The sequence below is a fragment of the Haloarcula ordinaria genome (assembly GCF_029338275.1).
In the GTDB taxonomy this organism is placed as follows: Archaea; Halobacteriota; Halobacteria; order Halobacteriales; family Haloarculaceae; genus Haloarcula; species Haloarcula ordinaria.
Genome location: NZ_CP119789.1, coordinates 3124182 through 3180131, shown reverse-complemented (window position 1 = coordinate 3180131; position 55950 = coordinate 3124182). Strand labels below are relative to the sequence as shown.

The window sequence follows — 55950 nt, the reverse complement described above, 5'->3', positions numbered from 1 at the left end:
AGCAGGAACCAGTACGGAAACGTCCAGTGGGGGACGCCACCGACGACGAAAACGCCGCGTATTGTGACCCAGCCGAGTGCCAACTGGACCACGAAGATGGCCGTCATCAACGCGCCTCCCAGGACGAACCCGAACGTGAGGTCGGCCCACCACGCGCGATTGACGCGGAAACCGAAATCGCGGAACCGCCGGCGATCCACGTACCGACCGGCCAGGTAGATGGCCACAGGCGTGGAGATGGCGCCGACTACAAGGTCGATCGCGGTCACGGCGATACTGCCAACCGGAGTCCCTCGGAGTTCAAAGAAGGGTGACCGGCCGGTAACGACCGTTCCCAGGAGGCCGGACATCATGATTCCGAGGAGCCACCAGAGGGCGAGTCCGGCGAAGATTCGGAGCGGCATCCGGGGTCGGTCTTCGACGTCGTTCCAGATCAGCCCTCGAGGCTGTGTCTCCGGACGCAGCAGCCACCGCACGTTCACGGCGACTCACACCGTTGCGATGGGACGACGTGCCTGATGCCGTTCTGGTTGGTCAGCCGGAGTTCGAACACCAGCGAGGGACAAGCCGCCAGATTCGACCACCGAGTAGCCTGCTTCCAGGCGGGAAGGCCCTCCCGATCGTCTTCGACTGCGACCTGGTAGGTGTCATCGGGATACCCTGCACTGGTGAACGTCCGCGCGATACCAGGTTCGATAGCCTCGCCAGCGAGCGATTCGACGACGTCACCAGCCTGGTTCGTGACGGTCACTGCGATAGTGTGCGTGACCTCGTCCACGTTGGTGACGATCACCGTGAGGTCGCCGATGCCGTCCTCCGAGCCGACGCAGCCAGCCAGCGCCACGAGCGTCCCGGCAGCCGTGGTTCCAGCCACAGTATTGAGAAAGCCCCGTCGGTTCATCGCGCCTCTCTAGTCTCCGACCGTTCTATTTGTATGGTCACCTGTGAGGTCGTGCTCTTCCAAGTCACATCCTGGATGGAGCGGGAGCGGCTCAACTGTGAATATCGCTTTAGCTTCGACATGTTCGGTTACTTCCTCCAGCCGAGGTGACTCCTGTTTTCTGTGGGCGCGTAAAGGACGCAGTGCCATACAGCGCGAGGATGATGACGGCAAATGTGACGTTCACCCCAGCGAGAACGTATGCCGAGAGTGGATTCCCCGTCACGCTCGGGTGTAGCGCGATGAACGGTCCGAGCGTATTGAACAGTCCGTGGAAGAGCGTGACTGCGAGCACACTCCCCCCGGTGTTGTTGAACAGCCAAGTGTAGACGAACGCCGTTGCGACGATCGACAGTCCCCAGAGCGGGAGTGGGAACCCACTATTGGCGTCCCCAGGAACGAACTGGAGCGGAATGTGCCAGGCGAACCAGCACACGCCAAGAACGAAACTCGCGATAGCCGCGCCGAACCGCGTCTGTAAGAGGGGAAGGAGATAGCCACGCCAACCGAGTTCTTCGCCCATCGAGAGGAAGAGTGTCACCAGCAGTGCAATCGGTACGATGGCGAGACCGAGTGGTCCATCAAGTTGTGCTGCTGGTGCAGGCTTAAGGGCTCCTCCGAGAGAGAGATACGCTGCGTGCTTCAGACCAAGCATGACTGGTGCGAGCCCCAGTACGACGGTCCACCAACGGAGCCCGAACCGCCACGTAATGAGTGGACGGAACGCGGTCCGAAGACCGCCGATACCGTTATCATAGACGTGCAACACGATCGCGACCACTGCAGGCGTGAAAATCGCGAGTGCCGATAGTCCCGGAGGCACTGCCACCCCGATCCACCCGTGGGCCGAGGCGATAACGGGAATGTAGATGGCCAACGAGAGCACGAGCGTCAACCCAACGAACCAGCCAGCTCGCACAAGCGCGTCGGGCTCAGAGAGGTCCGACACGATCCGACTGTCTCTTGAAATCAGTTGCATTTTCTGATCACCCCCGAGAGCGGCGAGAATCGCCGGTCGCTGGCAATCGTCAGCTCGGGGCTGCATATCCGGCTGATTGTAGGTTGAAGTCGACATGGTAAACACCGCGACGAAGCACGACGCTTCGGTTTAGCTTTGCGTCTGTTTACGGGAGCATGACGCTTGGAGATGCAGGCCGTATCAATCCGCGTTTTAAATACTTCTCCAGCCAGCCAGCGCCACGAGAGACCTGGAAGCCGTAGCCCAGCCACGGCGCCGAGGAACCGTCGGCGATTCAGGGCTATATCCTGTTCCCAGTGGGCTGAGTGGGTGTATCGGCCTGCATCTCATCGTCAGCGACTCTGACGTTGCGATCCGTCCAGAGGAGCCACGTCCCGAGGATGGCGACCCCGAGGACGACGGCGACATTGACGGGAACGAACACCGCCATCGCCTCGGGGGTGAGGAACGCCGGAAAGGAGTTCTGGAGGAAGTGCCACCCGACCAGGGGCCACAGCGTCCCCAGTCTGAACGCGACCGCCGCGAGCCCGATACCAGAGACGGCACTCAACACGCTGACGAGTAACACTTCACTCAGAGGCACGCCAACTGCGAGCAGCGAGAGGTGGGAGGCGCCGAAGAGGACACTGGCCGCGAGCGCCGCGGGAATCCGCCCCCGCGACTCGAAACTCCGGAGGACGACACCACGGTACAGGAGTTCCTCCGAGACGGCCGCCCCGAGGGCGAACCCGACGACGACGAGCACGACGACGCCGGCCGTCGAGAGGGTCTGTCCATCGAGGATCGTAAACTCTGGGACCGCGAATGGCGCCGGGGTGAGCGCGAGGGTTACTCCCAGCGGGACGACCAACAGTGCGGCCAGCACGAGCAGATACCGGCGGCCGCCCGATGCTATCGGTGCGGTCAGCCGGACCTTCCGCCACCAGCCCAGCCAGGAAACCAGGCCGACGACGAGCGCGACGAACACCCAGTTGAGGACGACCCGGATACCGATGACCGAGAGGTCTGGGGCGAGTGTCTCGACTATAGGGCGAGCGACCACGCCGAACACCAGCATCGCCGCAAGAATACTGACGTACAATTGTACCGGACGGGATTGGAGATACCGCAGTTGCATCCCCGATCACGCTCCGAGAACGGCGACCAGTGCTAGCTGACGCTGATTGCGTTGAACAGGCTGTGGATCACGATGACCACGACGAGGTTTTGGGTACGCTCGTAGATCGCACCGAGGATGACCGACCCGACGGCGATGCTCAGAAGGGCGAAGAAGACGCCCAGCGAGAGTAGATCCGATCCGCCGATCAAGTGCAGCTCGGAACGTGTCCCAGCGCGAAGCCGACTGAAACGATGGCGATGGCCGGCACTGCTCCCATCTGTTCGCGGAGGCGACCCTGGACGATACCTCGGAAAAAGTACTCCTCGACGGGGCCGACGATGAACAGCACACCGAAGAGTGCAAATCCGTACACCAACACCGGTCGTTCGGCGGCCGCAGCGGTGATAAAGTTCGTTGGCGGTATCGCGTCGAGCAACTGCATCCCGACCGCGATCAGAATTGCGGCGACAAACGAAACGACGACACCCGCGACGATCCAGCCACCCTCGCGCACCGTCGGGAGCCATCGAGGCACGTGGACAGTGACCGGTCGGACGCGGTTGTACGCGACGCCAATCAGGCCGATGGCTATGGTTGCGAGGAGGCCACCGCCGATGTAGGTGACCGCGAGGTCGCCACCGTACCCGAACTGTGCCTGCACGAGCTTGAAGCCCTCGACGATTGCCAGTGGGGGAATGGCTGCGGCAAATAGCAGCCCGAGAGCGACGAGAAGCGCCCGCCGCGGGCTATCGGCAGTTCGGGGCTGTACATCCGGCTGGTTGTAAGTTGAAGTCGACATAGTGAACACCGCGACGAAGCACGATTATTTGCACTTATATACGGGAGGACGACTCCTGAAGACGCAGGCCGTATCAGTACGACTTTTAAATACTCCTGCTCGATTCAGTTACGATCCTCACCTAACACGAGAGAGTCGCCAGTCTGGTAGAAAATCCGTCGTCGGTCAGCGCCCGGACGAGCAAATCGCGGCGACAAAAAATCACCGTCCTCAATGGTGGTCACGAGGCGGCCCGCGAACATGCGGGCGAAGTTCCGATTCGGAGTCCTGTCTTCGTAGTCTGTCGGGACATGGTTTGGGCGGTGGGATCAGAGGTCGGCGGCGGCAAAGCGCCGGTATCCAAGTGCCAGCGGAACGACGAGCCAGAGTACGAGGATTACGATGCTGGCCCAGCCCGTGAGGTAGAACGGGACCGGACCGTCCAGCATCCCGCCGAGGCTCAGGGCTGCCGTCGTGCCGTCACCGAGGAACCACCCGAGGGCGTTCTGGTAGGCAGCCGACGGTGTGACGACGTTGAGGAAGGCATACCATCCCGGGACTGTCGTGACCCCGCCGAAAGAGAACCCGTTCACGACGAACATGACCGCCGGCGCGAGGAGGTCGCCGAGGAATTCGAGCAGGACGAACACGCCGACGCCAAACGCCATCGCCCGTCCACCGCTCCCGGTCGTCGCGGAGACGGCGACCATGATGCCCACGTACACGAGGGCAAACAGGAGCGTGACCACAGCGAAGACCGCGTAGTCGACCGGCGAGAACGACTGGAACAACACGAGGATCACCGCTAGCGTGACGGCGAGGCCGACGAGAATGGCGACCGCGAGTACCGCGGTACGTCCGAGGAGTTTTCCGAGAACCACGTCCGCGCGGCTGTGGGGAAAGCCAAGCAGGCTTGCTCGAGCCGCGGTCACGCTCACCGGCGATCGCTCCCGCTCCGATGACGATGGCCGCGATGGAGACGAACAGCGTCATCGCGGCCAGCAGTAGCGTCAGATAGCCCAGCGTACTCACTGCTCCGATATCTCGGCTGAGTTCCGGGACGGTGGCGTAGATGACGGCCATCCCTGCCGACAGGAGGACGAATGCACCAGTGATGGCCCAGAGCGCCTTCGAGAGTCGAGCATCCTGGAAGTCTTTTCGAGCAACGACGGCCCAGCTCATGCGCGCACCTCCTCGCCGCCAGCCGAGGGAGTCGCGGACTCGGGCTCCTTGCTTTCACTGCCAGTAGCCGTGTCGTCGTCCGTCGTGTAGGCCGCGAACATCTCCTCGAGGGAGATCTCCTCGAGTTCGAAGTCGGTGACAGTCCCCCCAGCCGCCTCGACAGCGTACATGACGGCCGTCTTCGTCTCTGGCGCGCACGTCACGATCAGTTGCGTCTCGCTGGCAGCGTGGACGTCGGTCACTCCCGGGAGGGCAGTGACCGCGTCTAGCACGTCGTCTGTCACCGACTCGACGGTGAGGACTAGCCGGGCATCGGCCCCGACCGCATCTCGCAGCGCATCGATCGTGTCGACGGCGACCAGCTCGCCGTTCCGGAGGATGCCGACGCGGTCACAGACGGCTTCGACCTGTTCGAGGATGTGCGAGGAGAAGAACACCGTCGCCCCGCGGTCACGCTCCGCCCGAATGATATCGCGCATCTCGCGAGCGCCATTCGGGTCGAGTCCCGTCGACGGCTCGTCGAGGATGAGAACTTCCGGAGAGCCAGCGAGCGCCATCGCGAGGACGAGCCGCTGTTTCATCCCTTTTGAGAAGCCCCCGGCCTTCCGGTCGGCCGCGTCGCCGATACCGACCCGATCCAGCAGCTCGGCTGGATCGTCGTCACTGCCCTTCGAAGCGATTGCGAACTCGAGATGCTGTCGGGCCGTCAGACGGTCGTAGAGGTGGTACCCGTCAGGGAGCACTCCGACCGCTTGCCGGACCGCCAGTGAATCCTCCTGTGCATCGTAGCCGAGGACGGTCGCCGTCCCTGCCGTCGGGCGAACGAAGTCGAGGAGAATGTCGATCGTCGTGGACTTCCCGGCGCCGTTCGGGCCGAGGAAGCCAAAGATCTCTCCTTCGAACCGTCAGAGAGACGGTATTGAGGGCAGTGACGTCACCGTACTGCTTGCTCAGTCCGGTTAGTTCGATGGCTATCCCATCAGAAAGCGGGTCTGTGGACGGATCAAGCTGACTCATACGACTTCTGTACGAGCGATTCCAACAAGGGTTCGCTCGCCGTATCAGTCCGTGTTTTAAGTACTCGCCCGTCAGTGACGATCGATCTTTGTCCGGAGGGTCACGATCGGATCAACACCTCCCGCCGGAACAGGACGACGAACACAGCGATCAGAGCGAGACCGACAACCGCCCCGAGAATCCCTTCGCCAGTGACGAGGAGGACCTCGCCAGCGATGAAACCCGGCTCGTTCGCGTAGATGCTTCCCAGAACCCACGGATTGAGGATATTCCAGACGAGGTGGAGAATCGCAACGGGCAGGACACTTCCGTTCGAGAGGAAGTAACAGTACGCGAACGGGAACGAGACGGCGAACACGGCGACGGCCTGGACGACAGCAACAGTCAAGGGGTCACCGACACCAGTGACTGCGGCCGCCCGGTAGAGGAATGCGGAGTGAAATAGCGCCCAGACGACACCCACGGCCGCCGTAGCACCCGCTCGGCCCCACTTTTCGGTCAGTGCCGGGAGTAGGTATCCCCGCCAGCCCAACTCCTCGCCGTACATTCTGACGAGCTGCTCGAACAGGACAATCGCCAGGACGGCGAACCCGAACTGTTCGATCACCATGACCACGAAGTTCTGCGGCCCGGCTGGTAGACGCCGAGGCCACTCGCAAGGGCGATGGTACCGACGGTGCCGATAAACAGAACCGGGTAGAGGAACGCGAATCCGAGCGACGGGGTGGTCGCACCGCGAATCGAGGACACGATCGTTCCCACGATGGATTGACCCTGGATCCGGCGGAGGGCGAGAACGACGACAGCGGGCGTGAGCATCAGTACGGTCGTCGTGTAACCAGGAATCGAATCGGTGACGATCAGTAGCGATATCGACCAGCTAACGACTAATGTGATCACCACGAATGCGCCGAGATACACGTCCGGCGGCAGCTCGAATTTGGGGGCAGCCCGTTCAATGGCCATCCGGGGCCCTCCAGCCAGTCCCAGTATCACGTCGCGCGAATTCTACTGCCCCAGCGTGGAGTACAGGTCGTGAATCGAATTGACTCATAGACGTCTGATACGGGTCAAATTTCCAAGATTGTACTCGCCGTATCTATCCGTGTTTTATATACTCCTCTACCCGGCCCTATTCGACCAGTACAGACTTGGACCGGGGCTATTTTTCGGGAGCGACGCTCCCGTCGTGGCCAACGTCGATATTAGATTCGGCGTACACGTCTTCAACGCGGCGGTCGTCACGTATCGCAGCGCTCTCTTCGTCAGCTCGGCCTCGAAGGGTTGGAACGAGTAGGCTGGGATGTATGCGGAGATGTCCCTCGACGACGTAGACGTACGCAATGACGCCGACGAGTCCGACAAAGCCTGCAACCACACCCAAAATTCCGGCTTCGAAACCAAAGGACCCGCCAGTCCAGCCTGGTCGGTCCCGTCACTTCGAGGGCGAGAATGTGGGCCGGAAGTTCGATGCCACTCACGGGCTGGCCGAACAGGACTCCCATCGCGATGTTCCAACTGGTGTGGAACCCGATCGCAAGCCCGAGTCGACCAGTCAACACGTAGCTCGCTGCGACCGTAATCGCAATAACGGCAATCACGACCACGGAGACGAGTGAGGCGCCAGCGTTCGCCAGGTGAACGATACCGAACACGACGCTGGAGATGATGACGGCAGCGATGACAGCCGGAGCCGTCCCGTATCTCGCAAACCCTTCGGCAACGTTCTTCAAAATGAATCCACGAGCCACGAGTTCTTCGTAGAAGCCGACGACTGTAAAGAGGACCAGCGCACCGACTAGTCCGAGAATGAGCCCTTCGGATCCAGCGACAACTGTATCGGTCACGACAACCCAACCGGCGGATAGCGCGACGCCGACTGCGACAGTTTGCGCCATGAGAGCTAACCCGGCACCAACCACGAGATCTCGCCCCCATACCGTTCGGTCTCGGAACCCGTAATCAGAGAACGGTCGCCGATCGACGTAGCGAGCAACTATCACGATACCAATGAGGGTCCCGAGACCGAGTCCGAGTGTGGTAAGGACTAGGTAGCCGAACGAGAGTGGTTGCACGAATGCAACCGCTATCAGATCCATAACGATCGTTCCGATGACGGCGAATGTCGCAATCACGAAGAACCCGACAAGGAGTCGGATCAACGCTCGTGGCCGCCGCTCGTCACTGTTCCACATGAGGCTTCGAAAGTCCATACATTATGAGTATTCTGGGGAGAAAGAATGGTTCTGTCTTATCTATCCGGTCTTTATATAGCCCGATGTAATCCACACGCTGCAGAAGGGAGGTTAGTTCTACAGTCACTCAACGACCCACGGGCGTGAGCGTACCGGTACGGTACGGTCGTGTACTGTCGAAGCCGAAATCCAACGTCCCGACGACGTATTCCTCGGCACCTGCAAACTGTTGCTCCGGGCACGCGTGTCGGTTGGAAGACGAGTGCCAAGGCGTTGGCTCAATTGGCTGGGGAACTGTCCTGCTCCACTGGCATAGACATACGTAGCGTATCTCCGATGAGTGTGTTCTGGGCCCGTCGAAGCCGATCTGAGAGTGACTGGGGCGTGATGTCAAGTTCTTCAGCCACGGCTTCCATCGACGTCTGCCTCGGGAGGTCGAAGTAGCCCATCTGCCAGGCAGTCACCAGCGCGTCCTGTTGTTTCGGGGTGAGCCCGAACTGACTCCCCGTCTGGGAGTAGGTCATCTCGTGGAGACGCACGAGATCGAACGCGAAGCCGTGGTCGCGGAGATGACTCGCGAACTCGCCGATCTGTGTGCGGCCATCGAACCTGACGCGGAGGACCCACCCGTTCACGTCACCTCTGGCCTTCAGGATCGACGTTCCTTCACTCGTGTACTCCCGGGCGAGAGATTCGACGTGGTCTGCCCATCTCCCGCGGTACATCGTGCCAGTCTCGCCGTCTAGAATCTGCTGGAGTGTCTTGATCGACTCATCTGAACTGGCTGCGGCTTCGAAGGCCGCGTTCGGCACGCCAGAAACGATGAAGTACGGGGCCAAGGCGTTCATATCCGAGGCGACGACTCGGTCGATCTGGACGACGGTCTCCGGTTCGGCCTCGAACGTCTCGGAGAGCGCGAGGGCTCTTGGAGGGACATGGAACTCTCCGAAGATGCTCATAAAGTTGAATTTCTGATGTGAACCACAAAGTTGTTTGGGAGTGAGAAAAAGTGGAATGACGATTCGGTGAAGACGGAGCTCCAAATATCGACTCTCAGTCTCGTGTCTCGGGGCTCCACAGCTCAGCCAGAAAATCCCGGATACGGTCCGTCACACGATTCTGTCCGGTAGTCGAAAGGAAGTGCCGTTCGCCAGCCAGTGTGAGACACGGCACGAGCGATGGCAGCGTCTGTTCGGCCTTCGGGCGAATGCAACTCGCGGAGAGGAACGGATCCCGGTCGCCTAAGACAACCAGGGTCGGCGTGTCGAATCCAGCTAATGCCCCCAGGTCATCTGGGCCGGGAAAGGCAGCCTGAAGGTCCCCTGCCCGGAGCGCTTGACCGATATGCGCCCTGTATGCAGCACGACTGCTGAAATCTACTCGGATACTGTCAGAAGCGATGTGCGAGATATAGAGGATGAGTCCAGCAAGCGAGCCTCGTTTCTTTCAGGCTTAACTCAACGAACCAACTGTTCAGTTTGTCTGCATATTGTCCATTAAACATATCTGTCGACTCGTTAAAAAGAGCATATGAGCATTCTGTGGCAAGTCGGATACGTCATAGCTGTAGTCCTTGGTCTTGCCTACGTTATCCTTCCGAAGAGAGTTCACACGTTTGGATTTGAGTTCCTTCGGCGTTCATCATCTGACCAATCTGAAGAGTCCGGCACCCCTATCTGGCTTTATCGCGGATTGGGTGTGCTATTTTTATTCATCGGCGTAACAGGATTCCTCTAAGAGGAAGGTCACCTTTACTGACCGAACTGAACTGCATCGAGCGGACCGATAAATCGTGCAAGACTCGCGCGCTGTATTCAGCAGAACATCAACAACCTCTCAGCAACTGAGAGATTAATCTGGGCCAACCCCTCCGTTTCTACTGGTTCACCTGGAGTCTGCGGTGGCGGAGGCTGGGGCGGTGTGTATTTTTGGCCAGATGTCCCCTTAGGGACACGGCCTAAGGGGTGCTGCCCGCTGGGCTGGCACGGAACCCGGCCGGACCAGCGACCGACGCCGTCGCTGGCCGGTCAGTGAGTCCACCAGAAACAGGGGTTGCGGGCCTCGCCCGCAGGATTACTTATAAAGAACCAGACTGAAGAACAGTGTTGCCACTCGGCTGTCGGGCGTCAGTGGAGGGTCCTGACCGGCCGCTGCTGCCGCGCGCCGTCGATCGTGACCTCGAGGACTGCGTCCAGGAGCGTCGCCGGATCGCGCCCGTCCTTTCGCCACGCCTGGAGCATCTCGACGATGACGTCCTCGACGAGCGGCGAGCTCGTGGACTTGAGCGTCGAGAGGGCGGTATCGATGCGGACGACCGGCCGCTCACCTTCGCGCTCCGGCGCCTCGAACTCGGCGCCGTACTTCGCGAGCCACAGGTCGAACGCCGACGAGGCGGATTGTCGAACCTCCAGGTCCAGAACGCGAGCCGCACGCTCGCCGGCCGAATCGATTGTGGACTCGACGGAGTCGACAAGGGCTCGCATCTCCTGCCTGAGTTTCTCGCTCACGAACTGGACGTGGCCGTTGTCACTCTCAAGCACCTCGGGGATGCGCTGGAGAGCTCGGTACACGGTCGAGAGCGATGTGCCGGTCGCCTCGGCGAGTCGATCGGCGTCCATCCCACCATCGGTTGCGAGCGTCTCCGCGATCGCCTCGTCGGCGGGCGTCATGTCTCGCAGGCAGGTCAGCAGCAGATGCTCTTGGTCGGCCTCGAGCTGGGGGAGCGGGTCGGCGTGCAGTGGGACTGTCTCCTCTGCTGCACTCGCGTCGAAGTGGTCGTCGGCGACGTACGTCGTCCCACCGGGCTCGGTCGGGATACCTGCCCAAGAGAGGACCGAGAGCAGCCTTTCGTCGAGTTCGCGAACGGCATCATGGAGGTCGGCCCAGTCGACCGAACCGCCATCAGTCCGCCCACCGACGAACTTCGCACCGACCTTCGGGTGGTAAAGCGGGTCGTCGGGCTCGAAGTGGTCGGGGTGCTCAGGCAGATAGCTCTTCAGCTGCCCGCCGAGACAGTGATGCGAGACCAGCTCCCTCGCACTGGTCGTGCCGTGCCGGACGACGACGTGATGCCCGCGTTCCTCCTCGTTGTCCCACTTGTGCATACCCTTCGTGCCGGAGATATCGGACAGCATCATGGCGAGGCGGTCGATCACACCACCGGTCCCGATGAGTCTCTCGTTCATCGACCGGGTGATGCGGACGTAGCGCTCGAGGGCAGTGATGCGACCATCGAACGGCGCGTCGAAGTAGCCGTGATACATCCCGACACCAGCGTCATCTGCCAGTTCGAACACGGCTCGAGCGAGGAACTGAGGAACCTCGTCGAGTCGCATGTTCGACGGCTGGCAGTGAATTGCGAGACCCTCGTCGGGATCGGTGTGATCGAACGCGGTCGTCGTCGGCTCGCCGTCCGAATCGAGCATATTCGGGTACCGCGGCGAGATGTTGTAGTTGACCTTCCGGCGGTCACGCCCCTGGACGTTGATATCGAATTCGTAGAGCCGATCGCCACCGACGTCATCAGACGGTCGCGGCGTGAATCCAGATGGGGAGTAGTTGAATCGGATCGTGACCGACTCACCGTTGATCTCAGTCTCGAGTTCGTGGTAGCCATCGAACTCATTGATGAGGAGATTCGATAGCGCCCAGTACGGGTCGAGCCCGTCGTAGTCGACAAACTCGCTCTCGCCGGCATCGGTCGGAGCGTAGTACAGCCAGCACTCGGCTTCGTGGTTCTGAGGCGCGACTTGCGTCACGCGTCCTCACCCCCGTCGGTCGCGAATGCGCCGAGCGTCGCGGGTTCGGTCGCCGGACTCGTCTCGCTGGTGTCGACGCCGCCGGACTCATGCGAGTCGACCAGTCGCGCAGCCGCCGTCTCGTCGCGTTCGCGAAGGTCGGCGGGCGAGACACCCTCCTCCGAGTCGCAACAGTCACAAGGACGTCGTGGGCCGTCCGGGAGCCGGTCAGGACGCTCGCCGTGCAGCGTCAACCACTCCTCGCGCTGGTCGAGGCGCTGCATGATCGGGCCGCGCGGCTGGTCGATGTCGATGTGGGCCTCATCCTCGGCCCGGTCGTTCGCGATCTTTCGCTCGACGCCCTTCCAGATACGCACACGCTCGAGAGAGTCCATTCCGTCGATGAGCGACCAGACCAGGTCCTTTCGGGCCGAATCCCGAAGGAAATCCCAGTCGAGCCACCGAGCCGGATCTTCGCCGAGGCGTTCCTGGGCGTTCGGACAGTGCAGCCGCTCGCGGCGGTCGCTGGACTGATGCGTCGACGGCATCAGTCATCAGCACCCCGTACGAGCCGCACCGCGAAGCGGACCTGAGACGGCAGGTCAGTGGCATCCAGGACGGTCACCAAGCTGGTGTTCTTCCGGACGAGCACGGTTCGCGTGTGCTCGTGGTAGCGAACCTCGTCGCCCTCGAGGCCGTGGCCGCGAAGGCGGACGGCATGGGCCCAGGCATCGACCGGGTCCATGACGGGGTCGTCCGAGCGCTGGAGCCAGCGGCGACTGTCGACGTGGTCGGTGACGTGGAGGTCACTCGACACGCTCTTCACCCCCACAGGAAGCCAGGAATTTGAGGACTGCTTGGAGGTCTCGCTGCAAGGCGACTTTCTGAGACTGACGTTGACCAGTCCGTATTTTTATAATACTTCGGTGATAGTTATTCTCGTGACACCCAGCCAGGTGGTTTGTGAGTGCGGGAACTGCTACGTGATGCTTTCCAGTAGCAACAACCGCAGGGAAATGACGTGCCCTGATTGTGGGATTAGTGGGACGATAGATACCGGAGAAACACGATGACTTGACTGGCAATCCAGTTGCAATGCCAACCATCTATCGCTCACCTCCGTCGGCACGAGCGAGCGAATCACTGTTCGCCTGTGCCCGGACTCGATTCGCCTGCCGGGGCTGTCGTTCACAGAAGAACCGCCAGATGAGCAGCCACTGTCGGGTGCACTCGTGACACATCCCCCAGCGCGAGCCATCGGCGAAACGGGTCATCGTCGCCCGACAGACCGTCCCGCAGGACTCGCAGACATCGCCGCGGGCGACCATCAGGCCACCTCCTGGCCGACGTCGAGTTGGTCACGCTCTGAGACGTAACCACCACCCTTCGGGAGATCGTCTGGGCGCTGGGGGCACCCAGTTAGATGACCGTACTCGAGGTTACTCGTGGGCGACCTGGTGCAGCGAGCGTTGCAGTACTCACAGCGGAACTCGCCGTCGCCGTCAGTGGACAGGTCGCCGGCTCTGTTCAGGTTCGTCAGCGAGGTCGTCACGCCTCACCACCTCGATCGACGACGGTCCGCCCCTCAGCGTCTGTCCGCACCTTGTAATCTGCCTCGAGGCCAGCTGCCTCTCGCTGGCGCGTCGCCGGCGACGTGCATGACGGGCAGCCGTGAAGGACGCCATCGTTGCCCGAGCGGACGCGGTGGTACTCCGCGGAGACGTGCGCGCCGCAGTTCTCGCACTGCGGGCTCATGGCCGGCACCTCCCGTCGTCGAGCGCTGGGCAGCGCTGGTCGTTCTGGTTGATCGGAAACCCACAGAATTCACAGATGAGTGGGGTTGATTCCGACTCAGAAAGGTCGGTAATCAAGCCGACCACCTCCCACTTAAACGAGGGGTTTAGTCCACTCTATTTCTGAAAGGAATTTGGATTCAGCGGCTCTGTACGTCTGATAATTTCCATCCGGGTAGAATTGAAGTGGGACCGCCGAGGACACTACGGTGCCGTCCGGCGATTCGCATGCAATCCTGCCCGGATTCATGTCTGTATTGTCACTCATGAATCGTGGTCAGAATCGTCGAGTTTGTCGAGATGTTCGCGCCGCGACGCGCCGCGAACCAACTGTTCTGGCTGGTCGTAAACGCCCTCTATCAGCTCCTCGCTGGTGTTCGCCTTCTCCGAGAGATCCGGAATCGGCCAGCCTCGATCACGGTGGTGAGTGATCGAACCAGTCCGAATCTTATGCGGACTCCGCGAGCTGGGGCACTTCGACCCGTGACCGTGCTCGCGAGCCTCGCACTCCTCCGGATCTCGGTCGTGCGGACACGGACCGCCGAATTCGCACGGCTGGGTGAGGATATAAATCCAATTCCGCATCGCCGACTTCGACAACCGGCCGCCGCCCTTCTTCGAGGTCAGCAGCGGCCGACGGCCAAATTCATCAGTCACGTCGGCACGATTGACACGGATATAGTCCTGGAGAACTTCCGCGACCCAGTCGGCGATGTTGATGACGCGACTACCTCCTTGCTTGTTCTTCAACGGCGTCTCCGAATCCGGCTGATGCTGGGGATAGAGAAACGGGAGAGATGCCTCATCGAGGATGCTCTCGACGACGTGTGGCGCGTACCCCTGGCTTTTGAGATCGGCCCGGAGGCGATCGCGGTCGCCATCATCGAGGTAAAGGTCATCAAGGTCCAGCGATCGAATCGTACCGAGCCGAGCCGTGGTCCGCCACAGCAAGAGGAACAGAACGTGCTCTCGAGACGCGTACCGGTAGCGGTCCAGGTCCTCGAGGATCTGCTGGGCACGCTCGGTGACCAGCTTCGCCGTGTTCACACGCTCCTCTTTCGAAAGGTCCGGCACCTCGATCGCCGCGACGACGTCCTCGGAGACCGCTTTCAGGTCGCGACAGTACTGCAGCCACTGCCGAAGCGTCCCGAACTGGTTGTTCAAGGTGTTCGTCTGGAGGTCCGAAGACCACCGAAGCGCCTCGAACTCCTTGATGTGCCGAGTCGACACCTCGCTTAAATCGTCGATGCCGCGCTCATCGAGGAAATCCAGAAACGGCTTGATCCGGTAGCGGTAGGACTGGGCCGTCGACTCGGCCATGTCCTGCTGCTTCATCCAGATATCGAACGCTTCGCGAGGCTCGACCGATTCGAGGTCTGGCTCTTCGTCGACGATCTCCCGGAGCTCGTCCAGCAACTCGTCGGCATCGCGTTCATCGTCGCTCACGCGACAGCAACACCTCCACCGTGGCCGAAACTACCAAATCCGTACTCTGTGTGGTCCTGCATGGGTCTCTCCAGTGACAGCGAGCGGGGCAGATTGGTACCCTGGGCCCGCTCGCTGTCGAGTGACCCATCCGGAATCGAACCGGATCTCCACCAGTGGGCCTGACCGCACTGCTGACGCAATTCGCTTATCAGTTTACGAGCGTCGCCTGGTCCTCCGGCAGCTGCTGCTCGTCGTCGGGCTGGATGTGACGAAACTCGACCGCCCAGTCCTCGATCTTCGAGCGGATCTCCTGAACGCGCTCGTCCAGCTCGTCGATCGTGTTCGCACTGACCTTCGCCTTGAACGTATCGCGGTCGTCAGTACCGTTTCCCCGCTGGATCTTCGCCTCGAATTCGAACGCGTCGTCCTCTTCAGACATCCAACATCGCCTCCTTTGCTCGTTTCAGTCGCTGAAAATCTTCGGTGCTACCGCCGTGATCCGGATGCATCGTCTTCGTCTTCTCACGGTAGGCAGCCTCGACGACGCCATCAGGTGCGTCGGGTGAGACGTCGAGCACCTCATGCGGTGGCGGTGAAGCGACGACCGCATCCTCGTCACCGCTCGGCAGACGAGCGTTCGCGAACTCGCTCTCGCCAGTGGTGACCGGCCGATTCTCCATCTTGCGCTTCTCGCGGACGTACAGGCCGATGGTGCGGAGGTTGTCACGGACGCGGCTGTATGCATCACAGGCGATGGCGAACTGTTCGCCGTCCATCGACCAGTGGAGGACAACGCTCGGGTCCTCGGGCTCTGGCTGGCTCGCGTACGGGTAGTTCGGATTCTGGCTCTGGTGGTCCATCGCCGTCGAGAGCCGCCAGTCGTCGACACCCAGGCGGTCCATCTCCGCGTCGAGATCTTCGACGGCGTCGTGCAGCGTCACCTCGAAGTTCCGATTCGGGGAGCGGTGCGCCGCGTCGGTACGCTCGAACCCGGCGGGCCAGTCGACCGTCATGCGTGCATCACCATGTGGACGATAGCGTCGTCTCGCGTATCGAGTGTCGACCCGCACTGTGGACACGGCGTCGGGAGCGAGCCTGTCCGTTTCGCTCATACACTGACCACCTCGCCGTCAAACCCGCACATCCACCAACCGCTGGCTTCTTTCCAGATTTCACGCTCACAATCCGGGCACCACATTTGCCCCAGCGACCGGGGCGCTCGTGACGGATGACCCTGTATCTTCCTCGAACCGCAGTTCGGACACTCGTCGGGTAGGTCTGTACCGCTCGGACACTGCCCGCCGTCCGCGACGAGCCGACCGTCTCCGTCAGGACCGTCGACGGTATCAACACAGCCACCGCAGGGCTCACGCGTGCCGTTCATCGTCGACACGACCAACTCACGAACAGAGTCCGCACGTCGGAGGTAGTGACAGTCGCGGCGCTCGTGGTAGACGTCGTAGTTCCCCACCGCGTAGTAGACGACGTCCTGGCCGCCGTCTGAAACAGCCTGCCCGGCCCCACCGTCGTCGAGGTCGTCGAAGCGGTCACCACAGCACCGAAGGGCCGCCCCGCGAGACCGGTAGCGAGCCCCACAGATGCAGTAGTGCCAGCGGTCGTCGTCGCGGTCGCGAAGTCGGCCGGCGGCTTGCGCCCAGGACTCGCCCGCGCCTGCTTCGACGCCTATCTCCTCGACGTCCTGGTCGATGCCACCGTCGGTGGCCAGCTGGTCGTTGCTCGGTTCGGTGTCGGTGTTACTCATGGCTCTGAAGAATGGTTTTCAGTGTCGTCTCGGCGGCACTGTGGCCGCACGAAGTGATGGTCGTCCGTCCGTCAGCGTCGAAGCCCTCGATGGGCTGGTCGCAAACCGGACAGCAACCTGTAGTTACCCGGTCAGTAATCGATGCGTACTGCGTGAACCGTTCGGGGCGTTTTTGTCCCCGGAGTGCGTGTGTCGTCATACGGTCGTGCGTTGACCGACGCGACGCCCGTGTTGGTACCACGGCGTCGCACCCGTTTTCACGAGAGTACGACCCCCAATGGAGCGTCGCGTCAGCCTCACTCACCACGTCTTGACCCCAACCACTAATAGTTACCGCTGGTAACAGCCATTGTATGCAACCATCACTAACCACCATCTCTTGTAAGAAATATGAAGGACGGAGGGATTCTGGGTGACGAATAAGGATATAGACGTGAAGCTTCAGCGCCCCACCGATTTTCTGATACTCGATTGTCTTGCTGACGGTCGGAATGTGCTGTAAATATCTCTGAAGAGATCGACAAAAGCCGAAGCCATGTGAACGTCAGGCTGCCACAGCTCGCTGACTACGGACTTGTCGAAAAAGTTGGTCCAGCGAAGAATTCGGGGCTCTATGAAATCACTGAACTGGGGCTTCTGGCGGTTGAAAACAGGGAGAAGTACGGTGAAGTCGAAGACTTCGGACAATACCTGGAAAACGCCACAGAGTAGGCCGGTAATCTGGCGTAGAAGACGTCCGCACAGTTTTAGTAACCCGCCATCGCAGACCGAAACAGGCCGTCGGCCATCCACGAGCCACCCCCAACCATCCCCACCCTTGTAGGCCGGCGGCCCCTTCTCGACGCTGATACTGCCCCACTTTTGATGAGATGGGTTGGTGTGCCTGTGAATTCCGGCATACCAGCTTTTTTCAAGACGGGAACCAGTCGCACAGACGATGCAGACTGATGGGGTGGCTGTCGGTCTTCGCCTTGTTGAGTTGGTCGCACTACTGATACCGGCAGTCGCAATCCTGCTCCAATTGGTAGTAAACACGATCTTTAAGCACAGCGATGAACCGTTCGTAGGAACTGCGAGACTCGGATTTGCTCTTCTCGCGGGTTCGATCGTTGTACTGGCATCAGTCGGCGTAAACACGCTCAGCGATCTCACTGAACGCACTGGAGCGGATTGGATAATTCCACGAATCGACTCGCTACTAATTGCAGTATGGGGGCTAATGGTCGGAAGCGCCCTCTTATTGTACCATTTGTACAAACTCGGGCGACCGAGCGAAGGTTCTAATGAGGTGGGTGACGAACCCCCAAAAGGAATCGAATAATGTCGACGGCTGATTTCAGAAAGCGATTGCAGCCCCTCCTGCTCCCCCTGCAAATAGCTGTATTTCTGTCCGTCGCTTACGCGTTTATAAATCTCAATGTCGGTGAGAATGTGGGATTGCCATCCGGAGGAACAGTCACAGCCCTGACGGCAGTAATTTTCTCGGTGATACTGATGTACGTACTGGAATTCCTCGTCGACAATTCCTAAGAGGGATTCTCCAGGATTGCGAGTGACTGTTGAGAGGAACAGTTGATGGGCTGACATGTTCTCATATTTCTTCTGCAATGTCCCGTTTTCGGCACTGATCACGCCGGATTCACCCCACTGACCGAGTAGTCAAGCACGACCTCGTCCCGACTGACCTTCTCGCCAGTCTTCGTGTCGATCACTTCGTCGAACTCGGGATCGACGTCGTCCCAGTGGCGCGCGCAAGAGGGGCACCACCAGTGATTATTTGTCGGGCCGACGCTGCCGTGGCCGCGCGGGCACTGTAGCCGGTTCGCTTCGAACTCGTCGTCGATTCGCAACATGGACACTCATGGCTGAATGGGGGAGGGGTATAACCGGTGAGCCATATGTCCGGAGTGAAAGTGAAAGTTATCTGGGAATCATCTAATAGGCCCACACGCTCGTAAAAACACACCGGGAAAACGCTTTTCTGACTGTAAAGCCGATATGTAACCGAATACCGGATTCGTCCTACAGAGAGCCCCCCAGCGTGTTACCTGGTGAATTAGTGCAACCCTGACTACACGGGTTGCACTTGATATCAAATGGCTCTCTTCGAAATAATCGAAGTCGGTGCCGAGTTGAGTAGCATCTTGTCTCTACCGGTCTACATCGGCATCGAGGTGTATAGGATTCACAAGCAACAGCAACAGTAACGACTTTTTGGATAAGTCGAGATCGGGTCCGTAGGGGCCAAGGCCATATTACGTCGAGGAAAAACCTATGTCAAAGCCATCAGGATCTCCCTGCTGAATACAGAGATCGAGTCGGTCAGAAAACATATTTTCTGAAAATCTCGTTCTAAGGAAAACACCTATTGGCATGTGTTCTCTGGTGAACATATGCATCGGCGGCACTTCTTGGGGGTCGCAGCTGCCTCGTTGTTTAGCGGGTGTGGTCAGACTGACACGGTCAACTCAGACAGATCGCCGTCACCAACCACCACTCAAAGCACAAGAGACTCCCCGACTTCGACTGATGTAGGAAAAGGAAAATCTGCTGAAACACCGACCTCAACATCTGAGCAACTGTCAGTTACGTTTCCGCGCTGCAATTTAGTCCGTGTCGATGCCGAGCAATTCGACACTGTGTTTGTGTTCCAAGCCGATGGTGATGTTTCTCAGTATGAGGAGGGCTATACTGGGCAAGAAGAGTTCTCTGTCGGTGAAACAATCAAAGAGGTTACTGTCTACGCACCTGACACGGTCCAGACGATAGAGAATCCGGGGCTCAATCGCTGTGAAAACCTTGATGAGTCGAATCCTGAAACGAAGACAGAAGAAGCGGCTACAGAAGCGGGACCAAAACAGGCTACGGATGAACTTGATCGGGCAACAGATGCACTGGCTGACGCAGCGGATGCCTTCGTAGAAGATTCCGCGCCTGGACAACCGCTTTACGAAGCAAAGTTGGATGTTGACATCGACCCACAGCAGGTCCGTGAGCCCCTCTATTCCGCCCGTGACTATTTCAATGACGCTGAGTCGTATGAACTGAGTGCGCAACAACAACAGCGTCTCTCGAGATTGCGCGGTGTGTACTGGCTACTCTGGTGGCTACCGACTGTCCATGGCGCAGCGCAGACTGCCCCTTCGAAGGTAGAATCAAACTGGGTTCTGACCGCGACGGGACCGGGTGACGCACCCGGTGCAATCACCACTCTTGAGGATGAGTTGGACCAGCTCAAGGCTGATTCAGACCCGGAGGATATGCGCGCTCACCCATCTCTGACTGTCGACGAATACGAACGTACACTCAGCCAGTACCAAACAATTGCGGACGAACTGAACAAACTGGTCGGAGATCTCCGTGAGTACGGTGAAGCACGAGAATTGTTCAATGAAGCGATGAACCAGTATGATGCAGAGAAGTACGATGAGGCTGTGGAAACTTTCGGGACAGCCAATGCGGACTTCGAAACTAATGCTGGGAAACTACAGAATCGTGAATTTGAGCAGGTAACAGAAATTTTGGACACTGCGCGCTGCTATTCCGATGGAATGGTTCGCCGTTCTGACGAGTATCAGTCCGCTGCGCAGGCTGGCGTTGATGGAGACCGAACCCGTAGAATCGTCCGCGAAGAGGAAGCTAATGAGCCAATTGAGTGTTGATTGACTCGACTTCTGGAAAATGTCGAATATCATGCGAATAGGATATCCAGGCTCAGTCAGATACGGAGACCCAGTTCTATGGGCGATCAATAGAATACCTTTCATCAGCCAAGAAAGGAAGCAATCGATTAGAGACTCGTGGAGGAATCATCGTCCTGAAAAATACTTCGACTACCTCGGATATTTCCAAAAACACGATCATTCTTTGATTTTGATTCTGCGAATAGTAGTCTCATTAGGCCCGATTGCACTGATTCGGATCGGTCTACCGTTGCAGTACGTTCTATTATTCGTATCTACTGGCATATTCCTCACAGAGAAGTTGAGTCAGAGCCGATTTAGACTGGAGTTGGAGAAGTCTAAAGAACGAGCGAAAATGGAAACGGACCGAGAACAGCGTAGGAGGCAAGAGCGGCGAAGGAGGTAACGACTTCTTGGACAAGTCGAAATCCGTTCAATAGAGTGCCCACTGAATGACTTATGACCGGTACCGCAGAAGTGCAATCACGAAGACCAGTAACAGCGGAATCAGTGGTGCTGCTACTTCGAGCGGCGTCAGAAGCAGCACTACTGCGGACAAGACAACGAATTCGAGCGCCACCAAGACGCTGACGACGTCAGCGGGAGGGGCCATCCTTCGAATCTGGCACTGCCAACGGTTTCAATCCTCGGTGTAGATCATCCGCTGTTCGTATCCGTATCTGGACGGGCCCCAATACCTAATGGTCGGCCAAGAGATACGTTCGATATGTCCCTGCTTCAATCGGTCGAACCGAAGGATCCCTCCGCCGCCCTGCATTCGCCGTCGTACTACTGATCATGACGGCTTTGGTCGGTGAGTTTGTGCTGACCTCCGCGATTAAGGGAGTATTGGAGGAATCAGCAGCGTTCCCAGTGTGGCTTCCACAATTCGGCACAATCGGCCAGACCATCGTTTACTACTCGCGGGCACTCAACTTTGTGCAATTGATTCTCATCCCGCTGGCGCTGATGTGGCTTGCGTACGCATATGGCCAATATTCAGCGACCCAGACTGATGACTGAACACGCACACTGATCTGCAAATTCTCTAATCTTCACGATAGAAAAGCAGTTTCAGCAGTAACGACTTGTTATATTTAGAAGAATGGGAGGAACCTTCGCAAGAGACTTTTTTCTTCATGACTCTCTCGATCTTCACCGTCCTCAGACTCCGTCGAGAGAATCGAGCCGTCAGGGGCCACGTCTGGACTGCTTTCCACTGTCTCCTCGAGATCGGGGGCGGTACCTACAGTGTTGGTATTTGAGAGGTCCATCGCCTTCGGTTGGAGTCCTCCTGGAGATTCTTCTTCAGGAAGACGAGACCCTGCACAAATACCAAATACAGTTGTGGATCAGAATGCAGTTGCAGATCAGAACAGTCCGAGCCAGCGAGCGATTCCGCTGGCGAGGTTGATCGCGGCCCACTTCACGGCGCTGGTCGCTCCGAGACCGTCCATCTCGATGTCACCGCTGGCGATGGCGTTCTGGAACGCTATGGCTGGATTATCCGCGGAGATGATCTGCTCCATCGTCGCGCGGTCGGTACTCATCTTCAGCGTGGCGTCGTCGCGCTCACCTTGCTTCAGATCGCGAATATTCAGTTGGTCGTCCATGCGGAACGAGGTGGTCGCCTGCGAGCCGTCCGTGTCCGTGATGACGAGGTTCACTTTCTCGCCTTTGAGCTGTCCGGCGGCGACACCGAGATCGTCCGCTCTGATGTTCTCGTTGTACTTCTCGACCATCGGGTTCATTTGCTCGTACATCTCGTTACCCCACGCGGGCTGACTCTGTGCGAGTGCAGGCGTGGCAGCGAGTGTGAGTCCGAGGGCGACGAAAATGATAGTGAGGCTACGGGTTGTGAGTAATCGAGGCATATCAAGTATTCACACGTTGGCATAGGAAATAAATTGGTACTATATTCTACACTGCCAGATAGATCGTCGGGAGAGTTCTGAGTTGGCAGTAGTTTTGAACCACGCCGAGACGTACTCGTTTCGCTGCGCGTGCCTCGGGTCGTTCGAATCTGCACCCACAGAGTAAGTTAAAACTGCCCTGTTGAATAGCGGTAGTTCACTGGACGGTTCGAATCTAAGTCTGCCTGCGAGTGGGTGAGCCGTGTTGTTTCAGGACAAGGCTTGCTCGGCTCCTACTCAGAAGGCGCTATTCAACAGAGCAGTTTCATGTCGTTCTGTATTTTCTCTTCGGCGTCCTTGGCGTCTGATGAATAGATTCTCTGTATTCAGCACGCACCTTAGAACACTGACCGGAACTGATACAAATCTCGCGGCCACCATTCTGCCTAATCCGACGACTGCTTCGGAGAGTCTTGGCCGATAACGAGTAGTAACGACTTTTTAAATAAACCGTAACAGACGGCTCGACTTTCACCCGAAACCCGGCCCCTATCACACCGTCCGCAGGTCCTTTAGTAACGGAAACTGAAGCAATCGTAATGCGAATCGAAGCCACGAACGGGAACGAGCACAAGGTCTGGCTCACCGACAGCGAAATCGAGGACCTCCGCCGGGCGGCCAACAGTTCTCGCGACGACCTCCTCATCCAGCTGGGCGCATTCGTCGGCCTCCGCGCCTTCGAGATGCCCCAGGTCCGGCCGGTCGACGTCAAGCAAACCGAGAGCGACCAGTACCGACTCCGCATAGAGGCCGGCAAGGACACCAGCGGGAATGGTGGAAAGCCACGCGACGCCTACCTCCCCGACAGCGTCGAGCGCGACCTCCAGCGCTTTCAGAACGAACACAACATCGCCCCGAAAGACTCGTTCATCGATCTGTCTCAGCCCGGCGTCCGCGCCGTGGTCCGCCGGACGGCCGAGCGCGCAGCTCGGGAGACTGGCGACCAGGACTTCGAGAAGGTGAGTACGCACGATCTCCGACGCCGGTTCGCCCAGCGTCTCCTGGTCGACCAACAGATGAACCCGCGCGTCGTGATGGCCGTCGGCGGCTGGGACAGCTTCGCGGCGATCGAACCGTATCTGAACGCACCGAGCGCGGATGTCATCAACGACGCGTTCGCAGATTTGGGGCTGTAGAGCGTCCGGTTTGCCGAGTTACTGGCGAAAAACAGAAAGTGGAATTGTTGACCTCATTATTTTCGGACAGTTTTCTGGGGTCGTTCGGAATGCAGCATGATACATTTTCCAACTATGATCCGCCCCACTCCGGATAGCTCGTGGCTTCTTGGTAGTCCTCAAGCCGATTATTGTACTCCTCCTCAGCCATTTCGAGCATCGTGTTGACGAGGTTTTCGGCGGCCTGGTAGTGGCGGTTGACACGATCCACGATGCGGATGTGATCTCCCTCAACGGGTTCGAACGATGCATCAGAGGCTCTGGGACTGAAGTCGTCTAAGTCGTCCACCGGTACCGTGATGGTGATATCGCCACCCTCGGTGGTTGGGCCAAGGAAGTGGGCGATTGAGGACGGCAAAGTGAGGTGGTGTTGAGCGTAGGTTCGCAGGGCCTTGATGACCTCGTGTTCGTCCTCAAATTCATTCTTCGCGTCCTCAATGGGGCCATCCAAGGGGAGATGTGGCTCGACGTTCTTCCCCAGGATTTTCTCGAAGCTGTATGCGGCAGCGCAGTAGTTGTGGATGTCTGCCCGAATTCGGCGGTGGAAGTCACCGTCCTGATCGATGCCTTCGTCCTCGACTATCTCTTTAGCCACCTGTAGTCGCTGTTGGTTGTGTTTGAGGATGGCAATGGAGTTGACGAGTTCGACCGCAGCGTCGTTGATTTTTCGGGCGGGGTGGGACTTCTGCTGAAGCGGCTCCTTTCGGGTGTACTTGGAGATGTCGGGGAGATCGTCGGGTCTGTCGCTACCGCGCTCGTTTGCCCTGAAGGAGAGTGCGAAGTCCCTGTCCTCGACCTCGATGTGGTACTCGATGCTGCAATCGTCGCCGGAGCAGTTATAGCGGGTGGTGTAGATCTGTTCGGACTGCGGTTCCAGATCTTCTGCTTGAATGCCGAATTCAGTGTTGCAGGCGAAGCATCTGATTCCCTCGTTGAGGAGAGTATCTATAAGACGTTCAAGTTCGTCGTCCATGTCCTTTGAAATATACGGATCTGTAAGTTATTTTGGGTACGGGGGCCGTTACGTGGTTAGGTTTTATTTTATCTAAATGTTCCATCTGTATCGGAAACTATCGGGTCGTGCAGAACAAACTCTCTGTATCTTAAACAGCGATACTGTCAGTTCCTTAGGGCTTGAACAGAGTAGACGATCCCAACTCGGAGAAATTGTACGCGCTCAGTCCGTATGCTCGTCCAGCAACCGCTCAGCGGCGACCCGCTGAATCGCCTCACATTCGTGCAGTTCAGGTATATCGCCATCGCAGACACGAACCACGTAGGCGCGTTCGTCGAGCCGGTCGACAGTCAGATGTACGTCGTCCGGCTCGCCGTTCTCGTCGACCAGGCCGTCCCGCTCGAGGTCGTACTTGGGAATCGTCACGACGCCGGACCCATCGCGGTTCTGTAATTTCTGCATCGGTACACAGCGAGCCCACGGCTTGGACATTAAATGTTGCTCACGTAGCCATTGCGTGGCCACGACGTGGTAACCAGCGCTGACTATATTACGAGTACCGTGGACGGGCGGCCAACCCGCGACGACCTCGCGGGCGCTACCCCTACCCATGCCCGACGACAGGGCCGGCGGCGAGGAACCGCCGGATAGCGGGGGCAACTCCCCGCGTCGACCATGGCGCACCGACTGGAGAAACATCGACGAGCGACGGCGCGAGCGAGCACGCCTCGAGGCCGCCGGCGCGAGCCGCGACCTCACCGCGACACTCCTCGCAGGAGGTGGCGTGTGACGCTCATCAAGCGAGCGGCGGACGGGTGCATAGGCCTCGGCATGATCGTGTTCGGCTACACGATCGCCCTCGAATTCGCAACAGACGCGAGTGCCGCTGGCCCCGAATTCGCGCTCGCCGCGGGCATCGCACTGGTCACGACCGGCTTGGGCGGCTACTTCATCGGGGACGCGCTGCCGAGAACAGACCGCGAAGCAGACGCTGAGACCGACTCGGGAGAAGTGAGCGCATGACCGGTTCGTACGGCTCGCTGCTGGACTACGTCCGCGTCTACGGGCAGTACGGCGGCACACCACCCATTCCGGAGTGGTCTGATATCCAACGCGGCGATCCACGACCGACGCGCCTCTGGATGACGTTGTTCATCCCGACCGGCCTGCTGGCGCTGCTTCCTGTCGGTGTCATTGCCTCGGCGATAGCGAACCCACTCGCAACACCGAACCTCTGGTCGCTCGGACTGGCCTGGTCCGGCCTCGCCTTCATCATCTCATCGACGCTAATCCAGCCAGTCGCAGACTGGTGGACCGACACCCCACGACACGGGCTCGAGACGGTCGAGTACACCACCGGCCAGGAGGCTGCAGCGTGACCGACGGCGAAGTCGCTGTCCGAGAACACGATTCGGTGACGGTCATCGAAGCGGACTCGCTCGACGGTGAGGTCGCCGTCGATCTCGACAACGACCCGCCGATGGTCGGCGTCTCGGAGAACGTCTGCGTCAACTACGACCACTCGGTCGACGACGGGGACGAACCAGAGGTCGAGACCGACGGCGGGTACGTCCGCGAGCACGTCCGCGTCAGCCATCGTGGCCTCGGTCTCACTGGCGAGCTGGAACGCCGTCATCGCCTTCATGGGCCTACTGTACGCGGCCGCCGGCTACCTCTGGGCTGAGTCCGAGGTTGGCGTCGCGTTCATCGCCTTCGTCGGCGCGATGCTGCTGACCTACCTGCTGTTCAGCTACAACGGAGGCAGCGATGGCGGGGAATAAGACGCCCAGTACCGCCCGCGCAACCACGGTTCGCGCCCGGAACAGCGCCCTTCAAGCATGAACTTCAGTACCTCACGCAGTACGATCGGCTCGCTGACGCTGGCCACACTGCTTATCTGCTCCGTCTTGGTCGGAGCAGTCGGCGGTGTCTCGGCCCAGTCCAGCGAACCGGTCGTCAACACACAGACGCATGGCACGGTGACCATCGACGCCTACAACGTCAGTTGGGACCCGATTCAGTACGAAAACGACAACGGCAAACTCGTCGAACACCCCTCGCACGTCAACCAGTCCGCGGACAATCCGTACTCCTACACGGTGACGGACGTCGAACTCTCCAACTTCGGGGAGTTCCCCCGCAAGAGCGGAGAGGAGAACAACTCCGTCAGCGCCCTCGAGGCCTCGGAATGGTCGACCTCCGTGTCGGACACGACCAACACGGCACTCACCGCGAGTGACGTCGAGACCGCTCCCGGAGTTGACGCGGTCAACATCGCGACCGGCGGCTCGATGGGCGCCGGTGACACCGCGACCGCGACGTTCTCGAACTTCTCGGTGACGAGCGACGAGAACAAGCGCTACCTGCAGGTCGCCATGGACGTCAACCAACTCGACTCCGCGGCGACCGTCGACGTGCGCGTCGTCGACGAGAACGGCGACTACTACGTCGCCGAGATCAACGCCTCGCGTACCTCGGGTGAAGACCTCATCGCGAGCGCCCAGGGCGAGGGCTACGTCTTCCAGCGCCAGCTCGGTAACATGAGTCTGGTCGCCAACGGCGACGGTACCTTCGACAACATCGCGAAGACCGAGATCGTCATCGCCGAAGCCGACGCTGACGTCTCCGTCTCGGCCCTCAACGTCGAGAAGATGTCCGCGTGGGATCTGGGCACCGAGATGGTCGACACGGATGGCGACGAAAAACTCGAAGAGCGCCAGATCACCGAGGTCTCCTCGGCGGGCGACATCTCGATCCACCAGCTCAACACGACCGGTCCGGCCTTCGACTCGGCTGTCATCCACGACCTCAGTATCGACTTCGTCAGCGATCGCGACGACCGCGATTCCTCGGAGATCGAGACGTCGTTCAACCAGACCGACAACCGACCGGGCTACTACGGTACGGCGACCATCTACGCGCCGACCGGTCTGCCGTCGGCCTACGAACTGTCCTACAGTGGCGTGAAAACGACCCACAACCAGTCGTTCCTCTCAGATCGGTATATCGAGGTGAGCCACGCTGAGGGTGTCGGTGACACCAACCCGGAGAACATCTCCTCCTGGACGGATATCACCTCCTCCTACAGTAGCGAGGGGACGACCGTTACGGTCGACGACACCATCCAGCCCGGCCAGACGAACTACGTCGTCGTGAAACTCCAGCTCGTCGAGTCGGAGTTCAACATGGTCAAGAACGCCTTCGCCACTGGTGGCGCCATGATGGGCCCCGGCGGTGGTGGCGACGGCCTCGGAAACCTCCCGCTCATCGGTGGCGCGCTGACCACGCTCGGTGGTCTGTGGGCGTACGTCAAAGGCCTCATCCCGTTCATCGGACCCGCGCGAGGGGCGTGAGTCCGATGACGGACGCGACACCGCCTCGAGGAGGTGAGCACTGATGGCGGAAGGCGACTGGACCGGGCGCCTCCAGAGCATCGCCAACGTCTCGAACGGTGACTGGACGAACATCCTGCCCAAGACGCTGCTGCTTCCAGTCATCGCGTTTTTCGCGTCGCTGGCCGACGCGATCGGGGCGTTCTTCGACATCCCGATCAACACTGGGCTCGCGCTCGGCGAGGGCATCGGTGACCTCATCGATGCGTTCCTGGGCGGTGGCGCGAACATCATCCAATCGGGGGCGACAGAGTCATCGACGTCACTCGCGAGCGGGATCTGGGCCCAATTCGGCCCGTTCTCGTTCGCCGTCGCCATCGGCTCGGTCGTCATTGGCGCGCTCATCATCTCGAGAGCCCGCCAGGAAGAGTCGACGAGCAACATCTTCCCCGGCGCTGGCGGCATCGACGCGCCGGAATGGCTCCCCTTCGTGGGTGAAGAGGAGGGCGACGGCTGATGCCCGAAGGGCCGTCGACATCGAGTCCTGGGGGTGAGGTCGCGTGAGTAGTGACAGCGGCCGCATCGCCCAGTTATTCGACGGCTCGACTGGCGACACGACGCCATTGAAATCTGACAGCGGGACGAGCGTCGACTGGAAGTCGCTCGTGATGGCGACGCTGGGGCTGTTCACGACGATCATCGCGTCGAACGTTGCCCATCTCATCGACATGGTGATGAGCCTCTTCGCGATTCAGCCGCTCCAGAAGTACGCGGAGTTCCTGGAGACCATCGTCAGCGGGCTCGTTACCTCGCCAGGGAACGCGACGGATGCGGCCTTCGCACAGACGGCTGCCTTCGTCGCTGACAAAGGCCTGTTCGCGTTCCCCATCGCGCTCGGCATCGTCGTCGTGATGGCGTACATCGTCGCGGAGGTGCGCAAGCGGCTATGAGCGGGAACAGTGGCTCGCTTATCCCCGGCTCAAGTGGCTCGCTCATCCCGGGCCCCAGTCCGGAGGCGTGGGTCAAACGCCGAATCACTGAGTACGTCATCGGCGCGGTGGCTGGCTTCGTCGGCGTCGTCGTCGGCGTGATCGACGGCGGCTTCGGCATCATCGAGGGCGGCATCGGGAGTGCAGGCGACTCGCTCCTGGACACGCTCGACCTCGCCGTGAACAGCACCGAGGTTGGAGTTCAGTTCTGGAACGGCCTGCTGGTCGACCTCGCGACGGTGTTCGGCCCAGCGTCGGCGATCGTCCTCGTGCTGCTGTGGGCGCTGACGTTCGCCGTCGTCGTCCTGCTACTGGTCGCGTTCGGTCCGGCGCTCTCGGACGCACTCGGCGCCGTACCGGTCATCGGGTCGCTGGCCGACGCCATCGTCACGTGGCTCCAAGAGTGGCTCTATCGACTCATCGAGTTCGCGCGAGGTGATGACTGATGGGGGTTCGAGATTCCCTCGAGGGCGTCGCCGGGCACCCCATCGCGAAGGCGACCGGTGTCTCGGCACTCGTCGGCGCGCTGCTGAAACTCCCGTTGCTCGTCGCCATCCTCGCGACGGTCTGGACACAGGTCGGGACGCTGTTCACCGCACTGTCGGTGACGGCGTTCTCGATCGCGCCACAGGTCCCGTTCATCCCGACGCAACTCGCGCAGAACACGGCGCTGGTGATCGGCGGTCTGTTCGTCGTGAAGCTGGTCGCCGTGAAAGTGCTGCACAGTCTCTACAAACAGTATCAGAAGTCGACATAACACGAAACACATGAAATCCAACACAGACGAACTGGCGGAGAATCGGACGCAGTCACCAGGAGGTGAGCCATGCCGATCGAGATGCTGACCGGGTTCCTTTCAGTGTCGCTCATCGCGACGCTGCTGGGCCTGGCCGGCATCGGCGCCCTCGCGCTCTGGGTGTTCGAAGAGCGCGAAGAGGCTAACGACCGCGTGGATCTGGTCGAACGCGTCGGTGAGCGGGCTCGAGTGACGACGGGCGGCGTCGTTGGCGGCTTCGGCTCGCTGGCAGTCGTCGTCACCTCGATTATGGTGACCATCGGCCAGCAGCTCGCGATGACCGGTGCGGAACTGGCACCGCTATTCAAAGCCGCGCCGGCACTGACTGGTGAAATCCTGCTCGGGCTGCTGGCGTACTTCCAGATCAAGGGCTACGTCCCACTGCAGCCGTGGCAACTGGGCGTCATCGTCATCGCGGTCGTCCTGGTGACGATCGTCGCTCGCTACGGCACGAGCGAATCCTCGATCTCGCGCTTCAAGGGGGCCTAACCGAACCGCTCGGGCACTTCCATTTTCCGTACTATGAACCTCAACAACCTACTTTCGACACTGATGGTGGTGCTCGTCGTGCTGGCCGGGGTTCCCGGTGGCGTGGCGAGCGCTCAGACGAACAGCGGCCCCGCTGGGATGGCTTCCATCCCGAACGAAAACGTCGCCGTCGACGTGCCCGAGGGCGAGACACCAGCGATTCCCGCCGAAGCGTTGCGCGGTGAGGTCTACGCCTCGAGCAACGCGTCGACGATGCGCGTGACTGTGACGACGCCGGACCGCGCTGAGGCCATCGTGGGCTCGAACGGGAACATCATCGGAGCAGGCGATCTTGCACTCGTTTTCGGTGACGACGAGCACCACGCCGGCCGCGAGGTTGCGATTCCCGCCAGTGAAGTGAATGATGCTCTCGGTTATACGCCAGAGGAGGTGCGTGGGACCCACTCCAGCGGCTCCGTTTGGACCCGTGACGTGGCCTACGAGAACGGCTACCTCGTGTTTGAGGTTCCCGAATTCTCCCAGAACAGCATCACCTTCACCGCCGAGGTGACCATCGATGCCACCCCCGCGACCGATGGCTTCCAGTCGGCCTACGAGGTCGGTGATACGGATGCCGTCGCGAACTACACGATTCAGGCAACTGGCGTCGAGAACACGGAAATCGACACGGAGAGCGCTGCCGGATTGGCTGATGGTGAGACGCTCCCGCTGTCGATCGCTGGGAATCTTGCGCCTACCGGCCCCGCGTCCGGTGACCCGCAAATCACGTGGACGGGTGAAGAAACGACGACGTCGTGGTCGGCGACGGCGACCGGCGTTGGCACCGGCCACACGCAGTCGGTAACGGTCCCGGGCAACGTCGACCCCCAGAACGAGTCAGTGACCTTCACTGGTCGGGAGCAGACGACACCACAGACCGTCTCGTCGTCGGCTGTCAGCAGTGGCGGGACTGTTTCATACACTGTCGACGGGAACGTCCCGGCGAGTTCCGTGTCGGTCAATTTCACGGGGACGACGCCGGCGACGACAGCGGATTCGTCGACAGGGACGGGTTCTGGTTCGGTATCTGTCGGTGGGAATATCGACCCGACAGGTGAATCGGTTTCAATCACGGGCCGGGAATCGACCACCTCTGAAACAACTACGGCAACGCTCGGTCCTGGCGGTTCGTTCGCAACCGGGATAGACGGCAACTTAGAACCGACTGGCCCATCGAATAACAACCCTACGCTCACCCTCACAAACAATGATGGCGGGGTGACTGACCACACTTCGAGAAGCGGAAATTACGTTTTCGTCGGCGAAGATGGCTCGGAGCCACGATACGGTGAGGCAAGAGTGGTACCCGACCGTAGTGGCGAATTGGTGGAAATAAAACCATACGTGTCCGATGTGGAAGGCGGCGGGCTGGATGGTAGAAACGTCGAAATTAGGATTGAGCAGGACGGTATAGACCAAAATTATGGCGATGGTACACTGGTTTATGATGGCCCTTGGCCCACCGGCACGGGTCGAAAAACCATCACATTAGACAATTCTTACAGCGTGTCTGCGGGCAATAATTACGTTCTGGACTTCACGACTACTAATGACGGTGATGGAACCGAGGAGTGGATATATCTCGGTGTTAATAACAACTACGGCGGGAATTGGATAAAAGCGGAGAATGTCGGGTTAGGAGTCGGTGAGAGTAAGCCGGATATTGATATGCGGATTCAAGCAACGGCTAACAGCGTAGATGTGTCCCATACCAGCGGGACGGAAAACATCGGGACAATAAATTACGGCGACACCGTCACCCGAGAAATCGACTTATCGGATTCAGACAGCTCAATTAGCAGTGACCACACCGGAGCCTCGCTCGACGCAACGCTCGATTATACTGAGCGAACGGGGACCGAAGACCCGTCGATAGACGTGGACGGCGACGGGACTGACGAAGCTAGTTGGTCGGGGGTTTTCGGGGCTGGTCAGACCACGACCCCTAAATCGGCCGACGGTCTCTCGACTGGCTCTAATTCAGTTTCAACGTCGACGACAGCCGGACCAGCGCCGGACTGGACAATAGATTATACCGAGCGCACTGGGACCGAGGACCCATCGATAGACCTCGATGGCGACGGGTCGACAGACGTCAGTCACTCTGGAATTCTGTTGTCGGGTGAGTCGCACGTGGCCAGCGCGTCAAATCTCTCGACCGGTTCGTACACGGCCGACGTGTCGACGACTGCCCATACTACCGACGTCGAAATCGGCTTCACCGAGCGAACGGCGACCGAGGATCCTGGAGTCGATCTCGACGGCGACGGGACCATCGAAGCGAGGCATACGGGTATTCTTCGGAGTGGGGAGACCGCGACCGTTACTGCCACTGGACTGCCAGTCGGCAGTACAACGCTCGAGACAGATGCGGCGGGCGGGATTGTCGATTACACCGTCTCTGCGGACGGCACGTATCACACGGAAGACCCGGCCGTCGATGTCGACGGGGATGGCGTCACTGAAGCCGGGTATTCCGGTATCTTATCACCAGGGCAGACCGCAACCGCTGCACTCCCAAGCGTGTCCCGATCGACGACCGACGTCGAGCTGGCCGTGGCCAGCGGCTCGGTTACGACCGCGGAAGTCACCTACACGGAACGGACTGAGACCGAGGACGTCACCGTCTATGTCAACGACAACAGCACGGACTACTTCGGCCGGCTCGGCGATGGGAACACGACCTCGCTTGCCACCGACTCGGCATGGGTCCGTGAGGGGACGAACAACGTCACGCTGACGCTCAGCGAGCAATCCGCAGACGCCCCGGCGACGCAGGTGAATCTCTCCTACAGCCACGAAATCCAAGACAAGCAGACGGTCACCTACACCGCGGAACAGCTCACCTCGAGATACGTGGTCAATCGCACGTACGCTGAAAACACCGACGCGGCGACGGTGACGATCCCCTTCGAGCGGAGCGTCTACGAGGTGCGAGACCTCGAGCAACGGACCGATGGCGGCGCGTGGCAGGACGTCGATCCAGCGGACTACACACTCGAGAACACGACGCTGACGGTCGAATTGGGTTCTGTCTCGTCGGGTTCGAAAGTCTCCGTCCGCTCGAACGGCTCGCTGGCGCGGGTGAACAACGGCTCGATCAAGGTCGTCCAGCCCAGTGTCCGCAGCGGCACGCTGGACTCGAGAGTGAAACTCACCGACTGGGCGCAGGATTCGTATCTGCGGATGCCTGAGGGCGCCGAGCGGGTGCACTACGCCTACGATGAACCCTGGCCTGGCGAGGAGAACGAGTACGCTGTCGTCCACGCAAACGGCTCGCAACAACTGCATCTTGCGACGAACGAGGCTGGGTCAGAATTCCAACTGTCGACCGTGCCAGTGACCGCGGAGCCGGTGACTGGTGAGGTTCGTCTCTCCGTCTCTGATGGGCCGGATATGAGCGAACCGACGGTCGAGGTCGCTCCCGGCGACTCGATCGGTGATGAGGTGGCGTTCACCTTCGTCGACGCGAAGGACGACCAGAAGTACGTGCTCTACAGCACGAGCAACGACGTCGTCCGAGACTCGGGGACGGCGAACAGCCCACTCACGCTCTCGGACGACGACAGCGACGAGACGCTGCAGTTCCAAGAGGAGAACCAGACAGCCTCGACGAGCGGTGGATCGAACTCGCTCATGAGTCGAGTCCCGATGGGGCCGGTGTCGGCCCCCGAGGAGGGCATTCCCGTGCCGCTCATCGTGGGTGTCCTGTTGTTGATTGCGTTGGCAGTTCTGGTGCGCCGCTTCGAGTTCCTCTCGCTGCCCTCGAGCGTGCCGACGGGGACGCTGCCGATCGCCGCGGCGGCGCTGGTCGTGTTCTACATCGCGGACTGGGCAAGCGGCCACGCGATTACCCGCTCGCTGGGGATGGGGCTCCAGCAGATTGCGCCGCTGGCTGGCCTCATCGGCATCTTCCTGCTGGCGTACTACCTCTACAAGACGTACATCAAGGGCCAGGGCCCGCGACCGATTCAAATCGTCTCCTCGGGCGCTGACCGGGTGCAGAACGGAGCCTCTCGGCTCCGCGGGGGGAACAACTGATGGCGTCGCGAACCGCCATGGCGTGGCTTATTACGGCGCTCTTGTTGGCCAGCGTCCTCGCGGTGCCCCTCGCATCCGGGCAACAGTCTGATGCGTCAAGTGAGTGGACGCTCTCGGACCTGCAGAAACAGGGCGAGGTGACCGACACTCGGTACCCGTCACTCCGGGTCGCGGGCGAGATGGAGGCGTTCTGGCTCGTGCGCTACCCGCCACGGGGAACGGGCACATACGGCGACCAGAACTCCAAAAAGTACATCAAACCGACGACCACCGTCCAGCGCAACAAGGTGCGCCTGTACGCGAGTTTCCCGTTCGACAGCCAGAACCGAACCTTCTCGCTGACGAAGGTCTACTGGCACCCGGACTCTCGCCAGGTCCAGACCGACAACGGGACGGTCGTTACCAAGCGCTACGCGAACGTCACCGCGGTCGGCACGCAGAACGTCACCTTCCAGTCGGGGATGCGCCGCCACAGCGAAGTCCTGCTGCGCGGCCACTACGACGACGCTGAACGGGTGACGATGCTCCTCTCGCTCCCGGATGGGAACACCCTCCGCTGGACGTTCAAGCACAAGTCCATCCCGACGGCGAAGGCCGCACCGGACATCAGCAGTCGCGGCGACTTGAACGAGTACATTCTGCTGTGGGTCGTCCTCCCGACGCTCCTCTTGTCGTTCATCAGTTACAAGAAGGTCCCCAAGTTCCGGCGCGAAGCGCTCGCTGGGACCGGACGCGGCGCTGGGACGTGGATTGCGATGGGCTTCGTCGTCGCGATCGGGGCGTACCTGCTGGGCTACTACGCGCTGGCCTCGCTGACGGCACACTTCCCGGTCGTGTTCTCGCTGTTCATCGCCTACGTCGTGGCGGTGATGCAGCTCGAGGACGACGAGGATGCAGTCGAAACGTGGGGATTCATCCGGATAGACCCGGAGACCGCCACGTCGCCGCTTGACGACAAGAGCGAGGTCCTCGATTCCGGTGATATCGAGATCGAGGGCTACGACGTCGTCTTCGACGAGAACAACGAGCCCGTCCTCTACTCACGTGGCCTCCTGTCGATGTGGGCCCGCTATAAGGGCTGCTACGCTCGTCTGAACATCGACAACAAGGAAGCCGAGTGGAACTGCGTCGGTGACTACGACAAGGTAATCGTTGTCGACCAGGACGCCCCAGCGTTGGTCGAGCACCTTCCCTCCAGAGTCATCTTCGCGTGGCCGTGGCGAACCTACCAGCCACCCCGCAACGACGACGGCGAACTCCTCGAGGACGACCTCGACCCGGGAAGTTCCGCGTCCTACCGGAGTCGATAGGCGCCCAGCAGTACGCTCAACTCGCGGGCATGGTCGCCGTGCCAGCGATGGCCGCCTTCGCCTCGATGGACTTCGTCGGGGCGTGGCAGTGGGGCCCACTCACGTGCCTCCCGTTCGTGCTCATGTTCGCCGAGCCGATCGAGGGGAAAGCCCAGTCGTGGGTCGCACCCGGGCAGGCGCGCAAGGCCTGGGTCACCGCATGGTACACGGACCTGAACGTCCGCCGGTTCGGCACGATCGACCAGCTGCTGGAGAAACTCATCGAGAGCGAGAACAAGCAATACGACGTCGAAGACTGGCTTCGTGACCTCCGCGAGGATGGCGTCGTCAACGAGGCGCACAACCGCCAGAGCAAGCCCTTCGATACGGTCCTCTCGGACGACGACCCGGCTCTCGATCGCGATGACGAGCCGTCGACGGCAGCCGCCGGAGGTGACGACTGATGGCTTCGGGTTCGGGGCAGTCGTCCTTGGACGGCCTCCTGGACGGCGTGCGTGAGAGAGAGACGAATGCGGGAACAGACGTGTCTATCACGCCAGCGCTGGACAAACTGAACGAGGATCAGCGTCAGTGGCTTCAGCGCTGGACCATCGAGGGATACACTGACCGCCGGGATCTCATCGTGTCCTTGCACCAGATGCAGTTCTGGTCGCTCGGTCGCGTGCCTGACGGCTGGTTCGTTGAGGTGTGTTCACGACCAGTGCCACTGTCGATCCTCATCACGAGCCCCAACCGTCGCGAGTGGCGCGAAGACCCTGTCGATCAGCACACGGCCGAGCAGGAACGCCGGCTGTGGGCCGCGAAGTACATCCGGCCGGCGTTCCGTGCTGCGTACCGAACCCTCCGGAAGAACGCCCAGCAGTACACCAACAAGAGCGAGCGTGTCGAGGACGCCAGCGAGACGCAGTACTTCGCGATGCGGCCGGCGCTGGACGACCTTTACCAGAAACAGAGCGACCTTCTGTTGTCACTCCTGGATGGCTTCGAGGACATGGCCGCCGTCGACGACTGGCTCTCCCGCCTCGACAACGGGACACTCGGAGAGTTGCACATGGTCGAGCCGGACTTCGATTGGAAGATCCACGACAGCACCGTCGCCCAGCGGGTCCTCACGGTGGACGCTGAGAAGTACGAGCGCGAGCGGGAGCTGTGGGCCGCGACGTATCTGCTCCCCTCGTACAACCGGGCGGTCGATCGCTGGGCCGGTGAGGCTGACGAACACCGCGAAGACGACGGCGCAGAGAGTCAACCCTCGAGGACGATGTGACCATGTCTGATCTACACGACCCGCAGGAACTGGGCTTCATCGAGCCCCACTACGGCAGCGAGCAGTGGACGAACGACGCACGAAACCACTCGGACGGACGGCACCTTCGTCGAATCCACGGAATGCCGGAGTTCAATCCCGACCAGTTCGACGCGGAAGGGTTGGTGCCGGCGTTCTGGGACCACACATGGGACGGCGGCCGCAACCAACCGAGTGGCGGCGTCGAGTGGTTCGCGACAGGACCGCCGAACTCCGGGAAGACGACGCTCGCTCTTCGCGCCGCCCAGATTGACATGGAGGTCAATAACTCGCGTGTGGTCTGGCGGGCGGCGACGGGCTCGCGCTCGGAATGGCTCCCGTACGCACCGGTCGCGCACGTATGCCTCCCGAAGGGATACGACGCGACCGCGTACGTCGTGAAGAAGGGCGGGAACCGTAACTCGATGGGCAAGCAGGTGCCGCTCGAGGACGTCGTCCGGAAGGTAACGCACTACAGCGACATTATGGACCTGAATCTGAACGTCCTACAAGACGGCGTGTTCCACGTCGTCTACCCAGATCCGAAAATGCGGGGCTGCCAGTGGGTCTACGAAGAGAGTGACAAGGTCGTCGACGGCGTCAAGTTCCAGGAAGGCGACCCGGTCGATCACTGGTGGTTCGGCTGGGCACTCTCGCTCGTCGAGCGCGGCCCGTTCGACTGGACAACGTGGATCTGCGACGAGGTCGCATCGCTCGCTCGAGAGGGTGTCTCGAAGGACCAGTACGCGACGCTCCAGAAGGTGCAGCTCGCAGGGACGGCCGTCGAGGACTTCCGGAAGAACGGCATCATCGGGCTGTTCTTCGGCCACAAGGACAAGCACCTGCACAACCTCTGGACCGACCGCATTCGATGGCGCGTCGGGATGAACGGGACGGCGAACCCTCACGGCGGCTCATCGCCGAAGGGATTCGAGTCCGTGCCGATGGAAGAGGACATCACGTCGGACCTGGACACAGGCGAGGCGATTCTCTACACCGAGAAGGAGTTCACCTGGCCGCCGATCACGTGGCCGGAGATCTCGAAGCCGATCCACGGTGACCTGAAGGTCTATCTCTCAGAGACGGACTCGAAGCGAGCTGCAGTTCCGGGGGGTGCGTCGGCGTGATCAGGCCGACCACCCACCCCAGCAGACCACAATCCTCGTCGCCGACCTCGAGGAGTGCTCAAGAACTGTCTGTTTTCGTAGACGAACCCAGGGGGTCGGACCGACGGAGAACGGTCCCCGCGCCGGTTTCGCGGTCGCGACCAGAAAAATTCGCGCGCGCGGAATTCTTGACTGGACATGAGTACCCCCGTGGGGGCGAGCGCATTATGCGACGCGAGCGAGTGCGCCTTGGCGGCCGCCTACAACTCTCGAAAAAATGAAACGTTTCGACGAGTCAGAGGTGAGCCGCGATGCTCGTGACGCCCGTCGATCTTCTCCGGATGGGCATCGAATTCCTTGTCGGTCAGTTCGGGCTGGCGACGCTGGGAATCGGCGTCGGGACGCTGATGACCGCAGGCTTGTGGCTCTGGTGGGGCTTCAAACTCAAGGCCATCCTCGGCGTCGCCGCGGCGATCGGGCGGACGGTCGCCCGTCACGGCCTCGTCTCGCTCCTCATCTCGACCGTGCTGTTGCTGGCGATGCTCTGGACGGGCATCATCCCAGGCATCGACTTCCATACAGCGTTGAACGTCGTCGGTGGGCTCGTCGACGGTATCATCGGGGTGGTCACATGAGTACGGACTCGATGGCGTTCCTCGAGGAGTCTGTCGACGTCTTCCACGTCGGCGAGCACTACGCCGAGACGGTCAGCGACACGATCGCCGTGCGTGGGCAGATTCGACAGCGCTCGTCGGTTGATCCCAAACTGGAGATGGCCGTCTTCCGCTGTCGCGAGTGTGAGAACGAGAAGCGAGTCGCTCAGAACTTCGGGAGCATCCGTCAACCGGCGTTCTGTGAGGGATGTGGCAAACAGCGCGCTCCGTGGACGCTGCAGCGCGAGAAGTGTGAGTACGTCGACTATCAGGCGCTCCGTCTGCAGCCCGTTCCCGAGCGTGTCGAGGAAGGAACTGAGACGATCGACGCCCATCTTACGGAAGCGCTGGCTCGACAGGGCGTCGAATCTGGCGAGGTCGTCACGGTCGTCGCGACGTACAAAGCCATCCATCCGAACGGCTCGACAGTCGGCGAGAAGATCCTCGACGCTGAGGACGTCATCGTCGAGGAGTCGGCGATGCAGGAAGTGAACCGCGACGCCCACCAGGACGTCATCGACCTACTCGCCGACATGCACGATCCGATGGACGTGCTGGTGGATTCGGTCGCACCGACTCACTACGGGGACGAGCACATCAAGGAGGGTCTCATCCTCCAGTTGGTTCGTGGCAACTCGCCCGATGCAGAAGGGACGAACCACCGCGGCCTCGTGCATCAGCTCTTGTTGGGCGATCCGGGCACAGGCAAGACGGACTTCGGTGAAGCGCTGACAGCGCTCAGTCCACGTGGTCAGAAGACGTCGGGTAACGAGGGCACGTCGGCGGCCGGCCTGACAGCGGCGATGACGAAAGACGGCTTTGACGACCGCGACCTGACCGTCACGGCAGGCGCCATCCCGAAGTGTTCCGGTGGCGCCGTCTTCATCGATGAACTCGACAGTGCCGGTTCGTCGGAACAGAACGCGCTCTTGGAGGCGATGGAGTCCGGAAAGGTCACGATCGAGAAGGCTGGTGAGCGCGCGGTCCTGAACGCCGAGACTGCGATGCTCACGGCGGCCAACCCAGAGGACGGCCACTTCCGAGAGAACGACTCGCCGATCCAGCAGACGAAGATCATCTCACCGCTGCTGGATCGATTCGACCTGCTGTGGGTTCTGGAGGAGCGTACGGACCGCGAGGAAATCGACGAACTGGCAGGCCATATCCTCGACGGCCGTGATGTTGCCACGAGGCAAGCACGCGGGCAGGCGGTGCCCGACGATCTCCTCGAGGACGTCGACGGCGAGGTGAGCATCGACGCCTTGCGAGCGTACCTGCAGGCGTGTCGCGACCTCACGCCTACGTTTGCGAGCGCCGCGGTGAAAGACGCGCTGCGCGAGTGGTACGTGGCCGTGAAGACGCGCTTGGTCGCCCGCGAGGAAGACGAAGAGCGGACCATCCCAGTGACGCCACGCTCGCTGCTGGACCTCGTGCGACTCGCTGAAGCGTCGGCGAAGGCCCGCCATTCCGAGACGATCGAGATGGTCGACGCCGAGCGTGCGACACGGCTGAAGAGTCGCTCGTTCCGCGAACTGGGGCTCGACCCTGGCCCGGACGTGGAGGTCAAGACTGACGACGATGGGGTGCTGGTCGTCACGTCGGACGCACCGACCGCCGTCGTGACCGAGGTCGTCGAGGGGCTGAAGTTCGAGGGGCCGGCTACGGCGCCGACCCGGACGACGTCGTCGACGCGGTCGTCGAGGAGGCCGATGGGCTCGCGCCAGACGACGCGGCGGACCTCATCGAACGGATGGAGGCGGCAAAAACGATTGACCGCACCCCTGACGGGAGGCTCATCGCATAAGTCGAGGCGCCAATAACACTCTCATCATCTGATAAGAGTGGTTTGCTGAATATAGAGGGTGTATCCATCATGATACTCTGTTTATTACGTTCGGCTCTGTTGAAACCCTCAGAGAGTTACAGGGTCGAGCAATAATGTGACCGAATGCAGGCCCTCCCAAAGTCGCAGTTGCTTCGATTCGTTGAGCAGGCGTATCACTTGGCTCGGCGAGCTCTTGCCCGCTACTCTTCGAAATTCTCGAAACGGCGGTACACACTTCACCAGCACATCGTCCTGCTCTGTCTCAAGGTGCGAAAGAATACGTCGTACCGAACCCTGCTTGACGAACTCATCGAGCTGCCTCGGATTCGGAGGGCCATCGAACTGGAGGAACTCCCATCCACCTCGACGTTGTGTAAGGCGTTCAATCGCCTCGATATGGCGGTTTGGCGCGTCCTGCTCAACCTCTCGGTTGCACTCCTTCCGACCAACGGTGTCGTCGGGATTGATGCCTCGGGGTTCGACCGGAGTCACGCCTCGAAACACTATACGAAGCGAGCGAAGTTGACGATTCAGCAGTTGAAGGTCACGCTTCTCGTGGAAACAAGGTCGAACTCGATTCTCGACGTACACGTAACGACGACACGAAAACACGACTCGAAGATAGCGCCGTCGCTCATCAAGCGGAATACCGGGGAAGTAGCGGTTCTCCTCGGTGACAAGGGATACGACGACCAGAAAATTCGTGCGTTAGCCCGTGAAGACGGGGTTCGTCCACTCATCAAGCACCGAGAGTTTTCCCCGCTCCACAAGGCGTGGAACGCTCGGCAGGATGCTGACCTCTACGGCCAACGTAGTCAGAACGAGACGGTGAACTCTCGCCTCAAACGGAAATATGGCGCATTCGTCCGCTCACGACTCTGGTGGAAGCAGTTCCGTGAACTCGTAATCGGTTGTCTCACTCATAACATCAATAAGACACTCTGACAAATGGAGGCGGAGAGTTAATCATACACCTCAACTCTGCACTCGTCTATTATTATACAACCGATAGAGAGCTATTACGATAATAGCGAGTGCAATAAGGGCGCTTCCCCAGACAACCGGACTGAATCTACTCACGAGTACGCTATTCCGGATAGCGAGTGAATATTTTGTGTTGTTGTTAGGTTTCCTCACCTACTTAACGACTGTTCAGCGAGAAAGGTGTCGATACAATGGGATTTCAACAGGGCCAAAATGGTTACTTTCAGGATATAGTTACCTTTTTGAAATGCGAATATTTACTACTTTCCAGACAATTCGAAATGATGCCACGAGATGACCGTCGATCGTTTTTGTTCAAAGCTGGCGTTGGACTCTCAGTCTCATTGGCTGGCTGTTCGTCGCTGAATCCGACCGCCTCGGAAGGAAAACCGAGTACGATTGAGACTACTTCGGAGGGAGAAGAGAACGAGTCACTGAGAGCTATTTCGGATTTGGAGCGGATTAAGGAGACCCAGAAACTCGAACCATCTGATGTGAGAGAGGACGATATGTTTGGCCAATCTAATGCCATCTCAAACGACGGTGACGAGATTGTGGTCGGGACGGGTAGGGGTACCGTGGGTGGTGTCCCTAAAACGGGCTATGCAGAAATCTACAATCGAGAGGAAAAGGCCTGGTCGAACGACCAGAAAATTACGCTACCAAATCCGAAAAGAGAGGACGGCTTGGGCGATGATCTCGAGATATCAGATGATGGGTCAACCATCGCCATAACCGCGCCAGGACGTACGCCTAAAAACGCATCCAAAGAAGGCGCGGTGTACATCTATCGCAAGTCCAATCAATCGTGGGAGAGGGAGACTGTTTTCCAGACCTATTCGTATTCGATCGCTCTCTCAGGATCCGGTGATACGCTGGTCCTTGAGGGTGCGCTCGATCGGGAGGAAGAGAGAATTGAAAGTCTGTACGTGTTTCAGCGGACTGATTCCGGGGATTGGTCTCAAGAGGCTACTTTAGAACCAAGTCGGGAAAGCGGTGGACAGTACATTTCTAAGGTAGAAATATCAGGAGATGGGTCCACGATTGCCGTACGAGAACGTTCCTCATATCGAAAAGGTGGGAAGTGGTATGACACTGGCTATATTTTCAGAAAATCTGAGGGCACATGGTCTCAGGAGGCATATATTGATGGAAACCCCAGAATGTTCGGTGGAGGAGATATCGCTATAACCCATTCTGGGGATAAAGTACTAGTCGGGGGTGAGATGATGATCGACGACTCGAATAATATCGGGGCAGTGTACGTGTTCACCCAGGATCGTAGCTGGAGCCAGCGAGAGGTTGTGCCTGGCCCCAAGCCAGAACATAGCTACAACTTTGGCTATAGTATCGACGTCTCGAGTGACGGGGCAGTAGCTTTGGTTTGTAATCCCTTCGAAGAGATCGAAAAAGGCGGTGGGGCGTATATCCTGCATGAAGATAATCGCTCGTATGAATATACGAGGAAACTAGCTCCGGCAGGAGGCGATCCTGCTGATCGAATGAGCGACGGGAGTGTCGCTGGGAACGGACGTTACGCGGTTGTCGGATCGAGGGATGAGCATACGTCTGGTGTTGAAAAGTCTGGTGCAGCCTATGTCTTCGAACTCTGAGATATGGGCCAGTTACGACCACAGTCATCCTGTTCCAACTGCACGGCATTATTGATTCTCGAAAAATATAAAAAATGTCGTTCGAAAGGTAGAAAATATGATTGGTCGGAGGCATTTCCTGAAAGCGGCCGCTACGAGTGGAATTCTCTCCCTAGCGGGATGTGCAGACTCTTCGTCCAGGGCGGCGGATACTGATAATCCCGCAGAAACTGTTGCGGTCGAATCAGTGACCTCGACACCGACGGATACACCGACTCTAATCTCAATTGATGAGGCGAAAGTGGCGACTGAAAGCGTCCCATTGCGCCCGTACAACTACTATCCCTACGTTGCTGGGAAATACAAGGTGGGGGCTCGAACAAAGTGGACGAACTGAACGCCCCAGATGCAGATGTCGGCTCTATCAATAAACTCCCTACTATTGTAGAACGGCTTCGTCCAGTCACCTTCCTCAATATCAATGACTTAATGAGTACTGATAAAATTGACTCTGATGGTGGTTGGTTTTCTCGCAAGCACCTTGAGGAGTACGAAACAAACTACGCTGCAAAAAAACGATACGAATTGATGAAGTCGATTCTACCTGCGGAAAATCTGGTAGAAGAATTTGAGATTGATCAGTGCCCCAATCCGTGGCTCATCATATCACTCAAGGTAGGAGGAGATTCTGGGATTGAACCATACTATGCAGTCACTGTTTCCGGAAATCTCTATTTGCAGACCGGTATCAAAGATCCGGATGCTTACGAAGACCCAGTCGCAGCTCTTAAAGAACAACTTCGGACTGGAGAAACGATGACATCGTCTGAGTTCGAGAATATCTGGCCACCAATTGTTCGTCTTGCCGGCGAACATGAATCCAATAACTCAGTTCATAAGATCAATGCAGAACGGAATGTAACGCTAGAGGAGACGGTAGCAGACATTTCAGCCTCGTCCGCGAAAGAGGCGGTTAGGACAGTGTATCCGAAAGCAAAAATCCCCACTTCAGGCGTCAAGGAATGGAAATTAGATCAGGGTCCTGAGATTCCGGTAGATACATATCAGGCCTATGGCTGGACAAGTCCTTCATTAGAAAGTTATACGCCCCCAGTTGCGTATGCAAAAAGTAATTTACCAGAGTATAGTGGGGATCGCAAATGGACATTCTACATTAATTACTTATGCATCAAATTCGACGACAGGAGTGATTCGGAAGAATATATTAAGAAATTATTTGAGTGGGCAGATGTCGGTTATTCAAACGAACGGCCATATCTGGGGGCGACATCTGAATCATATGGTACCACATATAAATTTACAAACAGTGACGCCATGCCGAATTCTCCGGTCCCGTTTTCGGGACATGATGTAACTCTGTCAGGCTCAGTGTGTGTGGTTTCTGATTGGATTCTCAATCCGACGTGATGAGATGTGATATTTAGGAAATGTTTTTGTTTCTCGAAATTTGGCATCGGGGCCGTGTTTGACCGGTCTACTGCGCCTCATCGCCAAGAGAACCAAGACTGTGCCAGCCAGATCGTCGTACGTGCGGTGGCATCATTCTGACTGTCGGAAGATCTAGCTTCTGCTGCTGACTGAATAGTTTTTGACCTCAAAATGCTCACTATTCATTAGGCACAGATCCCATTCTGGATAGAAATTTTAGCCACTTGCTGACTAGCAAAAAATTAAATGATGCCGGATTCAGTGAGTCATTAATGGCAAGACGTCGAGACTTCCTCACCTCTTTTGGAACACTGACAACCATTTCGATCGCCGGATGTGTGAGAGGGACTCCAGTAGACTCAATAACCGGAGACGTATCTCAAAAATGGACCTTCCAAACGGAAGGTTCAGTGGTCTCTTCGCCGGCGGTAAGGGGGGGCAGCGTTTACGTTGGGAGCGACGACGCCACGATATACGCAATCGACGACAAGGATGGAATCCAACGATGGTCCTTCCAGACAACCGCCGAGGTGGTATCCTCACCGACTGTGGTGGGTGGAACCGTCTATGTTGGGAGCTACGACACCAACGTGTATGCCATCAGCGCTGCAGATGGAATCGAACAATGGTCCTCTCCTACGGGTGCTCCAGTTGAATCCTCGCCGGTAGTGAAAGATGAGACAGTCTATGTTGGGAGTCAGGATTCCAACGTGTACGCGATCAACGCCGAAAACGGGATCGAACAGTGGTCCTTCCCAACTGGCGACTGGGTGGACTCTTCGCCGACTGTAGTCGATAGTACCGTCTATATCGGAAGTGAGGACTCCAACTTGTACGCGATAAACGCCAAGAACGGGACTGAAAAGTGGTCCTATCGGACGGATGGTGAGATACAGTCTAGACCGGCAGTGGTGGATGGCACGGTCTACGTCGGGAGTAAGGATTCCAACGTGTACGCTATCGATGCCGAGAATGGAACCAAACAGTGGTCGTTCCAAACGGGTGATGAGGTATGGTCCTCACCAGCGGTGAAGGATGGCAGAGTTTATGTCGGATGCATTGACGACAACCTGTACGCGATTAACGCCGATAACGGGACGGAGCAGTGGTCCTTCCAGACGAAAGACGTGGTTGAATCCTCACCTACAGTGGCAGATAGCACGGTATACGTCGGGAGTAGCGACGGCAACATGTACGCAATCGACGCCGAGAATGGAACCAAACAGTGGTCGTTCCAAACGGGTGATGAGGTGTGGTCCTCACCGGCGGTGAAGGATGGTACAATCTATCTCGGGAGCAATGATGAAAACGTGTACGCACTCACAGAGCGCTAGACATATCCGATGCTGATAGAACCTCTTGATTCAGCACGACCAATAAAAGAATCAGCCAATGAAGGTTTCAACAATGCCCGCTTCACAACCCGATATCAGCGAACGCATCGTCGATGACATCCTCGCTCGGCGCGTTCAGATACGGCTCGATGGCGGCGAAACTGTCCCAGCCGCCGACGGCCATCACGACGCGCGGGTTCATCTGCTGGTCGACGAGCAGCCGCTGGGCGAACCGGCGGCGGAGATCGTGCGTGCTCACCTTCTCGAAGTCCTGGTCGCCAGTTTCTTGAGCTGCACGCTCGGCCGTCCGACAGACCAACCAATAGACTGAGCGTGGCCCCACGCCGGGGCCTGTTAGTGGCAGCCCAATGATGGCAAGAGTGATTTCAAGACGATCTAATACGCATCTCGCGGGTGACACGCTCTGATAGCCAGTCAAGCACGGGATAGGCGTCGGTTGTAATCCATGGCCCGCTGAAATCAACGCCAGACATACTCTCTGCGGCGGCTTCTCCAGTCATCTCGTTCGTTGAGAGTCCGTTTGACGTGGGGCTCCCGGCCGACGCTGACTGGTCAGTGGCGTCAGCGTTCCAGTAGACATCCTCGACCGGGCCATTCTCGTAGTTCCGACCGACGGCACCACCCACGTGCTCTTCGCCGCTAACAGTCGCGGCAGTAAACGAGGAAGCGACCCGACCTGGTGCATAGTTCATTCCTACCAGCCCGCCAACCGAGGACTCGCCACGGACGCTACCGAAGACCGCTGAATTGGTCACGTTACCGATACTGTTACCGGCGAGACCGCCAACGCTGTATTCACCAACGACTGTGGCATTCACTTCGACGGCAGATATCTCGCCAACCCGGTAATTAGCATTCGGCTCGGCAACAACGCCAGCGATACCTCCAACACCACGCTCTCCGCGGATACTCCCTGTAACAGTAACCTGCGTGATCGTGCCGCTTGAGGTGCTGGCTACGCCCCCGACATTGTCCTGTCCGCGGACGGAGACATTCCGAAGATGGAGTCGCTTAATCGTTCCGCCGTTGAGTGTCTTGACGATCCCACCGGCACTGTCCGACCGGTGGACAGTAAGTCCACGAACTGTGTGGCCGTTTCCGTCGAGTGTTCCAGAGAATCGTGGTGTCGGGTCGAACCCATTCCGCCACGTTGCGTCGATATCCGAGACGAGTTTATAATTCGCATCAGAGTCGACGCCGATACACTCGAGCTGGTGGAGTGTCTCGATCCGGTACGGATTGCTGGTGGATCCATCGCCCCCTGCGAACGAACCGCCAACACATTGATCCAGAGCATCGGGTCCCGGCATGAGCCGAGTTGATGGAGTAAACATCTCCTTCTCGATATACTTCCAGTCGTCAAAGCCAGCGTCGGAGACGGCCTCCGAGGTGTAGCTATAGTGGTCCGGGGGAGCGTTGTAATTCAGAACACTGGGGTATTCGTCGAACGGAACGTCGGTGGTGTCAATGCCACGGTATACATCAGGCATCAGGCCCATTGAGTGGCCAAGTTCATGTATGAACGTGGTCCCCATGCGTGTGTCGTCGACGGTCCCTGAAACGTGCATTATACCCTCAGCGCCGCCACCATCGACAGACTCTGAGAGTGAACTCCGGTCAACTAAAATCGCGTAATGGTATGCTTGCCCGTTATGGTCAAAGTATTTGTTCTCGTATTCATCTGTCCTTAGGCCTCCAAGCGTACGAGTGTACGGGACCTGGTCGCTCCTAATAAGATGGAGGTTGATTCCGTTCGTTCCGTTCGGATTCGAGACCGGCGCGTCGGCGAACTTGGACTTGATTAGCGCTCGCTCATCGTCAGGGAGCGAGTAGCTCTTCATGTAGTCAATCTCGACGTAAATATCCTTGTACAGTGGATTCGCGTCTGGATAGACGTCGCTATGGACCTCCCAACCATCAAGGAGATTGTCACCATCGGTATCCCGAATGGTTGGGTTAGTACCGCGCTCGATCTCGGCACCGTCAGCGAGTCCATCGTTGTCTGTATCGCGCTTACGTGGGTCTGTGTCACCCTTCAGTTCGGCAGCATCGTCAAGCCCATCATTATCGGTATCTGCCGAATTGGGGTCTGTTTTGGCTCAGTCACCTCACGGAGATCAGTGAGACCATCATCGTCTGTATCAGCCTCGTTTGGGTCAGTTCCGAGTTCGGCCTCACGCCGGTCATGTAGTCCGTCATCATCGGAGTCTACCGATGTTGGTGTTGTTGTAGATGTAGCAGCACTACTTTCCGTCTCGGCTGCTGATTCCTCAGTCGGCCCATCGTCCACTCCAGTCGACACTGACTGGGTTGGTTCAGTTTGGTCCATTCCGACGAATCCAGAACAGCCGGAGAGCAAAACGAGGATCACCAGCCCAATTGCAGTCACTTGTCCCGAACCCATACAATCTGTCAATTTGGTGTAGAAATAAATCTACCGCCGTACGGCTCTGTTCAAATCCTCGGATAGTTACAGGTTCGTCCGGTAGTCTGACCGGATGCAGGCCCTCCCAAAGTCGCAGTTGCTTCGGTTCGTTGAGCAGGCGTATCACTTGGCTCGGCGAGCTGTTGCCCACTACTCGTCGAAGTTCTCGAAACGCCGGTACACACTTCATCAACACATCGTCTTGCTCTGTCTCAAGATACGGAAGAATACGACGTACCGGACGCTTCTTGACGAACTTATCGAGATGCCCCGTATTCGGAGCGCCGTCGATCTGACGGAACTCCCCTCACCCTCGACATTGTGTAAGGCGTTCAATCGCCTCGATATGACCGTATGGCGCGTCCTGCTCAACCTCTCGGTCACACTCCTTCCGACCAACGGTGTCGTCGGGATTGACGCCTCCGGGTTCGACCGGAGTCACGCCTCGAAACACTATACGAAGCGAACGAAGTTGACGAGTCAACAGTTGAAAGTCACGCTCCTCGTAGACACAAGAGCGAATGCTATCCTCGATCTGTACGTGACGACGACCAGAAAATACGACTCACAGATCGCAGTTCTACCGAACGGCTGTTTCAGGGGATATGTGTCGAACTAATAGTATTTCAACAGAGGCAACATTTCGTATTTTACGTCGGTTTTTTATGTCGTAGTACTGTCGAGATTGTATGGGAGACACTGGGGAACTAACCGTCTATCGAGGGTGAGTGCCAGTCGTTGACGTGGAGTACGAGACTGAAAATAATCACTCTCCGGTACAGGCCATTGTTACGGCGCTGGCGGATGCTGCTGATATCGATCCAGTCGATCTCCCGCCGATAAGTGAGCATGTTGACCCGGCTGCACTCAACGCTCTGTTTGATCCCCATGACAGAACCACAGACGGAGACACTGTTCTCAGTTTTCAGGTAGATCCTTGGAACGTATTCGTCCGCTCCGACGGCTTCATCCGCGTCTGTGACGCGACACAGCGAACCGATCTGGTCCCGTTTTTGCATCTATCAGCACCTAACACGACTTCTCTTTGAGAGAGGCCGCTGATCTACGAAGCAAACGATTCAGGACGAGACAGTTTCGATGAAGTCCGTGGGTCCGGAACGGTCAGATCCGCCGCATCGTCGTCACGACTTCCCGCCCGGTGACGCGCCAGCCACACCCAGTCCACACCGCTTCGACACGCTCGAAGCCACCACCACTCCGTCGGTCGAACTCGACCTTCCATTTGGGACCACGGATGGACTCGTAGACGAAGCCATTCGCGTCAGCCATGGAACGACCGTTTATGCGTCGGGCCCTCTCACGAGTTCGCCCACGAGCGAGCCGTCGACGTGCGGTCCGACGGCCCAGCCACGCTCCTCACGCGTGTACTCGCACCACTGCCCCAGCGTCTTGAAGGGGATCTCGGTCAGCTCGACTTTCTCGGCAACGGTGTCCTTGACGATCACCAGGGCGCGCTCGTAGCTGTCCCAGTAGTGGGCCGCCGCTTCACCGTCGACGCCGAGGAACAGCGGGCGTTGGGTGAGTCGTTGGCGAACGTGGTCGGGCACGATCCGCTGGTCACCGACGGAGGTGGGCAGTGATGGCTATCGAAGAACGCGAAGGCTCGAATGTCGTCGTCGCGACGGCCTGCCCGTACTGTGGTGCCGATCTCCTGAACAGGCGTCGCTCGCTATCCATCTCGGACGGAGTTGTCCAGCGACGACTGAAACGCCACCAGGTGGGGCCGCATGAGCCGAGAAACCAGAGGGGTCGTGCCGAAACGGGCCCCAGACCCGCGGGGATCAACTCTGGGTCAAGGAGAGCTGGTGGGCAACTACACGAGCGGGAACCAGGGCCCACTCTCGATGTTGGCGAGACTATCCAATAAGTATTCTGCCATCACTCAGTTCGCAGTCGGAGGTGGCCGATGACACCCGACGCTCCCCTCCCAGAGGTCGGCGAGACGGTCGCGATCACCACGGCCGACAGTGAGCCGTGGCTGCTCGTCTGTACCGTCCACGAGGACGCCCAGGCAGTGACCGGCGTCCTCGTCGCCGACCTCGCCGACGAGACCGTCTAGCGCCTCGAGGAATTGATCGGTGACCGTGAGCGACGGCGCAGACTCGCGATGGCCGTCAGCAGCGCGGACCTCATGACGTTCGCCGTGCCCCACGAGGACCTGCGCCACCTCGGCTCGCCTGGCATCCAAGGCTGTACGCATCCGACGGGAGGTGAGATGAAGATGGCCCAGGCACTAGGCTCCGAGCGTACTGCGACCAGCTCAGCGCCCACACACGGCCAGTGGCGACTGTGCTACAACGTCGGCGATCTCGTCCACTACACCGAATGGACGACTGACTTCCCGGCTGTCGAGAACCTCTACGACCAGTACCGCCGGGGCGACTACGGCCACGACGTCGTCATCGAGCGCCGCATGTCGTTGGTGCGCTCGTCGTCCTGAACGCCCTGTGTGCCGCCGTCGGTCAAACCCATTCCCCACGGATATGACTCTGACAGACCCCTCCTCCAACGACCCTACTTGCCGTCAGGCAAAGACACTGCTCTTCTGCCCGACGTGCGAACATGAAAGTCCCGCTGACGGTGACTGGATCGACGATGATTCGACCGCTCGCCACCGACTCCTCTGTCCCCGCTGTGGGGACATCGTTGTGGACCAGGCACAACTCTAACCCGATCGCGAATCAGCGACGCTTCGAAACATCTGCTTTGTTGATATCCTCTGTTATGACAGAACTGCCGTGCAAGATACAGAACGTCTATGCAGTAGTGAGTTCAATTCCAGTAATCTCGAATCTGGCACCACCCTCAGCACTCTCTGTCAGGTTGATTTCCCATCCGTGAGCTTCGACCACCCGCTCGACGATGCTCAACCCGAATCCCGTTCCTTCCTCGTCGGTTGAGTAGCCGGCGCTAAACACGTCAGTACGTCTCTCTTCGGGGATACCAGGCCCATCGTCTTCGATATAGAAGCCATTGTCCAGCGCACCGACTGTGACCGTTGTGTCTGCTCCACCGTGTTTAATCGCGTTTCCGAACAGGTTTTCGAAGAGTTGGCACAGTCGATCATCGTCTGCTTCAACAGAGAGTGAGGAAACCGTCTCGTCTGCGTAGTGTAACTCGGCGTGCTCTGTCTGCTCTCCGACAATGTCCCAAGCTTTGTCTATCGTATGGGCCACCATAACAGCATCCACCGCACCGATGGCTCGTCCTTCTCGCGCCAGCCAGAGGACATCCTCAGTAATTCGCGTAATACGGTCTAATGCGGTCCCGAGTCCAGCAAGATGATCGCTGTCACACTCTCCTTTTGCGAGCTCTAAACGACCTTTCGCTACGGTCAGTGGGTTCTGGATGTCGTGACTGACGACACCCGCAAACTCGTCAAGACGGTCCCGCTCTCGGCGAAGTTTTCGCTCACGATCTTTGTGTTCGGTGATATCACGGGCGACACCGACGATTCCTTCAAGCACCCCATCTACAGTGAGGCGGACCAACCGATACTCTAACACAACATCTCCTCGGTGGGAAAATTCGACTTCGACTTCCCCCGACAGTTGTTCGCGCCGACCGTCAAGAAGGGCCTGGTAGGGATCGCTGTCGGCAGACTGATCACGTATAATCGGGATCAACCTACTTTTCTGGCCTTTGAGCTGTTCTTTGGTGGTGTTGTACCAGTTAGCCAGATATTCGTTTACGACCACGAAGCGTCCGGACTCGTCGTAGATACAGGCGGCCTCGTTCATCGAGTTTATCATCTGTTTGTACCGCTGGAGGTCACGGTTCTGTTCGGCCAGTTTCTGTTCTGACCGGTGCGATTCGACGGCATTGGTGATCCGGTTGGCTAAGACGGTGTACTGATCAGTCCCACTCTCTTTTTGAAGATAGTCTGTAACGCCTGCAGAGATGGCCTCCATCGCGACTTCCTCAGATCCCTTCCCTGTATACAAAATAAACGGAAGATCGGGGAATTGTTCACGGACGGTGCGAAGAAACACGATTCCGTTTTGTCCAGGCAAATCGTAGTCGGAGACCACACAGTCGAACACTTCGTCGGTGAGCATTTCACGCCCAGCACTGGCATCGGGTACCGTGGTGATCCGAAAGCGATCGTTCTCACGTTCAAGATATGTCGCAGCGGCTCTGGTGAATCGCTGGACGACGGCGGCTTCGACCGTTAGAACGAGGAAGTTGAAGCGGGAAACCGTCGATGATTCATGTCTAAGATCTCCCGCTTCACGAGTAAAGTCGTTCAGTTAGCTAAAAATGCTGTTGGTGAACGAGGCGAAGTCGCCGCCCCCGAAGGGGTGGCGGCTTCGCCGAGTATGCGGTGGTGTCGCTGCACTGTCTGCGGGTTTACCTGGAGAAATCCTACCGAGAAGCACTCGATTTGCTGAGCGAGATGCCACAAATACTCGCGGAGATCGGCCTTGACGCGGCCGATCTCCCCGACCACTCCACGCTAGTCAAGTGGTTTGATAGAATCAAGACAGCACTCTGGCGAGTGCTGCTGCGCCTCTCGGCGCAGCTGCACGACCCGAGCGGTCACGCCGCCATCGACGCGACGTTCTTCGACCGCGAACACGCGAGCAAACACTACTGCCGTCGGACGAATTACCGCGTCAAGACGCTCAAAGCTGCAGCTCTCGTCGACACAGAAAACCAAGCCATTCTGGACGTTCACTGTACGACTGAGAAACGCCACGACACACAACTCGGCTGGCAGGTCGCCCTCCGCAACGCGGGCGACCTCGCCAGCCTCGCTGCCGACAAAGGCTACGATTGGATGGATTTACGCGAGAAACTCCGCGAAGAGGGCGTAAGACCACTGATCAAACATCGTGAGTTCCGGCACATCGATCACGCGCACAACGCGCGGATCGATGGGGCTCGCTACCGGCAACGAGCGATGTGTGAGACCGTCTTCTCGACGATCAAGCGCACACTCGGCGACGCCGTGCGTGCGAGAACCTGGTACGGTGAATTCCGAGAACTCGTCCTGATGTGTGCGGTTCACAACATCAAGCAGGCACTCAAACCGTGAAATCAGCTACGTCTGGCGATTCACCACTGCCGTCGCAGCCAAATCTGCAAACTCAAGATCGTCCTCGACGTGGAGAAGTCGAATCGAACCCGTCATTACACTACCAACGTTCAGTAGTCAAATAACTATACGGTAAATTTCACCGTCGCAAATTCATCCGACAGACCGACTGTTTTTGTCCCCATTCGTCACCGCATCGACTTCCGAAATATCAGTGATTGACTGGCGCTGTGAATACAGCACGCCCATAGAGTCCACTCGCCATCTGTCAGTACCGGCGTGACCGATACAGAGGCTGTATCTTGCATAGAGTATCTCCCAGATTAGGAGTCAAGACATTGCTCGGTACAGTCTCATTTATCACCGGTAGATTGATTAATTAATAAAATAGTTTCTGCTGTGTACGTGACGGTAGTGTTTAGTTTGGAGCATTGTGCCAGCGAGCGAAGGTCTGCAACCAATTTTCGGCTGTTTCGGGGTCGACGTGACTGAAACAGTTTGAAAACGACGAGGTTCGACGCTTGAACTCTCGAAAAATTCGTTCGACAGCGTTCCGATTTCCGTGGCGCCGCATCTGAAATCGGAATCCCGCTCGAGAGAGCGCAGTTTGGAGGTGTTGAGCGCCATCGACGAGAAAGACAGCAGTTTCGACATCGTGTTTTTGCCGAAGTTCGTGCAAGAAAATTTCCGTGAGGGTGGTCGTAGTCGTCGCAAAGAGCCGGACGTGAAGCAGTTCGTTCGACTGCGGATCGGCGGCGGCGTACAGCCAGAATTGCTGATCGTTGATCCGAATCACGGTTTCGTCAAGCGCAATCTGATTCGGTGATTTACCGGATTCGGGCTGTAAATCGGCTTTCTGAACCCAATCGTGGATTGCTTTCCGCGATCGTTGGACACCCAGATCTTCGAGTAATTCGACGGTATCCGACAGCGAGAGTCCCGCAACGTGCGATTTGATACCCAGCGCCATCGCCGGCTCGGGTGTCCGCTCGCGCTCCACAAAATCCAAATCAATCCAGTCTCTACATCCGCTGAGGCGGCTGATTTTTGGCATAGGCACCACAAAATCCGTCCGCCTCACTTTTCACGCTTAACTAAACACCGCCTACGTGACGCCGGATACTTTAATGAGGTCCGAGGATGCCGTCTCGTCAGTCATTTCGGTCGTCCTGATGGTGGGTATCGTGGTGATACTGGGGGCTGTCGTCTCTGTGTTCGCGCTAGGAATCGGAGAGAGCGTAGATAGTACCGCTCCAAGTGCGACGTTTGAGTTTGAGGTGCAAGCCAATGGTGACGTTCAGGTGACCCACGCAAGCGGTGACTCGTTTGACGGCGACCAGTTGCGGTTCGCGGGAGCCGCACTCGAAAAAACGTCGGTCGGTAGTATCAACGAATGGAGTGGGGGTGATGTCACCGCGGGCGACTCAGCGACGGTCAATGCCAAAGGCGGCGATACCCTACGGCTCATCTGGCAATCCCCGAAGGATGATACGACCGGAACAATCGCACAGTACGACGTGCCGAATAGCGCTAACCCACAGGCCTCAATCGGGGGTTTTGGATATCCAGCCTCGCACGATGCTCGGATAAATGGAAAAGTCACGATTAAGAACCTCCAATTCAGCCGGGCTCACGACGACCGTGTCTACGTCACTGTGGAAGACGAGCCGGCCGGTGGGAGTACCTCAGCAGCGCGGTACTTCGATTCGTCGGGGGATGATTTGATCTTTTCAGATGCGACGGGGAGTGGGCTTACGGATCAGAATATCGGGTCCAGTGAGACGATTACGGTAACGATATACGAGACGGACAAGAAACAAGTCAGAGTAATGACTGCTACGTTCGTAACCTGACCGATTTTCGTCCGATTTGCAGATTCTCCAAACAGTAGGTCGTACTTCAGTCTCGATGGGAGTTCGTTGCCTCTTGAAGTCGAAGGCCAGCCCTGTTAAGTTAGCGATTCTACAGAGTAGTTGATTCGGCACAGAGTGGTCGAGCAAATTGGGGCATAGTCGCCATTGAAAATCAATGCACACCCGATCGCACGACTGCAGTGCGATCGGTATGTAAATCGTTTCAATCGTTGCTATCGGTGTCCCGTAGTGATTTTCAACTCTCGCAATTGGTTTTCCCCTTTTGCATGTGTCCGGCCAGCGCGTGCAACGTACATGCCCTGTTGTGGACCTCAGAATGTGGTAATTCAGGCGTCTCGTCCAGTGACCGATACGCGCACTGGGCCTTGTTTAGACGCGGTGCATATCGTCTACTACGGCCTGCATCCACAGAATGAAAGCAGGAAGAGAGACCCTCATGAATGAATTCTGTTCACCGGATAGAGCCACTAACCGAGGGCAGCAGACGCGTCTAAACAAGGCTCAGCTACTGTATCGACTGACCGGCCGATGGGATAATGCCCATCCACTTGTGACCGATTCGCGCTCTGTATTCAGCACGACCTCAACAAACTGTCCGGGAATGAGGAATTCAACAAAGCCCGTTTCCGATTTTCGTCAATAGCACAGAGTACCAGATGAGCTACAGCCCTACTTCTACGAACGCGTCATCGATGACGTCCTCGCTCGGAG

Annotated in this window: 64 protein-coding genes and 6 pseudogenes (2 of these 70 running past the window's edge); 34 read left to right on the top strand and 36 right to left on the bottom strand. The window is 58.6% G+C overall.

From position 1 onward, the window contains the following. The 12 genes and pseudogenes from P1L41_RS16775 to P1L41_RS16720 form a co-directional block, all read right to left on the bottom strand. On the bottom strand, positions 1 to 404 hold the 5' portion of the coding sequence (locus tag P1L41_RS16775) for a CPBP family intramembrane glutamic endopeptidase (RefSeq protein ID WP_276296802.1). The gene continues 523 nt to the left of window position 1, outside the view; 404 of the gene's 927 nt are visible here — the first part of the coding sequence; it begins with the start codon at positions 402 to 404; its stop codon lies beyond the left edge, outside the window. A gap of 74 nt (positions 405 to 478) precedes the next feature. Next, positions 479 to 874 carry a hypothetical protein gene (locus P1L41_RS16770; protein WP_276296801.1) on the bottom strand — a complete coding sequence of 132 codons (396 nt, stop codon included), beginning with the start codon at positions 872 to 874 and terminating at the stop codon, positions 479 to 481. A 136-nt stretch (positions 875 to 1010) separates the two neighbouring features. Then, a complete protein-coding gene (locus tag P1L41_RS16765; protein ID WP_276296854.1) occupies positions 1011 to 1889 on the bottom strand; it encodes a CPBP family intramembrane glutamic endopeptidase in 879 nt (292 codons plus the stop codon). 310 nt (positions 1890 to 2199) lie between these two features. Continuing rightward, complete coding sequence (locus P1L41_RS16760; protein WP_276296799.1) at positions 2200 to 3000, bottom strand: CPBP family intramembrane glutamic endopeptidase; 801 nt, start codon at positions 2998 to 3000, stop codon at positions 2200 to 2202. A 68-nt stretch (positions 3001 to 3068) separates the two neighbouring features. Then, positions 3069 to 3227 (bottom strand): CPBP family glutamic-type intramembrane protease, encoded by a 159-nt coding sequence (locus P1L41_RS16755; RefSeq protein ID WP_276296853.1) that lies wholly within the window; start codon positions 3225 to 3227, stop codon positions 3069 to 3071. Continuing rightward, positions 3224 to 3817, bottom strand: a complete 594-nt coding sequence (locus P1L41_RS16750; protein WP_276296852.1) for a CPBP family intramembrane glutamic endopeptidase — start codon at positions 3815 to 3817, stop codon at positions 3224 to 3226. Before P1L41_RS16750 ends, P1L41_RS16755 begins: the two co-directional genes overlap by 4 nt. A 308-nt stretch (positions 3818 to 4125) precedes the next feature. Beyond that, positions 4126 to 4978, bottom strand: a pseudogene (locus tag P1L41_RS16745) (ABC transporter permease subunit). Beyond that, positions 4975 to 5995 (bottom strand): annotated as a pseudogene (locus P1L41_RS16740) (ABC transporter ATP-binding protein). Before P1L41_RS16740 ends, P1L41_RS16745 begins: the two co-directional pseudogenes overlap by 4 nt. A 100-nt stretch (positions 5996 to 6095) precedes the next feature. Next, positions 6096 to 6605 (bottom strand): CPBP family intramembrane glutamic endopeptidase, encoded by a 510-nt coding sequence (locus P1L41_RS16735; protein ID WP_276296850.1) that lies wholly within the window; start codon positions 6603 to 6605, stop codon positions 6096 to 6098. Continuing rightward, on the bottom strand, positions 6599 to 6961 hold the full coding sequence (locus tag P1L41_RS16730) for a hypothetical protein (protein ID WP_276296849.1): 363 nt from the start codon (positions 6959 to 6961) through the stop codon (positions 6599 to 6601). Before P1L41_RS16730 ends, P1L41_RS16735 begins: the two co-directional genes overlap by 7 nt. A gap of 299 nt (positions 6962 to 7260) precedes the next feature. Continuing rightward, a complete protein-coding gene (locus tag P1L41_RS16725) occupies positions 7261 to 8208 on the bottom strand; it encodes a CPBP family intramembrane glutamic endopeptidase (protein ID WP_276296848.1) in 948 nt (315 codons plus the stop codon). 260 nt (positions 8209 to 8468) lie between these two features. After that, positions 8469 to 9149: a helix-turn-helix domain-containing protein gene (locus P1L41_RS16720; RefSeq protein ID WP_276296793.1), complete on the bottom strand. Its 681-nt coding sequence runs from the start codon at positions 9147 to 9149 to the stop codon at positions 8469 to 8471. Between the two features lie 571 nt (positions 9150 to 9720). Here P1L41_RS16720 and P1L41_RS18770 point away from each other — a divergent pair. Then, entirely contained in the window at positions 9721 to 9927 is a 207-nt protein-coding gene (locus P1L41_RS18770; protein ID WP_465260859.1) for a DUF6199 family natural product biosynthesis protein, read from the top strand. A 389-nt stretch (positions 9928 to 10316) separates the two neighbouring features. Here P1L41_RS18770 and P1L41_RS16715 read toward each other — a convergent pair whose 3' ends face one another. The 10 genes from P1L41_RS16715 to P1L41_RS16670 form a co-directional block, all read right to left on the bottom strand. Beyond that, positions 10317 to 11948 (bottom strand): DUF7845 domain-containing protein, encoded by a 1632-nt coding sequence (locus P1L41_RS16715; RefSeq protein ID WP_276296847.1) that lies wholly within the window; start codon positions 11946 to 11948, stop codon positions 10317 to 10319. Further along, on the bottom strand, positions 11945 to 12475 hold the full coding sequence (locus P1L41_RS16710; RefSeq protein ID WP_276296790.1) for a hypothetical protein: 531 nt from the start codon (positions 12473 to 12475) through the stop codon (positions 11945 to 11947). The genes P1L41_RS16715 and P1L41_RS16710 overlap by 4 nt, the downstream gene beginning before the upstream one ends. Beyond that, the gene (locus P1L41_RS16705) at positions 12475 to 12744 is read right to left on the bottom strand and encodes a hypothetical protein (protein ID WP_276296789.1); all 270 of its coding nucleotides are present in this window, start codon (positions 12742 to 12744) and stop codon (positions 12475 to 12477) included. Before P1L41_RS16705 ends, P1L41_RS16710 begins: the two co-directional genes overlap by 1 nt. A 289-nt stretch (positions 12745 to 13033) precedes the next feature. After that, positions 13034 to 13255, bottom strand: a complete 222-nt coding sequence (locus P1L41_RS16700) for a hypothetical protein (protein ID WP_276296788.1) — start codon at positions 13253 to 13255, stop codon at positions 13034 to 13036. Then, positions 13255 to 13479: a hypothetical protein gene (locus P1L41_RS16695; protein ID WP_276296787.1), complete on the bottom strand. Its 225-nt coding sequence runs from the start codon at positions 13477 to 13479 to the stop codon at positions 13255 to 13257. The genes P1L41_RS16700 and P1L41_RS16695 overlap by 1 nt, the downstream gene beginning before the upstream one ends. After that, entirely contained in the window at positions 13476 to 13682 is a 207-nt protein-coding gene (locus tag P1L41_RS16690; protein WP_276296786.1) for a DUF7563 family protein, read from the bottom strand. Before P1L41_RS16690 ends, P1L41_RS16695 begins: the two co-directional genes overlap by 4 nt. Positions 13683 to 13984: 302 nt before the next feature. Next, the gene (locus tag P1L41_RS16685; protein ID WP_276296846.1) at positions 13985 to 15166 is read right to left on the bottom strand and encodes a tyrosine-type recombinase/integrase; all 1182 of its coding nucleotides are present in this window, start codon (positions 15164 to 15166) and stop codon (positions 13985 to 13987) included. A 190-nt stretch (positions 15167 to 15356) separates the two neighbouring features. Beyond that, on the bottom strand, positions 15357 to 15587 hold the full coding sequence (locus tag P1L41_RS16680; RefSeq protein ID WP_276296845.1) for a DUF7389 domain-containing protein: 231 nt from the start codon (positions 15585 to 15587) through the stop codon (positions 15357 to 15359). Then, positions 15580 to 16161, bottom strand: coding sequence for a J domain-containing protein (locus tag P1L41_RS16675; protein WP_276296844.1), 582 nt, complete (start codon positions 16159 to 16161; stop codon positions 15580 to 15582). The genes P1L41_RS16680 and P1L41_RS16675 overlap by 8 nt, the downstream gene beginning before the upstream one ends. A 95-nt stretch (positions 16162 to 16256) precedes the next feature. Beyond that, complete coding sequence (locus tag P1L41_RS16670) at positions 16257 to 16910, bottom strand: hypothetical protein (RefSeq protein ID WP_276296843.1); 654 nt, start codon at positions 16908 to 16910, stop codon at positions 16257 to 16259. A gap of 537 nt (positions 16911 to 17447) precedes the next feature. On the opposite strand from P1L41_RS16670, the gene P1L41_RS16665 reads away from it, so the two are divergent. Next, positions 17448 to 17621: a hypothetical protein gene (locus P1L41_RS16665; protein ID WP_276296842.1), complete on the top strand. Its 174-nt coding sequence runs from the start codon at positions 17448 to 17450 to the stop codon at positions 17619 to 17621. A gap of 226 nt (positions 17622 to 17847) precedes the next feature. Beyond that, complete coding sequence (locus P1L41_RS16660) at positions 17848 to 18231, top strand: hypothetical protein (RefSeq protein WP_276296841.1); 384 nt, start codon at positions 17848 to 17850, stop codon at positions 18229 to 18231. A 307-nt stretch (positions 18232 to 18538) separates the two neighbouring features. Here the strand turns inward: P1L41_RS16660 and P1L41_RS16655 are convergent, their stop codons facing one another. Continuing rightward, positions 18539 to 18763 (bottom strand): hypothetical protein, encoded by a 225-nt coding sequence (locus tag P1L41_RS16655; protein ID WP_276296840.1) that lies wholly within the window; start codon positions 18761 to 18763, stop codon positions 18539 to 18541. A gap of 540 nt (positions 18764 to 19303) precedes the next feature. Between P1L41_RS16655 and P1L41_RS16650 the strand changes: the two genes are divergently transcribed. After that, on the top strand, positions 19304 to 20572 hold the full coding sequence (locus P1L41_RS16650) for a hypothetical protein (protein ID WP_276296839.1): 1269 nt from the start codon (positions 19304 to 19306) through the stop codon (positions 20570 to 20572). A gap of 1391 nt (positions 20573 to 21963) precedes the next feature. On the opposite strand, the gene P1L41_RS16645 is transcribed toward P1L41_RS16650, so the two are convergent. After that, positions 21964 to 22467: a hypothetical protein gene (locus P1L41_RS16645; protein WP_276296838.1), complete on the bottom strand. Its 504-nt coding sequence runs from the start codon at positions 22465 to 22467 to the stop codon at positions 21964 to 21966. Positions 22468 to 23045: 578 nt separating this feature from the next. On the opposite strand from P1L41_RS16645, the gene P1L41_RS16640 reads away from it, so the two are divergent. Further along, complete coding sequence (locus P1L41_RS16640; RefSeq protein WP_276296837.1) at positions 23046 to 23642, top strand: site-specific integrase; 597 nt, start codon at positions 23046 to 23048, stop codon at positions 23640 to 23642. Positions 23643 to 23754: 112 nt separating this feature from the next. Here the strand turns inward: P1L41_RS16640 and P1L41_RS16635 are convergent, their stop codons facing one another. Together P1L41_RS16635 and P1L41_RS16630 are read right to left on the bottom strand one after the other, a co-directional pair. After that, positions 23755 to 24654 carry a hypothetical protein gene (locus tag P1L41_RS16635; protein ID WP_276296836.1) on the bottom strand — a complete coding sequence of 300 codons (900 nt, stop codon included), beginning with the start codon at positions 24652 to 24654 and terminating at the stop codon, positions 23755 to 23757. A 204-nt stretch (positions 24655 to 24858) separates the two neighbouring features. Then, entirely contained in the window at positions 24859 to 25098 is a 240-nt protein-coding gene (locus P1L41_RS16630) for a DUF8053 family protein (RefSeq protein WP_276296835.1), read from the bottom strand. Between the two features lie 148 nt (positions 25099 to 25246). Between P1L41_RS16630 and P1L41_RS16625 the strand changes: the two genes are divergently transcribed. The 11 genes from P1L41_RS16625 to P1L41_RS16575 all read left to right on the top strand — a co-directional run bounded on the left by P1L41_RS16625 (position 25247) and on the right by P1L41_RS16575 (position 30242). Next, positions 25247 to 25426: a hypothetical protein gene (locus P1L41_RS16625; protein ID WP_276296834.1), complete on the top strand. Its 180-nt coding sequence runs from the start codon at positions 25247 to 25249 to the stop codon at positions 25424 to 25426. Continuing rightward, positions 25423 to 25659 (top strand): hypothetical protein, encoded by a 237-nt coding sequence (locus tag P1L41_RS16620; protein ID WP_276296833.1) that lies wholly within the window; start codon positions 25423 to 25425, stop codon positions 25657 to 25659. Before P1L41_RS16625 ends, P1L41_RS16620 begins: the two co-directional genes overlap by 4 nt. Then, positions 25656 to 26015 (top strand): hypothetical protein, encoded by a 360-nt coding sequence (locus P1L41_RS16615; protein WP_276296832.1) that lies wholly within the window; start codon positions 25656 to 25658, stop codon positions 26013 to 26015. Before P1L41_RS16620 ends, P1L41_RS16615 begins: the two co-directional genes overlap by 4 nt. Further along, positions 26012 to 26320, top strand: coding sequence for a hypothetical protein (locus P1L41_RS16610; RefSeq protein ID WP_276296831.1), 309 nt, complete (start codon positions 26012 to 26014; stop codon positions 26318 to 26320). Before P1L41_RS16615 ends, P1L41_RS16610 begins: the two co-directional genes overlap by 4 nt. Next, on the top strand, positions 26280 to 26417 hold the full coding sequence (locus P1L41_RS16605; RefSeq protein ID WP_276296830.1) for a hypothetical protein: 138 nt from the start codon (positions 26280 to 26282) through the stop codon (positions 26415 to 26417). The genes P1L41_RS16610 and P1L41_RS16605 overlap by 41 nt, the downstream gene beginning before the upstream one ends. Positions 26418 to 26474: 57 nt before the next feature. Continuing rightward, positions 26475 to 27989, top strand: coding sequence for a hypothetical protein (locus P1L41_RS16600; RefSeq protein ID WP_276296829.1), 1515 nt, complete (start codon positions 26475 to 26477; stop codon positions 27987 to 27989). Positions 27990 to 28032: 43 nt separating this feature from the next. Continuing rightward, a complete protein-coding gene (locus P1L41_RS16595) occupies positions 28033 to 28485 on the top strand; it encodes a hypothetical protein (protein ID WP_276296828.1) in 453 nt (150 codons plus the stop codon). Positions 28486 to 28528: 43 nt separating this feature from the next. After that, positions 28529 to 28918, top strand: a complete 390-nt coding sequence (locus tag P1L41_RS16590; protein WP_276296827.1) for a hypothetical protein — start codon at positions 28529 to 28531, stop codon at positions 28916 to 28918. Continuing rightward, positions 28915 to 29403 (top strand): hypothetical protein, encoded by a 489-nt coding sequence (locus P1L41_RS16585; RefSeq protein ID WP_276296826.1) that lies wholly within the window; start codon positions 28915 to 28917, stop codon positions 29401 to 29403. The genes P1L41_RS16590 and P1L41_RS16585 overlap by 4 nt, the downstream gene beginning before the upstream one ends. Further along, entirely contained in the window at positions 29403 to 29714 is a 312-nt protein-coding gene (locus tag P1L41_RS16580) for a hypothetical protein (protein WP_276296825.1), read from the top strand. Before P1L41_RS16585 ends, P1L41_RS16580 begins: the two co-directional genes overlap by 1 nt. 69 nt (positions 29715 to 29783) lie before the next feature. Then, positions 29784 to 30242: a hypothetical protein gene (locus tag P1L41_RS16575; RefSeq protein WP_276296824.1), complete on the top strand. Its 459-nt coding sequence runs from the start codon at positions 29784 to 29786 to the stop codon at positions 30240 to 30242. A gap of 632 nt (positions 30243 to 30874) precedes the next feature. Here the strand turns inward: P1L41_RS16575 and P1L41_RS16570 are convergent. Then, entirely contained in the window at positions 30875 to 31477 is a 603-nt protein-coding gene (locus P1L41_RS16570; protein ID WP_276296823.1) for a hypothetical protein, read from the bottom strand. Between the two features lie 937 nt (positions 31478 to 32414). Between P1L41_RS16570 and P1L41_RS16565 the strand changes: the two genes are divergently transcribed. From P1L41_RS16565 to P1L41_RS16515, 11 genes are all read left to right on the top strand, one after another. Beyond that, positions 32415 to 34322 carry a hypothetical protein gene (locus P1L41_RS16565; RefSeq protein WP_276296822.1) on the top strand — a complete coding sequence of 636 codons (1908 nt, stop codon included), beginning with the start codon at positions 32415 to 32417 and terminating at the stop codon, positions 34320 to 34322. After that, the gene (locus P1L41_RS16560) at positions 34322 to 35632 is read left to right on the top strand and encodes a hypothetical protein (protein ID WP_276296821.1); all 1311 of its coding nucleotides are present in this window, start codon (positions 34322 to 34324) and stop codon (positions 35630 to 35632) included. Before P1L41_RS16565 ends, P1L41_RS16560 begins: the two co-directional genes overlap by 1 nt. Positions 35633 to 35661: 29 nt before the next feature. Further along, positions 35662 to 36075: a hypothetical protein gene (locus P1L41_RS16555; protein WP_276296820.1), complete on the top strand. Its 414-nt coding sequence runs from the start codon at positions 35662 to 35664 to the stop codon at positions 36073 to 36075. Continuing rightward, on the top strand, positions 36075 to 36899 hold the full coding sequence (locus P1L41_RS16550) for a hypothetical protein (RefSeq protein WP_276296819.1): 825 nt from the start codon (positions 36075 to 36077) through the stop codon (positions 36897 to 36899). The genes P1L41_RS16555 and P1L41_RS16550 overlap by 1 nt, the downstream gene beginning before the upstream one ends. A gap of 2 nt (positions 36900 to 36901) precedes the next feature. Then, complete coding sequence (locus P1L41_RS16545; protein ID WP_276296818.1) at positions 36902 to 38044, top strand: ATP-binding protein; 1143 nt, start codon at positions 36902 to 36904, stop codon at positions 38042 to 38044. A 290-nt stretch (positions 38045 to 38334) separates the two neighbouring features. Then, on the top strand, positions 38335 to 38658 hold the full coding sequence (locus P1L41_RS16540; RefSeq protein ID WP_276296817.1) for a hypothetical protein: 324 nt from the start codon (positions 38335 to 38337) through the stop codon (positions 38656 to 38658). Next, positions 38655 to 40496 carry an ATP-binding protein gene (locus P1L41_RS16535; protein WP_276296816.1) on the top strand — a complete coding sequence of 614 codons (1842 nt, stop codon included), beginning with the start codon at positions 38655 to 38657 and terminating at the stop codon, positions 40494 to 40496. Before P1L41_RS16540 ends, P1L41_RS16535 begins: the two co-directional genes overlap by 4 nt. A 128-nt stretch (positions 40497 to 40624) precedes the next feature. Then, the gene (locus P1L41_RS16530) at positions 40625 to 41446 is read left to right on the top strand and encodes an IS5 family transposase (protein ID WP_276296815.1); all 822 of its coding nucleotides are present in this window, start codon (positions 40625 to 40627) and stop codon (positions 41444 to 41446) included. Positions 41447 to 41769: 323 nt separating this feature from the next. Then, on the top strand, positions 41770 to 43098 hold the full coding sequence (locus P1L41_RS16525) for a hypothetical protein (protein WP_276296814.1): 1329 nt from the start codon (positions 41770 to 41772) through the stop codon (positions 43096 to 43098). A 363-nt stretch (positions 43099 to 43461) separates the two neighbouring features. After that, positions 43462 to 44505 (top strand): hypothetical protein, encoded by a 1044-nt coding sequence (locus tag P1L41_RS16520; protein WP_276296813.1) that lies wholly within the window; start codon positions 43462 to 43464, stop codon positions 44503 to 44505. Positions 44506 to 44798: 293 nt separating this feature from the next. Continuing rightward, positions 44799 to 45860, top strand: a complete 1062-nt coding sequence (locus tag P1L41_RS16515) for an outer membrane protein assembly factor BamB family protein (RefSeq protein WP_276296812.1) — start codon at positions 44799 to 44801, stop codon at positions 45858 to 45860. 82 nt (positions 45861 to 45942) lie between these two features. On the opposite strand, the pseudogene P1L41_RS16510 reads toward P1L41_RS16515, so the two are convergent. From P1L41_RS16510 to P1L41_RS16500, 4 genes and pseudogenes are all read right to left on the bottom strand, one after another. Continuing rightward, positions 45943 to 46224, bottom strand: a pseudogene (locus P1L41_RS16510) (tyrosine-type recombinase/integrase); the annotation flags it as partial. A gap of 22 nt (positions 46225 to 46246) precedes the next feature. Beyond that, positions 46247 to 47722, bottom strand: a complete 1476-nt coding sequence (locus P1L41_RS16505; RefSeq protein WP_276296811.1) for a hypothetical protein — start codon at positions 47720 to 47722, stop codon at positions 46247 to 46249. Positions 47723 to 47833: 111 nt separating this feature from the next. Continuing rightward, positions 47834 to 47932 (bottom strand): annotated as a pseudogene (locus tag P1L41_RS18660) (hypothetical protein); the annotation flags it as partial. Then, positions 47917 to 48210 (bottom strand): hypothetical protein, encoded by a 294-nt coding sequence (locus P1L41_RS16500; RefSeq protein WP_379789175.1) that lies wholly within the window; start codon positions 48208 to 48210, stop codon positions 47917 to 47919. The gene P1L41_RS16500 and the pseudogene P1L41_RS18660, both read right to left, overlap by 16 nt. Before the next feature lie 169 nt (positions 48211 to 48379). Here P1L41_RS16500 and P1L41_RS16495 point away from each other — a divergent pair. Both P1L41_RS16495 and P1L41_RS16490 read left to right on the top strand, forming a co-directional pair. After that, positions 48380 to 48883: pseudogene (locus P1L41_RS16495) on the top strand (transposase); the annotation flags it as partial. Between the two features lie 166 nt (positions 48884 to 49049). Then, positions 49050 to 49355: a HalOD1 output domain-containing protein gene (locus tag P1L41_RS16490; RefSeq protein ID WP_276296809.1), complete on the top strand. Its 306-nt coding sequence runs from the start codon at positions 49050 to 49052 to the stop codon at positions 49353 to 49355. A 73-nt stretch (positions 49356 to 49428) separates the two neighbouring features. Here the strand turns inward: P1L41_RS16490 and P1L41_RS16485 are convergent, their stop codons facing one another. Beyond that, entirely contained in the window at positions 49429 to 49596 is a 168-nt protein-coding gene (locus tag P1L41_RS16485; RefSeq protein ID WP_276296808.1) for a hypothetical protein, read from the bottom strand. A gap of 11 nt (positions 49597 to 49607) precedes the next feature. After that, on the bottom strand, positions 49608 to 49874 hold the full coding sequence (locus P1L41_RS16480; RefSeq protein ID WP_276296807.1) for a hypothetical protein: 267 nt from the start codon (positions 49872 to 49874) through the stop codon (positions 49608 to 49610). Between the two features lie 359 nt (positions 49875 to 50233). Here P1L41_RS16480 and P1L41_RS16475 point away from each other — a divergent pair, with 359 nt between their 5' ends. The 3 genes from P1L41_RS16475 to P1L41_RS18765 all read left to right on the top strand — a co-directional run bounded on the left by P1L41_RS16475 (position 50234) and on the right by P1L41_RS18765 (position 50996). Beyond that, positions 50234 to 50386, top strand: coding sequence for a hypothetical protein (locus tag P1L41_RS16475; protein ID WP_276296806.1), 153 nt, complete (start codon positions 50234 to 50236; stop codon positions 50384 to 50386). 162 nt (positions 50387 to 50548) lie between these two features. Beyond that, the gene (locus tag P1L41_RS16470; RefSeq protein WP_276298478.1) at positions 50549 to 50767 is read left to right on the top strand and encodes a hypothetical protein; all 219 of its coding nucleotides are present in this window, start codon (positions 50549 to 50551) and stop codon (positions 50765 to 50767) included. A 43-nt stretch (positions 50768 to 50810) separates the two neighbouring features. Beyond that, entirely contained in the window at positions 50811 to 50996 is a 186-nt protein-coding gene (locus tag P1L41_RS18765) for a DUF8106 domain-containing protein (protein WP_465260855.1), read from the top strand. Between the two features lie 87 nt (positions 50997 to 51083). On the opposite strand, the gene P1L41_RS16465 is transcribed toward P1L41_RS18765, so the two are convergent. Next, positions 51084 to 52577, bottom strand: a complete 1494-nt coding sequence (locus P1L41_RS16465) for an ATP-binding response regulator (RefSeq protein ID WP_276298477.1) — start codon at positions 52575 to 52577, stop codon at positions 51084 to 51086. Here P1L41_RS16465 and P1L41_RS16460 point away from each other — a divergent pair. Beyond that, positions 52539 to 53365 (top strand): annotated as a pseudogene (locus P1L41_RS16460) (IS5 family transposase). The gene P1L41_RS16465 and the pseudogene P1L41_RS16460 sit on opposite strands and share 39 nt — an antisense overlap. Positions 53366 to 53783: 418 nt before the next feature. Here P1L41_RS16460 and P1L41_RS16455 read toward each other — a convergent pair. After that, positions 53784 to 54419: an IS6 family transposase gene (locus P1L41_RS16455; protein WP_276296805.1), complete on the bottom strand. Its 636-nt coding sequence runs from the start codon at positions 54417 to 54419 to the stop codon at positions 53784 to 53786. 73 nt (positions 54420 to 54492) lie between these two features. Between P1L41_RS16455 and P1L41_RS16450 the strand changes: the two genes are divergently transcribed. Then, positions 54493 to 55218 (top strand): type IV pilin N-terminal domain-containing protein, encoded by a 726-nt coding sequence (locus tag P1L41_RS16450; protein ID WP_276296804.1) that lies wholly within the window; start codon positions 54493 to 54495, stop codon positions 55216 to 55218. Positions 55219 to 55900: 682 nt separating this feature from the next. Here P1L41_RS16450 and P1L41_RS16445 read toward each other — a convergent pair. Continuing rightward, positions 55901 to 55950 carry the final stretch of a site-specific integrase gene (locus tag P1L41_RS16445; RefSeq protein WP_276296803.1) on the bottom strand. Its footprint extends 547 nt past the window's final position, so 50 of the gene's 597 nt are visible here — the last part of the coding sequence; the start codon falls outside the window, past its right edge; it ends in the stop codon at positions 55901 to 55903.

Coding starts and splice junctions, on each gene's coding strand:
- P1L41_RS16680 (WP_276296845.1), bottom strand. CDS start 15,587: ATGTCTGAAGAGGACGACGCGTTCGAATTCGAGGCGAAGATCCAGCGG.
- P1L41_RS16750 (WP_276296852.1), bottom strand. CDS start 3,817: ATGTCGACTTCAACTTACAACCAGCCGGATGTACAGCCCCGAACTGCC.
- P1L41_RS16700 (WP_276296788.1), bottom strand. CDS start 13,255: ATGGTCGCCCGCGGCGATGTCTGCGAGTCCTGCGGGACGGTCTGTCGG.
- P1L41_RS16710 (WP_276296790.1), bottom strand. CDS start 12,475: ATGCCGTCGACGCATCAGTCCAGCGACCGCCGCGAGCGGCTGCACTGT.
- P1L41_RS16535 (WP_276296816.1), top strand. CDS start 38,655: ATGAGTACGGACTCGATGGCGTTCCTCGAGGAGTCTGTCGACGTCTTC.
- P1L41_RS16625 (WP_276296834.1), top strand. CDS start 25,247: ATGCCCGACGACAGGGCCGGCGGCGAGGAACCGCCGGATAGCGGGGGC.
- P1L41_RS16655 (WP_276296840.1), bottom strand. CDS start 18,763: ATGTTGCGAATCGACGACGAGTTCGAAGCGAACCGGCTACAGTGCCCG.
- P1L41_RS16560 (WP_276296821.1), top strand. CDS start 34,322: ATGGCGTCGCGAACCGCCATGGCGTGGCTTATTACGGCGCTCTTGTTG.
- P1L41_RS18770 (WP_465260859.1), top strand. CDS start 9,721: ATGAGCATTCTGTGGCAAGTCGGATACGTCATAGCTGTAGTCCTTGGT.
- P1L41_RS16525 (WP_276296814.1), top strand. CDS start 41,770: ATGCCACGAGATGACCGTCGATCGTTTTTGTTCAAAGCTGGCGTTGGA.
- P1L41_RS16640 (WP_276296837.1), top strand. CDS start 23,046: ATGCGAATCGAAGCCACGAACGGGAACGAGCACAAGGTCTGGCTCACC.
- P1L41_RS16470 (WP_276298478.1), top strand. CDS start 50,549: ATGGCCCAGGCACTAGGCTCCGAGCGTACTGCGACCAGCTCAGCGCCC.
- P1L41_RS16585 (WP_276296826.1), top strand. CDS start 28,915: ATGAGCGGGAACAGTGGCTCGCTTATCCCCGGCTCAAGTGGCTCGCTC.
- P1L41_RS16600 (WP_276296829.1), top strand. CDS start 26,475: ATGAACTTCAGTACCTCACGCAGTACGATCGGCTCGCTGACGCTGGCC.
- P1L41_RS16605 (WP_276296830.1), top strand. CDS start 26,280: ATGGGCCTACTGTACGCGGCCGCCGGCTACCTCTGGGCTGAGTCCGAG.
- P1L41_RS16545 (WP_276296818.1), top strand. CDS start 36,902: ATGTCTGATCTACACGACCCGCAGGAACTGGGCTTCATCGAGCCCCAC.
- P1L41_RS16500 (WP_379789175.1), bottom strand. CDS start 48,210: ATGGACCAAACTGAACCAACCCAGTCAGTGTCGACTGGAGTGGACGAT.
- P1L41_RS16455 (WP_276296805.1), bottom strand. CDS start 54,419: ATGCCAAAAATCAGCCGCCTCAGCGGATGTAGAGACTGGATTGATTTG.
- P1L41_RS16485 (WP_276296808.1), bottom strand. CDS start 49,596: ATGGCTGACGCGAATGGCTTCGTCTACGAGTCCATCCGTGGTCCCAAA.
- P1L41_RS16515 (WP_276296812.1), top strand. CDS start 44,799: ATGGCAAGACGTCGAGACTTCCTCACCTCTTTTGGAACACTGACAACC.
- P1L41_RS16650 (WP_276296839.1), top strand. CDS start 19,304: ATGCATCGGCGGCACTTCTTGGGGGTCGCAGCTGCCTCGTTGTTTAGC.
- P1L41_RS16550 (WP_276296819.1), top strand. CDS start 36,075: ATGGCTTCGGGTTCGGGGCAGTCGTCCTTGGACGGCCTCCTGGACGGC.
- P1L41_RS16670 (WP_276296843.1), bottom strand. CDS start 16,910: ATGAGTAACACCGACACCGAACCGAGCAACGACCAGCTGGCCACCGAC.
- P1L41_RS16450 (WP_276296804.1), top strand. CDS start 54,493: ATGAGGTCCGAGGATGCCGTCTCGTCAGTCATTTCGGTCGTCCTGATG.
- P1L41_RS16635 (WP_276296836.1), bottom strand. CDS start 24,654: ATGGACGACGAACTTGAACGTCTTATAGATACTCTCCTCAACGAGGGA.
- P1L41_RS16595 (WP_276296828.1), top strand. CDS start 28,033: ATGGCGGAAGGCGACTGGACCGGGCGCCTCCAGAGCATCGCCAACGTC.
- P1L41_RS16555 (WP_276296820.1), top strand. CDS start 35,662: ATGGTCGCCGTGCCAGCGATGGCCGCCTTCGCCTCGATGGACTTCGTC.
- P1L41_RS16630 (WP_276296835.1), bottom strand. CDS start 25,098: ATGCAGAAATTACAGAACCGCGATGGGTCCGGCGTCGTGACGATTCCC.
- P1L41_RS16540 (WP_276296817.1), top strand. CDS start 38,335: ATGCTCGTGACGCCCGTCGATCTTCTCCGGATGGGCATCGAATTCCTT.
- P1L41_RS16615 (WP_276296832.1), top strand. CDS start 25,656: ATGACCGGTTCGTACGGCTCGCTGCTGGACTACGTCCGCGTCTACGGG.
- P1L41_RS16690 (WP_276296786.1), bottom strand. CDS start 13,682: ATGAGCCCGCAGTGCGAGAACTGCGGCGCGCACGTCTCCGCGGAGTAC.
- P1L41_RS16660 (WP_276296841.1), top strand. CDS start 17,848: ATGCAGACTGATGGGGTGGCTGTCGGTCTTCGCCTTGTTGAGTTGGTC.
- P1L41_RS16730 (WP_276296849.1), bottom strand. CDS start 6,961: ATGGCCATTGAACGGGCTGCCCCCAAATTCGAGCTGCCGCCGGACGTG.
- P1L41_RS16505 (WP_276296811.1), bottom strand. CDS start 47,722: ATGAAGAGCTACTCGCTCCCTGACGATGAGCGAGCGCTAATCAAGTCC.
- P1L41_RS16735 (WP_276296850.1), bottom strand. CDS start 6,605: ATGGTGATCGAACAGTTCGGGTTCGCCGTCCTGGCGATTGTCCTGTTC.
- P1L41_RS16675 (WP_276296844.1), bottom strand. CDS start 16,161: ATGACGGTCGACTGGCCCGCCGGGTTCGAGCGTACCGACGCGGCGCAC.
- P1L41_RS16575 (WP_276296824.1), top strand. CDS start 29,784: ATGCCGATCGAGATGCTGACCGGGTTCCTTTCAGTGTCGCTCATCGCG.
- P1L41_RS16720 (WP_276296793.1), bottom strand. CDS start 9,149: ATGAGCATCTTCGGAGAGTTCCATGTCCCTCCAAGAGCCCTCGCGCTC.
- P1L41_RS16475 (WP_276296806.1), top strand. CDS start 50,234: ATGACACCCGACGCTCCCCTCCCAGAGGTCGGCGAGACGGTCGCGATC.
- P1L41_RS16530 (WP_276296815.1), top strand. CDS start 40,625: ATGCAGGCCCTCCCAAAGTCGCAGTTGCTTCGATTCGTTGAGCAGGCG.
- P1L41_RS16645 (WP_276296838.1), bottom strand. CDS start 22,467: ATGCCTCGATTACTCACAACCCGTAGCCTCACTATCATTTTCGTCGCC.
- P1L41_RS18765 (WP_465260855.1), top strand. CDS start 50,811: ATGACTCTGACAGACCCCTCCTCCAACGACCCTACTTGCCGTCAGGCA.
- P1L41_RS16725 (WP_276296848.1), bottom strand. CDS start 8,208: ATGGACTTTCGAAGCCTCATGTGGAACAGTGACGAGCGGCGGCCACGA.
- P1L41_RS16580 (WP_276296825.1), top strand. CDS start 29,403: ATGGGGGTTCGAGATTCCCTCGAGGGCGTCGCCGGGCACCCCATCGCG.